The organism is Rothia sp. ZJ1223 (genome assembly GCF_016900985.1).
Lineage (GTDB): Bacteria > Actinomycetota > Actinomycetes > Actinomycetales > Micrococcaceae > Rothia.
In genome coordinates, this window is the sequence record NZ_JAFEUT010000002.1 from 1 (window position 1) to 57671 (window position 57671).

Below are 57671 nucleotides of genomic sequence, written 5' to 3' on the forward strand. Positions count from 1 at the left end.
CGGCTTCACCAAAGTCTCGGTTACCGTACGCCGACAGAGGTAGAAGCAGGGTTTTGGACTGGCAATCCAAATCACGAGAGAATAGAAATCAAGGCAAATGCCTAGGAACAAAACCCGGGGCACTTCACAATGTAGTAGGTCATGTATATCAGTACAGCTGTTTTTGCAGTTTGCTGTAAGTACAGTTATACAGATTTATGTTTATATGTTTTTACATTTTTGCTTGTCAAAGGCATTATAGGAACTACTTTGCACACGATGAGCAGCATGCCACTGCTCCTTAGAGCATCAAACCCAGGTAGCCTAACTACCCTCTACTAGCTGAGCTTGCTCAGGGTACAACCGTGCAGCCTCCACAGCCCCTTTAAACCTCTTCACCTTCAAATACTCACGCATCAACCGCACCTGGCTCAGACCCCGTACAGGCACAACCTTCGGCCTATTCATCTCCTCAAGAATCTGCTTCTGCTGCGCAATCAGACGCTCACGTTCAGCCTCAGCCTGCTTGCGCCGAATATGAGTAGGAGAAGGAGGCAAAGTACCATCATCGTGCTTCCAGGCATTGACCCTAATATGCAGCCAAGCCAAGATTGAGCGCATACCACCGGCGCCACGTGTTTGGTAAACAATCCCCTCAGAATCCTGTTCTAAAGCTCGAATGACATCTTGTACACACCATCCAGCGGCAAAAATCTTACCTAGGTGCTTCACAAGAAGCACAGTAGGTACTTTCCGCAGATCCAAGACCTCTTTCTTGAGACGCTCGGTAGCTGCCCAACGGTCAGCAGCAGACTCAACTACCGCTGTCAGAGGAAAATTTTTGCTGCTGTCCTTTAAGGACTTAACAGATTTCTTAAAAGTTTTTAAATGGACATTTTTGCCCCCTGACACCAGAAGGGTATAGATAGGAGCCTCATTAGCTTCAGTCTCAGAGAACGCCGCGGACTTCCCTACCCGCGCCACAGACAGTAACCGGTTTTTGATGAGTTCGTGGATATAGCGCTGCACAGTTTTAGTGCAGATCCTTAGATGCGATGCATCTCATACCGTAACCACTGTTACCGGGGGCGCGGTGGTGCATGGCACAATAGCACTATGCGTATTCTTTCTATTCAGTCAGCTGTTGCCTACGGTCACGTGGGCAACTCGGCAGCCGTGTTCCCCCTGCAGCGCATGGGTCACGAAGTCATGCCCGTCAACACCGTTCTCTTCTCAAACCACACCGGCTACGGCACCTGGCGCGGGCCGCTCGTCTCAGGCGATGACGTGCGCGAAATCGTCACAGGCATTGAAGAACGCGGTGGTTTGGACGATACCGCACTGGTTATCTCCGGCTACCAAGGCGGCTCATCTATCGGCGACGCTATCTTGGACGCCGTCGCTAAGGCACGCGCGAAAAATCCCAAGGTTCTCTATTCCTGCGACCCGGTGCTGGGCAATGCTACCAGCGGCTGCTTCGTCTCCCCCGAGGTTCAGGAACTCATTCGTGACCGCGTCATTCAGCACGCAGACATCATCACCCCCAACCAGTTCGAGCTGGGCTTCATCACCAACACCTCACCCGAAACTCTCGATGATGTTTTCGAATCCGTAGCTAAGGCACAGGAAATCGGACCGAAAACCGTACTGGTCACCTCAGTACAGACCCCCGATACCCCCGAAAACTTCATTCAGATGCTGGCTGTTTCAGGTGACGAAGCGTGGCTCATCACCACCGACCGTCTGCCTCTCAAGGCAAACGGCTCCGGTGATGTTACCCAAGCACTCTTCGCCTCGCACTTCGCCTCAGGTAAGACCCTGCAAGAAGCCCTAGAGCTGACCACAGCGTCCGTCTACGAACTGCTCAGAAATACCCTGGCATCCGGACAGCGCGAACTTCAGCTCATCGAATCGCAAGAATCCTACGTAGCCCCCTCTCAAAAGTTCACCGCCGAGCGCGTGCGCTAATAGAGGGCATCCGCCCGTGATTCACCTTTAGATGCATGATTCACCTCTACTACAGAGGTGAATCATGCATCTAAAGGCAACCCGTCGTGTTCCTGTGAATACTGCGTCATGTGTACAAAAATCCTGTGGATAACTTTTAAAACCCCGGAGTTATCCACAGATTTCAAGGTTTTGCCCCATGAAAGTTGCATCTGTTTCACACTTGAACCATGAACAGAATCACGGCCATACAAAACGCTGTGCTCACCGCGGCAGAACTTGACCAGCGCGGTATCGGCAGAAGCGCACTCGACACAAGAGTCAAAAACGGTCAGGTCATAAAAATTAGGCGTAGCGCCTACGCCCCGCATCTCTGGTGGGACTCGCTCAAACCTTCAGAACGTTACCTAGCCGAGATTACCGCCTACAGCAAAACAGCGAAAATTACACCAGTCTTTTCTCATGACTCCGCGGTGGCACTCCACGGACTGGTGAATATCCGAGTTGCCCAGCAGGTTCACATCATCGGCACCAGCAAAAGCCCCTCAAAAGCGCTGAATGTGATTCGCCATTACCGACAAAAGATCGCGTCCGTCGACGCCAACGGTCTACAGCTCACACCTATTCTTGAAACGGTCGTAGACTGCGCCAGAATATGGCCATTTCGAGAATCAGTGACGCTCGCAGACAGCGCCTTATACACTGGAACCGACCAGGACGCGCTCGCCCACGCGCTGACTAGCGTTCAAGGAGCAGGTGCAGCCCGCGCACGAGCCGTATCTGTTGCCATGAGCAAACACAGCGAATCCGCAGGTGAGAGCATCACCCGACTCTTACTCAAAGAATCAGGATTGCCCACTCCCTCAGAACAGGTCACGCTCACGGTCATGGGGCGAAACTACCGCCCTGTTTTTCTCTGGTGGGATTTCATGGTCATTTTAGAGTTCGATGGGAACATTAAATACGGGCAGATCTTTGGTGAACGTGAAGAAATTTTCCGTGCCCAGAATGAGCGCGAAGAGCGCCTCAGAACGCAAGGTTTTACGGTGGTACGCACAGATTGGGACGAGGTGATGAACCATCCCTACCGCCTCATCGTTAAGCTCAAAAAGGCTTTCGGTCAGCGGTGAAGTGGGCAAAAACCTGGCACCGTTCACCTTCAAATGCATGATTCACCCCAAGGGCAGAGGTGAATCGTGCATTTAAAGGTGAATGGTCTCAGCGTAAGATTTAGGACGCGAGTGCCTCCTGCAAGCGCTGGGCGGCAACGCCTGCCACAATAGCGGCAGCGTCAGTATCACCTGGAACCACCAGCGGCTCAGCCACCGAGAAGTCCTCTGATGCACCATCGAGTTTGTGCAGAAGATTCTGAAAAAAGCCCGGTGCCATCAGGTAGGAGGAGATGAATTCGGGGGCATGTTCAGCGACTACATCCCCAATTTTTGGGTCAATCTTGGCAACAAAACCGTGCGGGGTAAAGTTCGAGAGCAGAGTGCTCAGTACCTCAGACTGTAGGGCTACTGCCTCGCGTCCATCGGGGCGAGATGACCCGGCTGCTGCCATGACAAGGGGCTCTCCCCCGAGGTAGCCCACCTCTTCAAGGCGGGTGCGCTGCAATTTAGCCAGGGCAGCTGAAGGTCCCAAAGCTGCCGCGATACGAACCGTTGCCGGGCATGCGTCCGCAGCTTTTTGCATATCAACCTGAGTATGAAAACCGGTAGACAGTAGCAAGGGTACGATGATGACCTCATCATCTGAGCTGAACTCGGTCACTACATCGTCAAGGGCAGGGGCTTGAACATCGACGTATGCCTCATGTATCTGATACCTACCGGGGAACTCAGATTCTAAGGCTTCAGCCAGCTGACCGCGAATCAGATCAATAGACTCACGCCCCTGAACATTATCGGTGCCGTGCGAAGTTGCGATAACGTGAATCATCTTAGATGCCCTTTCGAATCACCTTGTACTGGGCTGCTTGAGCAACCGGGCGCATGGTGATGTGATCGAGGTTGATGTGGTGGGGAACGTTGAGGGCGAAAACGACAGTCTGCGCTACGTCTTCTGCAAACAGGGGCTTTTCAACGCCCGCGTAGACTTTAGCGGCTGCCTCATCAGATCCCAAACGCAGCTTTGAAAACTCGGGGGTGTGTACCATACCGGGGCGGATTTCAATCACGCGCACGTTGTTCTCAGCTTCTTCCAGACGCAAGGCTTCGGTGAGAGCGCGTTCACCGAACTTCGAGGCGTTGTATCCGCCACCGCCCTCATAGCCAGCTTCGGCTGCTGTGGAGGTCAAGTTCAGCACCGTACCCTCGCTGTTATCGCGCAGTGCCGGTAAGAAAGCCTGCACCATGTTGAGAGTGCCCAGAACGTTCACCTCGTACATCTTCTGCCAGTCTTCGGCGCTGCCCGTTGCCACCGTATCAGCACCGCGAGCGCCGCCGGCGATATTCACCAGTGCGTCCAGGCGTCCGCCCGTTTCTTGTAAAACACGCTGGGCTGTCTCACGTACGGCGTCCGTGTCGGTGGTGTCAAGGGTTAGGGCAATAGCGCCGGTTTCTTGTGCGAGGGTTTCGAGGCGGTCGGCTCGGCGGGCTGCGGCGTAGACCGTCCAGCCGGTGGCGCGCATCTGCTCAACGGTTGCGCGGCCGATACCTGAGGACGCGCCGGTCACGACCGCTATTTTGCCACGAGAGTTTTCGGGGGTGAAGGGATTCTCCGGAATCATGTGAGCGCTCCTTGTTGCTGTTTTTGGTGTCTGTATTCAGTCTATGCCTTCTGCCCCTGTTTGAGCACGTGCTCGTATGACCGTCTGAGGTTCACTGGTGACCACGTTCTGCTCAAAACTCCTCTTATTCATGGGAGAAAATGGCAGAACCTGGTCACACCGTTGCTGGTTCAGGTTGAGAGGGATGCCGGGGGCAATTCTTTAGCGTCTGGTGCTAATACATGAGAGAATGGCAGACATGGCTGATAATACTTTGGGCACAGACACGCCCGTAACCATCAATGTTCCGACCAAGCCCGGTCTTGAGGGTCTTGAAGAGAAACTCACTGCGCGTTGGGAGGCTGAGAATACCTACGCATTTGATGAGAACACCACGCGTGAGCAGGTGTACTCTATCGATACTCCCCCGCCGACCGCATCTGGTTCTTTGCATGTGGGTCACATGTTTTCCTACACCCAGACTGACGTGCTGGCACGCTATAAGCGTATGAGCGGCAAGAACGTCTTTTATCCCCTAGGATGGGACGATAACGGTTTGCCCACCGAGCGTCGTGTGCAGAACTACTACGGTGTTTTGTGTGACCCTGCGGTTGCTTACGATCCTGATTTCACCGCTCCCGAGAAGCCCGCGAAGAACCAGCGCGACTGGCCGCGTATTTCTCGCGGTAATTTCATTGAGTTGTGTGAAGAGCTTGCCACCGAAGATGAGAAGGTTTTTGAGAAGCTCTTTACTACCCTCGGTCTTTCGGTTGATTGGTCACGCACCTACCGCACTATTGACGCGCATTCTCGCAAGGTTTCGCAGCTCGCTTTTTTGAAAGATCTTGAGGCGGGCAATGCTTACATGGCGGAAGCTCCGACGATGTGGGATATTACTTTCCGCACCGCTGTAGCTCAGGCTGAGCTTGAAGATAAGGAGCGCGAGGGCGCCTATCACCGCATTTCCTTCCACCGCCCTAACGGTGAAAAGGTGTGGATTGAGACCACTCGCCCCGAGCTTCTGCCCGCCTGTGTTGCCCTGGTTGCTCACCCCGATGACGAGCGCTACCAGCCTCTGTTTGGCACCACCGTCACCTCCCCTCTCTTTGGAGTTGAGGTTGAGGTTAAGGCTCACCCCCTGGCGCAGCCCGATAAGGGCGCCGGTATCGCAATGGTCTGTACCTTCGGTGACACCACCGACGTGACCTGGTGGCGTGAACTGCAGCTGGAGACCCGCGCCCTCATTGGTCGCGACGGTCGCTTCTCGTCTGAAACCCCCGAGTGGATCGCTGATGAGGCTGGCCGCACCCGCTACGAACGTATGGCAGGTGCAACCGTTTTCTCAGCGCAGAAAGCTGTTGTTGAGATGCTCGTTGAAGAAAACGAGATGGAGGGCGAACCCAAGAAGATCACCCACCCCGTCAAGTTCTACGAAAAAGGCGATAAGCCCCTTGAAATCGTTGCTTCACGTCAGTGGTACATTCGCAACGGCGGACGCGACGCCGACCGCCGCGAAAAGCTCATTGAGCGCGGTCGCGAGATGGTTTGGCACCCGACCTTCATGCGTTCACGCTACGAAAACTGGGTTGAGGGCCTCAACGGTGACTGGCTGATTTCACGCCAGCGTTTCTTCGGCGTTCCCTTCCCCGTCTGGTACGCGCTTGATGCTGAGGGCGAGCCCGATTACGAGAACCCGATTCTGCCCGATGCCGCCAATTTGCCGGTAGACCCCGCGTCCGAAGTTCCCGCAGGTTACACCGAAGATCAGCGTGGTGTGCCTGGTGGTTTCGTCGCAGACCCCGATGTTCTTGATACCTGGGCAACCTCTTCACTGACCCCGCAGATTGCTACCGGTTGGGGCGTGAACGAAGACTTGCACACCAAGACCTTCCCCATGGATCTTCGCCCGCAGGGTCACGATATTATTCGTACTTGGCTCTTTTCGACCGTGGTACGCGCCGAAACTCTGGCTGGTTCGGTGCCCTGGCACAACACCGCCCTTTCTGGCTGGATTCTTGACCCCGACCGCAAGAAAATGTCAAAGTCTAAGGGCAACGTGGTAGTACCGAACGAAGTGCTCAAGAAGTACGGTTCGGATGCAGTGCGTTACTGGGCAGCGTCCGCTCGTCTGGGTGCAGACACCGCTTACGACGAAGGTCAGATGAAGATCGGCCGGCGCCTGGCGATTAAGCTGCTCAACGCGTCGAAGTTCGTGCTGAACCTGGGCGCAACCCAGGATTCGATTCTCACCGCTGACTCAGCGGCTAAGGTCACCAATGAGCTTGACCGTTCACTGCTGGCTCGCCTGGAAGCTCTGGTTGAAGAAGCAACAACCGCTTTTGAAAACTACGAGTACGCCAAGGTTCTGCAGATCACCGAGACCTTCTTCTGGTCCTTCACTGACGACTACGTTGAGCTCATTAAAGACCGCGCCTACGGTGCTCACGGTGAGGCTGAACAGGCATCTGTTTTGGCTACCCTGGCAACCACGCTGGACGCCCTGCTGCGCCTGTTCGCGCCCTTCATGCCCTTCACTACCGATGAGGTCTGGAGCTGGTGGCGTGCGGGTTCTGTACACCGGGCGTCCTGGCCAACCACTGAGGGCTACGCGGCTCTTACCGAGGGTGCAGACGCAGAAATTCTGCGCACTGTCGCTGAAGCGTTGGGCGGTCTGCGTAAGTCTAAGTCTGAGGCTAAGGTCAAGCAGCGTACCAAGGTCAAGGTTGCAACCATTACTGCACCTGCGGACGCGATTGCCCGCATTAAAGCTGGCGAAAGCGATCTGAAGGCAGCGGGCAACGTGACCGAGCTGGTACTCGTTGAAGCTGATGGCACCGAACTCACGGTGAGCGATGTTGAACTGGTGGTTGAGCCTGAAGAGGCGTAAACCTCATACTTGTCGGCGCTGACCGGCGGTACAGTAACTGACTTGGTGCCCCCTGCACACTGCAGGGGGCACCAAGTATCTTTGGTAAAGGAACACTTATGGCTGAACGGTTTGATATTCGCCAGGTGGAGGGGTACCCCGTCTACCGCGGCAATACCCATCAACCGTTAAAACCCGGGCACAAGCATTTACCCGGTGTGGGTAGACGCAGGGCGCTCAATGGGTGGATCGACAAATCATACTTTGCATTCGCCGGGCTTGCTTCGATGTGGCTGGCTGTTATCACTCTTTACACAGCGCTGAATAATAGTAGCTGGTCGTCTATTCCGCTGATTTTGCTCTTGTGGGGCGTTGCGGCGTACATGATTTTGCCGCGCCTACACCGTATTCTCACGGCGCTGTATGTGCCCGCCTACTTTATTGGCAGAACCCAAACCGGTGACGGTCTGTTGGGAGACCCCGTAAATTTGGGCGTACGCGGTGAATCGGTGGATGTTCACCGTGCCATGCGTCGTGCTGGTTGGTTGAGGGCTGAGCCGGTAACCCTGGCTAGTTCTTGGCGCATTATTATTAATACCCTGCGCAGGCAGCCCTACCCCACCGCGCCGGTTTCTCCGCTGTATCTCTTTGACCGCAAAGAAGATTTTGCCTATCAGCAAGAAGTGGACGGCAACCCGTCAAAACGTCACCATGTGCGTTTTTGGAAGACCCCACCGGGCTGGAAGCTCCCCGGCGGTGTTGAAGTTGATTGGGTGGCAGCTGCTACCTTTGACCGCGCGGTGGGTCTTTCGCTCTTCACCCTGCAGGTCACGCACAAGATTGATGCTGACACCGATAAAGAACGTGACTATCTGGTGGAAACCGTGCTCTTTGCCAACGAAGAGGCATACCACGACGTTATTGTGGATTTCTCTGCCGGTTATCATTCACGTAATGGCGGCGGCGATAACATCATCACCGACGGCAACCTGCCAATTTTGGAACTCGATGATGTGATTACCGAAGAGATGAAGATTCCCGATCTCTCCCCCGAATCTCGCTATTCACATCATCGCAAACCCTGGGAACTGGTGGAGCAGATTCCTCTGAGCACCGTTTTCGCATCAGCGTTCGTCATCATTGGTGCAGCTCTTCAGTTTGCTAACGGCATCTTGCGTCTTTTGCAGGTACTTACTGAGGTGGGTGTTCGCTCCTACGAGGACCTACTGGATGTCTTGACACACACCGTTCACCCTGATGAGCTCTTTAATGGGTCGCTGGTAGCGGGGTTGGTTGCCCTCTCAGCAATACATATTCTGTTGGCAGCAGGCGTGCTACGCGGTAGGCAGCGTTCTCGCAAGGTTATTCTGGCGTTGCTGGCAGTATCCATTGCTCTGACTTCTATCTTGCTCTTGCGTGAGGCTTTCAACTACAACGGTATTTTCACCGTGTACGTTCTGTTAGCTAGCCAGGTCTTCGCAATGATTGAGTACACCTCAGACGGGGCTGTGAACTACACCCACAATGTCACCCGCTCACGCCGTTTAGAGCGACTCAAGGTGCGCGCCACCAAGCTCGTACACAAGCCACGGTAGCAACCGCGTCCGCTAAGGGAGCTGCTGGGTATACAAGCTGCTGCCCCTCGCAGAAACGTCTCTGTAAGGGGCAGCAGTGTTTAAAAGAGAGCGGACGCACTAGCGCTGGCAGCCGGGACACCAGTAGAGTTTGCGCCCGGCGACTTCTTCAACACGAATAGTTGTCGCACACCGGAGGCAGGGTTGCCCCTGGTGCATATAGACATAGTTAGCATGCTCAGGCCAGGCTTCGTCTTCGGGTATACCGGGGCGATCAGCCGGTTCGGTGGTGATAATCCTGCCCACGCGCACCCCAATTTCAAGCAAATGCTTGTTATCAACCCACAGGTTTTCAAGTTCGGCATCAGTAAGCTCTTTAGCCGGACGCAGAGGATCAATTTCTTGGCGCCACAGCGATTCAGCGCGGAAGATATTACCCACGCCCGAGATCATTTTCTGGTCCATCAGAACCACCCCAATGGGGCGAGCAGTTTTACGTGCCGCTGCGTAAAAGGCATGCGGATTCGCGTCCTGATTCAGTGGGTCTGGCCCTAACTTTGCGCGCACCGCCGCCACTTCCTGCTGGGTCAGAGTGCGACATACCGTGGGCCCCACCAGATCAGCCCAACCGTGCTCTGACACCACACGAGCACGAACCGTTGCCTTGGGCTCGGGCGGCCCGTCGTAACCCGCGGTTGGCGTTTCGGGGGCGCTCGCGTCCCTGGGTACCTCGCGCTCGCCGATCTTTCGGGGTGCGCCAATAGAAGATGCACCGGCAAAGTGTTCATCACCGCCGAAGGTCCATGCCCCGTAGATCCCCAGATGCACATTGAGAGTCAGCTCGTTCTCAAAATCGATAAAGAGGTGCTTGCCATGGGCGTAGGCACCGGTTATGCGGTGCCCTGTCAGGAGGGCAGCTCCTGCGCTAAAACGTCCCTGGGGGCTGGTCACCTGCACTGACGCGCCGACAAAAACGTCGTTGAACTGCCGGGCAAGGCGGTGGATGGAATGACCTTCGGGCATAAAACAAGAGCTTTCTGGTGATGGTTTGCGTGAGGTTTAAAGAGTGTGTACCTACCCGATAGGACGGGCAGGTACACACCGGTGTCTCAGATGTTCAAGGGGTTAGGCGTTGACGTCTTTACCTGCGATAGCGCCGGTACGTTCGTATTCGCCCATCTGGTTGATGCGGCGTACGTGGCGTTCGTCGCCGGGGAACTCGGTGCGGAGGAAGGTCTTGATAATCTCCAGCGCTTCCTCTTTATCGTGCTGACGTCCGCCCACAGCAACCATCTGAGCGTTATTGTGCTCACGGGCGAGGGCTGCGGTGTCTTGGTTCCAGGCAAGAGCAGCACGAATTCCCTCTACCTTGTTGGCTGCCATCTGCTCACCGTTGCCTGAGCCACCGAGCACGATACCCAGTGAGTCGAGACCTGCATCGCGGTCTGCTTTGACCGCGAGCGCCGCGTTGATGCAGAAGCTGGGGTAATCATCGAGGGGGTCGTATTCGGTGGGGCCGTGGTCTACCATCTCGTAGCCCGCTTCGGTGAGGGATTCTACGAGGTAGCGGCTGAGGTCTAGCCCTGCGTGGTCTGTTGCAATGTGAACTCGCACTAGGTCTCTCTCCTTGTTTTTGCGCGGTGTTTAGGGGTGCCCCTAATTTTTATATGACCGCTGCGCCCGCTAAAGTGTGTGATAGAGCACGGGTGCAGAGCTGTCACTGTAATGATTCTATGCTAGATAGTGGTGTGGGTGTAAGTGACTGCCGGTAGCGCGTGGGTTTGATTTTTGTTTCATTTTGTTCGCAGAAGAAGGATTGTATGCCGGGTATGAATTTGACGCGTGAAGAGGCTATTGCGCGCGCTGAGGTTATCAAGAATGTTGCCAGCTACAAGGTTGAGCTTGATCTAACGCGCGGTGAGCGGGTTTTTGGTTCGCGTACTGAGGTGCGTTTTACGGCTCAGGCTGGTGCTTCTACTTTTATTGATGCCATTACTGATTCGGTGCGTTCGATTGAACTCAATGGTAAGGCGCTCGATGTTTCTTTGGCTGATGGTGTGTGTATTGAGTTGCCGTCTTTGGCTGATGAGAATGTGCTGGTTATTGATGCGGATATGCTGTACACCAATACCGGTGAGGGTTTACACCGTTTCGTTGATCCCGTAGACGGTGAAGTCTACCTGTACTCGCAGTTTGAGGTGCCCGATTCTCGCCGTGTCTACCCCGTGTTTGAGCAGCCCGATCTCAAAGCTGAGTTCGAGTTTATTGTGACCGCTCCTGCTCACTGGGTCGTGGTATCTAACCAGCCTGAAACCAGTGTTGAAGAAAAGGACGAGGCGAAGGTCTGGTTTTTCAAGCCCACTCCCCGCATCTCTTCCTACATCACAGCGATTATCGCTGGCCCCTACGCGTCCACTCGTTCATCACTGACCAATTCAGAAGGACGCGAGGTTCCCCTGGGCGTTTTTGCGCGCAAGTCGCTGATGCCTTACCTTGACGCTGATGACATTTTTGAACTGACTGCCCAAGGTTTTGAGTTCTTCGAGGAGCAGTTCAAGACCCCCTACCCCTTTGAGAAGTACGATCAGCTCTTTGTGCCCGAGTTCAATGCAGGTGCAATGGAGAACGCCGGTGCGGTTACCTTCTTAGAGAACTACATCTTCCGTTCAAAGACCACCGAGGCGATGATTGAGCGCCGCGCGATTACAGTGTTGCACGAGCTGGCACACATGTGGTTTGGCGATTTGGTGACCATGAAGTGGTGGAATGATTTGTGGCTGAACGAGTCTTTCGCGGAGTTCATGTCTACCCTGGCAGCGGCTGAAAACACCCGTTTCGCCTCCGAGGCGTGGGCTACTTTCTCAGCGTCAGAGAAGACCTGGGCTTACCGTCAGGATCAGCTGTCATCCACCCACCCCATTGTTGCCGAGATCAACGATTTGCACGATGTTCAGGTGAACTTTGACGGTATCACCTACGCCAAGGGTGCTTCTGTGCTGCGCCAGCTGGTGGCATGGGTTGGTCAGGAGAACTTTATGGCAGCGTTGAAGGTCTACTTCGATAAGCACGCCTGGGGCAACACCGTACTCGATGACTTGCTTGATGAGCTAGAGACAACTAGCGGACGCGACGTGCGCGCGTGGAGCGCCAAGTGGCTTGAGACTGCCGGTGTCAATACTCTGACCGCTGAGCTTGAGCAAGATGAGAACGATTACATCACCTCGCTCACTATTCGCCAGAGCTACGCAGAAGGCTACGAGACTCTGCGTCCGCACCGTATGGTGGTGGGCTTCTACAACTACGACGGTGTGAGCCTGACCCGTACCGAGCGCTTTGAGATTGATGTCGATGGCGAAACCACCGAGGTGAGCGAAGCTACTGGTAAGCCGCGCCCCGATCTCGTGCTACTCAACGATGAAGATTTGACCTTCGCTAAGCTGCGCCTTGACGAAGACTCCCAACAGACCGCTATTTCACATCTGAAGGATCTGGATTCTTCTGTTGCCCGCGGTGTTCTCTGGGGTGCGCTGTGGGATGCCACCCGCGACGGTGACTTCCCCGCCCGCCGTTACATCGATCTGGTGCTGAACAACCTGGGTAAAGAAACCAACTCAACTGCTGTGATGGTTCAGTTGCGTAACTTCGAGCTGGCACTGCGCTCATATATCAATCCTGAATCGGCTGATGAAACCCGCGAGCGCGCCGCTGAGGCGATGTGGGAGATTACCCTCAAAGCAGAGCCGGGTTCTGATAACCAGTTGCAGTTCTTGCGTTCCTTTGCGCGTCTTACCCGCACCGAAGAGCAGCTTGATCGAGTCAAGGCACTGCTTGAGGGTGAAGAGACCCTTGCTGAGCGTGAGATCGATACCGATTTGCGCTGGGTTCTGGTGACTTCCCTGGCTGCCGGTGGCAGACTCACCCCGGCTGATATTGATGCTGAGCGTGAAGCCGATAACACCTCGAACGGTCAGCAGGCGGCGGCAACCGCGTCCGCTGCTATTCCCACCGCTGAGGCTAAAGCTAAGGTGTGGCAGCAGGTTGTTGAAACCGGTGAGCTTTCCAACGTTGTGCAGCGCTCAGCAATTGCTGGTTTCTACCAGGGCAACGATGATGCCCTGTTTGAGCAGTACACCGACAAGTATTTTGAGACCATCGAGAGTCTCTGGCGCGAACGCAGCCACGAAATCTCAACGCAGATTATCACCGGTATGTACCCCGGTGCGCTGCCCTCGCAGCAGCTGCTGACCCGAACTGAAGAGTTCTTGAACTCTTTGGGCGATGACGCGGCAGGTCTCAAGCGTCAGATCGCTGAGAATCGCGACGGCGTAGTGCGCGCGCTCAAGGTTCAGGCGGCAGATACCCTCTAAACCACAAGGGGTTCTCGCCAGTTCATTGACTCAACCTGCGGCACTTTTTTGCAAAGGGTCGCAGGTTGAGTGTTTGAAGGGGCGGCAGCACAGGGCATACAGTGGAAGCATGAGCGAAAATACTAACCTTGCGCCTGCACTCTCCCAGGAACAGTTGCGGGCGCAGCCCACCAGCTTTTACGAGCAGGTCGACGGAGCGCCTGTCTTCGAGAAACTGGTGCGCGAGTTCTACCGGCAGGTAGCCGATGATCCCGAGTTTAGGGCAATGTACCCTGAGAGTGATCTCGACGGCGCAGAATGGCGTTTACGCACCTTCTTGGAGCAGTACTGGGGCGGGCCAAAAACCTACCAGGAACACAGGGGGCACCCTCGTTTGCGGATGCGTCACATGCCTTTTGCTATTGGCGCAGCTGAACGCGATACCTGGTTGAGGTTCATGCGCAACGCAATGGACACCCTCGATTTATCACCCCTGCACGATGCCCAGATGTGGGATTATTTTGAACGCGCCGCTCACTCCATGCAGAACCGCGCCTAATTCTCTTAGCCGGGCGCAAAATTTTGGGGCATAGGTCTTAAACGCGCGCGAGTACAAACCCACCGGGGGCGTTGAGTCGCACCCACCCTTGGTGGGTGTACACGGGAATCTCCCCCTCAAACTTTGAGGGCAAAAAGCCCAGCACCTCGGCAGCAAACGCGCAGCCTGAGGGTACCGTGAGTTCTTCCAGCCCCTCCAATGGGGACGCCCAAATCCGCGAACGCACAGTGTCTACCACCGCGTGACCGGGGTTAGCAGGCAGTGCCTTATCAACTGCGTCCATACCCGCTTTGGCTGCCCGACGCAGGTCTTCAGCACGGACGCCGGAGACCAGCTCCCAGCCACTCACCGGTGGGGCAATGCCCGCCCACGCGGCGCTAACGGTCACCGGAGGCATTGCCAGGCGCAAACCGGCGTCCTCAATGCGAGCAAGTCGATCCAGAACAGCACCGGCATCAACCACTGCGTTGATCTGGGCTTCTTCGGCAAGAGACATTGCCCGCAACCCAAGAACGGTGGGCATCATATCAAGCAAGGTAGCAGGTGACAGAGCAGCCACGTAAGCACCCAATACCTTACCCCGCCCCACCAGGTGAACCGCAGCCTGAGGATCCACCGCCCGTGCACGCGAAAGAAGAGTTACCAGATCAAGCGGATCCGCTTTACCCGTAAATTTCACGTACGGCGTTACGGAAACGCTCGAAACCGAAACTGATGCAGCCTGCTGGGAATGTTCGGGGTGTTGCATAGTGTTCCTTTGAGGAGGGATTTTTATATCAGTGAAAATCTTTGACCCTAGCCACCTTACTACCTGTCAGAAAGCCTTGAGAAGATGAGCAATCACACAGCTCCAACCGTAGATACCGCATTGAGCACCATGCTCACCCTCGAAACCACTCAATCCACTGGCCACGACGACGCCGCATTCAGCGCCCAAACCCTCGCCCGCGAAACTCCGCGCGTCTACGGCGGGCAGGTACTGGCGCAATCGCTCATGGCAGCCTCAGCAACCGTTGAAGAAGACCGCCCGGTACACTCCCTTCACGCCTATTTTCTGCAAGCAGGTAGCATCGACAAGCCGCTGAGCTACGGGGTGCAGAAACTGGGCGATACGCGGTCTTTCTCTACCCGCCGCGTCCACGCCTACCAAGAAGATACCCCCATCTTCTCTACCATCATGTCTTTTCAGGAACCTGCCCGCGGGTTAGAGCACGCGGTCACTATGCCTAAGGACGTGCCCAACCCCGAATCGTTGCCCACCGCCGCGCAGATTCTTGCTGGTATTGAACACCCCATGGTACAGGCAGTTGCCCACGAGCGTCCTTTCGACCTGAGGCATGTCAGCACCCCGCTCTACCTGGGCTCGGAGACCTCACCTTCAACCACCAATATGGTGTGGATCAAAGCTATCGCACCCCTGGGGTCACGTCAGGTGGCGCATCGAGCAGCCCTAGCGTATGCCTCTGACTACACCATCATGGAACCCATCATGCGCGCCCACGGCAAGTTCTGGTTGCAGCCAGGTATGAAGGTAGCCTCACTCGATCATTCCATCTGGTTTCACGACGATGTCGCTGCCGATGACTGGCTGCTCTTTGCCTACGAAAGCCCAGCAGCAAGGGGCGGACGCGGTCTCACCACCGGTTCTGTCTTCACCCGCGACGGACGGCACGTAGCGACCATCGCCCAAGAAGCCCTGCTACGGTTACCCGAGTTCAAGTAGCCGTAAACCTCAGCAGCCATAAGTCTCAAAAGGAAAATCCCCAGAAAGTCTAGAGACTCTCTGGGGATTTTTATTCGTAATTAGTGCCTAGTGTGAATGCTTAGACCCTCGCTTTTTTACGCAACAAAATCACAATGAACACAGGCACACCTACAATCGCTGTGCCCACGCCAATAGGCAACGCCGAAGGGGCAAAGATAATGCGAGAGAAAGTATCAACCCACACCATAAAAATCGCCCCAAAAACGGCACTAAAAGGCACCAGCAGACGGTGTTGGTAACCGCAGATAAGACGGGCAATATGGGGAATAACAAGACCCACGAAACCGATAGCCCCGGCAACACTCACCAAAACGGCAGTCACCAGAGCCGTGCTGGTAAGCAACAGCATCCGAATCACCGTCGTATTGACGCCCAGCGCCCCTGCCATGTCTTCACCGAAAGTCATAACGTCTAGGGTCTTGGTAAAAGCCAGGCACAGTACCAGCGCCGCTACAGCAACAGCCACCGAAAGATAGACCTGGTTCCAGCGCACGCCTTCTAGAGAGCCCAACAACCAGAACATCACACCGCGTGCCTCATCAGAATCAGCAAACGCGAAGATAATCAACGAGGTCAGAGCCGAAAAAAGCTGAGTTGATGACACACCCGCCAGAATAAATGCAGAATTATCACCACTGGCGCACTTCGCAATCACCAATACAGCCGCAAAAGCAATCAACGCACCGATAAAAGCGCCACCAGAGAGCCCAATCGCTCCCCCACCCAGCCCCAACATGCCGGTCACTACCGCTCCCGTCGAAGCACCCGATGAAACACCCAAAATATAAGGGTCAGCCAAAGAGTTACGCAACAACGACTGCAACAACAAACCACACAGTGACAAACCGATACCACACGCCGCAGCCACTAAAACACGCGGCAAGCGGTCTTCCCACACAATCGCGTCCTCGCTCAAACGCACCGGAATCTCGGTCAGCCCCACATGGTTAGTCACAATATCGCGCACATTCACCAGCGAAATATCAGCACTGCCCAAAGTAATGGAAATCAACACCGACACCACTAGCGCCACCACACCGAGCGCCAAAAAGAACCAGCGCCCGGCGAAATGTTTGCGTCGTGCAGTCGAAACGGGCAGGAGGGTAGTTACTGCCACAGCTTACTTGCCTACATTCTCTTGGTTATTCTCGTACCAGTCGCCAATCTTCTCAAGACCGTCAACATAACGAATCGAGGGGTTCATCTCAGCACCGTGCAACGCAATAAAGTTCTCATTCTTAACCGCGTCAATCTGCTGAGTCAGGGGGTCATTCTTCAAGAATTCAATCTTATCGTCCAGACGGTCACCGGGAAAACGGTCACGTTTCAAATCACCAAGAACCAAAACCTCAGGATTCTTCTCTATAACAGCTTCCCAGGTCACAGTGGGCCAGTCATCCACTTCGCTCTCAAAGACGTTAGTCATACCAGCTTCGTGTGCCAGCATCTGCGCTGAACCCTTGCCACCTGCCATGTAAGGGGTCTTCGTATCAGCAAACCAGAAAGCTACTGAAGTGTCATCAAAATCAGCACCCTCCAGGGCAGCATCCGCACGCTGCTCAAGGTCGGTAATCAGCTCTTCACCGCGTTCTTGCACATCGAAAATCTCGGCCATCTCGCGGATTTCCTGGAACAATACATCCTCCGTGAGCGCTACAGTTCGCGTACCACCACCGTTGATGCTCTGCCCCTGATCGCAGTCGGTCGGCGACAGGTAAGAAGACACCTCAGTTTCAGCCAAACGGTCGCGGGTTACAACACCACCGGTGTTGAAGTGGCGACCAAAGGACGCGGTAACGAAATCGGGATCAGCGTCCATCAGCACCTCAAAGCTGGGTGCGTTATCAGCTAGCCGAGGTACTTTCTCGTTCTCAGATGCCAGGCTATCAAGCACCGGGTCTGTCCATGAGGCGGTACCTACCATGCGATCAGCCAAACCCAAGGAAAGCAAGATTTCAGTGGAGTTCTGGTCAAGAGAAACCACACGCTCAGGTGCTTTTTCAATGACGGTCTCAACGCCACAGTTCTCGATAGTCAACGGGTAGCTGGTTTTACCGTCGCCTGCTGCGCTAGCTGCGGGCTTAGACGCTTCAGAGCTGGGCACTTCTTCAGATGCTCCACAGCCAGTCGCCAGAAGCGCTGAGGTTGCTGCAAGAGCCAGAAACTTGGGGCTCATAAATTTCATGGGGTTTCTCCGCCAGAAGGTTAATTGTTATTTAGAATATGACGGTTCCCTGAGCTGATCCCCGGTTACTTGTTCATACCGAGTATTGATGTTACGGGCAAGATTCTTGCCCGTGCCGATGCCCAGGGAGCACAACCACTAAGGATACCCTTACCTTAAATAAAGTCAAACTTTCATTCTCTATTTGAGGTCATCCGCTGGGGCGAAGAAACGGGCATATCCCCAAGCTACCAGCGCTGACGCTGAGCCTGCTACGCAGAGTATGGGCGGACGCATACACCATGTGGCGGGTACAGCACAGCCACCTGCGCCAGTTGGTGCAGGTGGCTATGCTGGTGGCTAGGTCACTAAGAGCCTAGAGGCTTTTAGCGAGTGAGCTTGCGGTCTGGGGCAGGAAAATCCGAACGAGTGCGGAAGTAATTTTCCCGCACCAGGAATCACAATTCTGTCTTGTTTGCAGACGGAAAGTGAACCGCAAAGCCAGGGAACGCTAGCGGGTGAGCTTACGGTGAACCACACGGTGCGGTTTCGCCGCGTCAGGGCCAAGACGCTCCACCTTGTTCTTCTCGTATGATTCGAAGTTACCTTCGTACCAGTACCAGTTATCAGGCTGTTCATCGGTGCCCTCCCACGCGAGGATGTGGGTGGCAACTCGGTCGAGGAACCAGCGGTCGTGGGAGACGACGACGGCGCAACCGGGGAATTCCAGCAGGGCATTTTCAAGCGAGGTGAGGGTTTCAACGTCGAGGTCGTTGGTGGGCTCATCGAGCAGCAAGAGGTTGCCGCCCTGCTTGAGGGTTAGTGCCAGGTTGAGGCGGTTGCGCTCGCCACCGGAGAGCACACCTGCCTTCTTCTGCTGGTCGGGACCTTTGAAGCCGAAGGCTGAGACGTAGGCACGTGATGACATTTCGACCTGACCGACCTGAATGTAGTCGAGTCCGTCAGAGACTACTTCCCAGAGGGTCTTTTCAGGGTCGATGTTGGCGCGGTTCTGGTCAACGTAGGAAATCTTGACGGTTTCACCAATCTTGAGGTTTCCACCGTCCAGAGGCTCAAGACCAACGATGGTCTTGAAGAGGGTTGATTTACCAACACCGTTAGGACCAATGACGCCGACAATGCCGTTACGGGGCAGCGAGAAAGAAAGACCGTTAATCAGTGAGCGACCGTCAAAGCCCTTTTGCAGGTTTTCAGCTTCGATAACCAGGTTGCCCAGGCGCGGTCCCGGGGGAATCTGGATTTCCTCGAAGTCTAGCTTGCGGGTCTTCTCAGCCTCAGCAGCCATCTCTTCGTAGCGAGCCAAACGTGCCTTTGACTTAGCCTGACGACCCTTAGCGTTAGAGCGTACCCACTCAAGTTCTTCACTCAGGCGCTTAGCAAGCTTCGCGTCCTTCTTACCCTGAACCTGCAGACGTGCCTGCTTCTTTTCAAGATAGGTGGAGTAGTTACCTTCGTAGGGGTAGAGATTACCGCGGTCGATTTCAGCGATCCATTCAGCAACGTGATCCAGGAAGTAGCGGTCGTGGGTAATCGCAATAACTGCGCCCTCATAGGACTGCAGGTGCTGCTCCAACCAGAGCACTGACTCAGCGTCAAGGTGGTTGGTAGGCTCATCGAGCAGCAGCAGGTCAGGCTTCTGTAGCAGCAGCTTACAGAGTGCTACGCGACGACGCTCACCACCTGAGAGGTGGGTAACGGGCATGTCCCCGGGAGGGCAACGCAGCGCATCCATTGCCTGCTCAAGCTGGGAGTCGATGTCCCAAGCGTTAGCGTTATCAATTGCTTCCTGCAGCTTGCCCATTTCTTCCATGAGCGCGTCGAAGTCGGCATCGGGGTTTGCCATCTCTTCTGAGATCTGATTGTAGCGAACAATCTTTTCGTAGATTTCGCCGACGCCTTCTTGGACGTTGCCGAGAACAGTTTTGTCTTCGTTCAGCGGCGGTTCCTGCAACAGAATTCCAACGCTGTAGCCCTCTGAGAGGCGAGCTTCACCGTTGGAGGGGGTGTCAATACCAGCCATAATTTTCAGGATGGTTGACTTACCCGCACCGTTCGGGCCGACCATACCAATCTTGGCGCCGGGGTAGAACGACATTGATACATCGTTGAGAATGACTTTGTCGCCCACAGTTTTGCGGGCTTTCGTCATCGTGTAAATAAATTCAGCCATACCTTTAAGGCTACCGTGTGTGGTCAAATTTTGGGTTTGGGGGCACGGTGGCTAGCTCATCTCGTTATTTTTTATCGGTGCGAGTTAGCGGTGGTTTCTGCGAGGCACCGGTACGCAGGTGTTTTTCCTGCGCACCGGCTGTGCAAATAGCACATTGCCCACCACGAACTAGGCAGTCATTGTTGTAATAGCTTCTCGCGCCTGGTGGGTGTCTTCAACCAGTTCACCGAAACCCGCTAGGCTATCTGGCGCCTGCACGCCGTTATTCTCATCACTGCGGGGGTAACTGGTGGTCACGCCACTGTGAGCGAACCCGTCGTCAGAGGCGCGGCTAGAGGCATCATAGGTATTCTGCTGGTGCCCCTGGGGCTGTGATGATTCTAAAGAAGCACTAGCAGAATCATTCTGCGCTGGTGGCTGACCCTGCGATGGTATCTGGTCTTGACCCTCATAGCGGCGTTCAACGGATCGCTCGTAACCTGCTGTACCGAAGTTAAGGTCATGCCCCACCGCTTGAGCATCAATTTCAACGTTGGTGACGGTAGTGCCGTCTTCGCGGTCCCATTTTTTAATTTTGAGACGACCCGACACAATCACTGGCTGCCCCACACGGATACTGCGGGCGACGTTCTGCGCCAGCGCCCTGAAAGCGTTCACTGTGTACCAGTTGGTGGGGGCTTCTCGCCACATCCCCGCTGCTTGATCATACCAGCGCGGGGTGGACGCGATGCGAAAGTTCGTGACTGGCGCACCGTTGGGAGTGTGTTTGAGAACGGGGGCTGTTGCCGCGAATGCTCGAACGATGATGGTTTCACTCATGACAGGTTCCTTGAAAATAGGTGGAGTGAGCGGGTAATTCTTTTCTAACCTCACCTCTCGCGCAGCTCAAGGTTAACCGTCAGATCTGTGGATAACTCCCCCATATTTTTCTATATCCACAGCTTTTAATTATTCAATTTTGTATATCCACAGGGTTTCTATCCACAGTTTCATGTTTTTCTTGCCTCTAAAAATTATTTGTCTTTAGGGTTTTGAGGTATGAAGACTTTAGAAACACAAGATTCCGTAAGACTCCCACCGTGGGTGCGCGACGACACCACCCAGACTTACTATCACGAGGAGTGGTCCTGCGTTCCCCTCCAGCAGAGCCAGATCTTTGAGCATATGTGTCTCTTTATTTTCCAACAGGGTTTACAGTGGAGCACTGTGCTCAGTTTCAGACTGGCATTCACAAAAGTATTCGCTGGTTTTGATCCCAAGAAGTTAGCGCAGTGGGGTGACGCTGATACCGATAAAGTACTGGGCAATAGTTCCACCATCAGGAATCGGGCAAAGATTGAAGCCTGCATTCATAACGCAGCGATGTTGGTAGAACACTCTGTTCACCTACCCAGTGAACTTCTAGCGCGTTTTCCCGACCCCTTGGTTGTCTGTGAAGATGATGCGTCCCTACCCAAAACACACATCCTCACCGACGAGTTCTCAGACTTTCTTAAAGACTGCGGTTTGCAGCGTATGAGTCCCGTTCTTACCTGCTCACTGGCTCAAGCCTGCGGTTTGTTAATTTCTCAACAGCACGTCCGCACCCGTACATCGCAGGGTGAGAATCTACTGAAACACGGAATGCCTGCCCCGCACAAAATAAATATTCCGGGAGGGCAGGGCTAGGGCAGAACCTTAGATTCGGCTCTGAGTGATTTTTCCGTTGGGGAACCATGTCAGGCGGTACCCCTTGCTAAAATCTAGGGTCACTCGACCATCGGCGTGGGCGACTTCATCACTGATCGGAAGACCAAAAGTTGAGGTGTATCCCCGGTTCTTCCAGTACCAGTAAAGTCCACCGTTGGCGTTGATGATTTTTACCCCTGTTTGGGCAGACCACACAAAGAGAGATTCGTACCCGTTGTTCAACCGGAACTTCTGAGCGTAACCACCTGCACTCAGAGCAAACTCATCAGTTGTGGGGAAGCCGTAGCGGGCAGTTGCCCTACCGCTTGTAAAACGGGCGCCGATAGCACCGTGTTCCCAAACCTTGTGTACGCGCTGGTGGTCTGCGCTCCAGTAGAGTGCATTCGTACCGCGACCCAGCATGGTGAATTTCTGCACGGTGCCACCGAGTAAACCATGCTCAGCGCTTGTGGGGAAACGGAGCCCGTTTTCAAAGCCCTCAACTGCGTAGCAAGAACCGATACCGCCCGCGAAATTCACAGGGGCAGCTCCGACGCTTTCGTGCCAGTAAATGGTGTAGTGGGCACCAAATCGCTGAGCGTACCCGCCATCGCGAATAGGAATTTCACCGCTCGTAGGCTGACCAAAACGTGAACCTCCCCCACCAGCTGCGTAGCATTCGCTGATAGCGGTTTTGTGCACGGTCATGGTGGGACGGGACACATTAGCTTCGCGGAAAGACTCAGCAAGATAACCAGCAAAGTCATACTGGTAGTGGTCACCATTAACCACGTTTACTTCAACATTGGAGAACCCTGCTGCGCGGTAGCTTGTTGCGCCTGCGTGGGCAGCTCCCCATGCCGACCAGGTCGCGGGCCAGGTTGCACCTTTACCGTCACGGTTGCCCACGTAGAAATCCATCGGTAGAGCTTTGAACCGTGCTGAAGTTGTGGTTTGCTGACCGCGCGGAGTGCCGTCACCGACGATAATGCTGCCACCACCGGTACGCCAGGATTCTTGACGGTCAGCATTGAGCTCTAGGGTGATAAACTCAGCACCACCTGAATAGCCCAGAAACCAGACGTTGGAGCGGTCAATACCGTGAGTATTCTGGAACCAGTTTGCAAAACCTCTCAACCAGTCACCGTGCGCATCAGCGCTTTCCCACCATGTGATACCATGACCGGCTTTATTCTTATCGGGCGATACAACGGGAACAAAAACCATGTTCTTCGACTGGGCAATTTTAGCCATTGATGTCAAAGCGTGGTTGCCATAGTCCCAAACCTTTGACTGGTTACTTTCCCAATAATCACCGTCCAAGTAATAGACAACACCTACCGGTTTATTCCAGTCAATGCCATCAGCGTAAACAGAACTGCCCGTAGGCGGTATGGGTCTTGGATGATACAGCAGCTGAGGCTTGTGCTTCGGGGGTTATAACGCTGGTTAGTGCGCATCCAGTAGCTAGAGCAAACGCACTCAGGCGGCGTAAGAAAGGAGCACGGTACATAGGGGGAAGCTTTTCCTTGTAGTATGTGTACGATAAACAAATCCTGCAGGGAGGCATAGCCATCTTATACTCCCCACAAAAAGAATAATGACGTTTTTAACGACGATTATTATTAATTTATATTAATTTTTTCTTAAGGAATTTCATGAAAAAACAATTAAGCGTATTAGCTACGTCATTATTGTTGTTGGTGGGGTGTTCTTCTCGTTCAGAGAATTCTCCCGCCGTTGAATCAGCAGCACCTCATGCCACGTCCTCGTCATCAGCTTCTGAGACAGCACGCGCAACCGCTTCATCTAGCGCGGTTGCTTCTGACACATCTTCGCAGAAGCCAACCGTCTCAGAGGTGACGCATGGTGAGAGCGAAACAATGATTCCTTTGCCTCAACAGACCGCTCTGGGTGGTATTGATGACAACCACACACTGCCAACCACCGCACCTCTTAGTGAAACGGGTCAGAGCACAGAGGGCGAAAGCATCGCTGTTCCTCTTGCTTCTGAACTTCATGCCCCATCAATTTTTCAACAGTACCGTGATGGTGGTGGCACCTGCACCGCCGATGTATGGGATAGCTCAATGGAATACACCGAAGAGGCGTGGGTAGCTGTCATTAGTGAATGCGACGCACAAGATTTGGGGGCATGGGCAAACGGGTACGACCCCTTCGACCCCGCGAACTATGATTCGGGAGCAGCGTCCGGTGGTGCAGATGCGAAGTTCTCCCCCGCAGAGGAAAGCAACGTACGCACAGGTCAAAATACCAGCAACGGGTACGAAGCCGGTGAAGAAGGCAACCCCTCGGATGCTGAAATCATCGGCGGTTAAATCGCACGCTCACTCTCCCTAATTGTCTAAGAGGAAAAGTCAGCAAAAAATCTGTATTATAAGCAAGTGGTGCTTTTTGCAAGCACCGCCTGCCTCAGTAGCTCAGTGGATAGAGCAGGAGCCTTCTAATCTCTTGGTCGGGGGTTCGACTCCCTCCTGGGGCACGCAATACAGGCTCTGACTAGGGTAAATAGTTTTTCTTGTGCCCAGTCAGAGCCTAAAAAGTAGTCATGTCATCTTTTTGAAAAAATTTTGGGAGAATCAAAACCCGTTGTCTATAGCCATTTTTATGGCTATAGACAACGGGTTTTTCGCTTCTGTTGCTTCTCGGCACTGCTAGATGATCAGATCAAAGACCGATTGCCTGCGTTTGCTTCTGAGCACTCTTCGTGTTGCGGGGTCAACGAAGAGTAGGTAAGCGGAGTAGGCGAGGGTGGTGACGCCTGCAATCAGTCGCGCCATGTTGATGTCAAAAGTGTCGAGGTAGGGTGAAACTGAGAGCTGGTCAACGATTGCGTAAATCATGAAGAACAGGGTGGTCAGAAAGTAGAAGTCCAGCTGGTGGCCGGTGCGGATGCCCGATGCTGCGAGGAACGGAATGAACCACAGCAGGTACCAGGATTGCACCATGGGGCTGAATGCTACTACGCAGGCGAGCGCGAGGCCTGCCCTGCGCAGTAGGTCTTCGTCTTTGCCGCGGAACATGATCATGACGGCCAGGAACATGCCGATGAGTTTGCCGATGCTGCCGATGCCGTCGCGGACGGTTGCATTGTCTATGCCGGTGAGGTTGTGCGCGAGGTCCCCTACGAAGATGCCGAGACCACCGCTGGGTGCGTACCAGATGTGCTGGCCGCCGGTAGTGGAGAGGGCACCGATCCAACCGAATCCAAGACCATTGAGCCAGCCCATGAATGCCATGAGCGCCAGAAAGATAGTGCCTACGAGTGCCCAGTAGCTGAACTTACGTGGCCAGGAGGCGGCGCGTCCTGCCCATAAAAGACCGATGAAGGGCAGCAGGACGAGGGCGAGGGGCTTGATGGCAACGGCGAGGGTCACCAGTACGGTGCCGGTAAGACCACCTTTCCAGTTGCGCCAGCGGGCTGCATGGTAGGCGCCTGCCACCATGAGGCCGGTCATCAGGGCATCATTGTGACCTGCTGTGATGAACTGGGCGATAAAGAGTGGGTTGGCGACAACGAGCCACAGGGTACGGGTGGGGTTGATATCGTGAAGTTGCGCTAGTTTTGGGGTGTAGTAGGCAATGAGTAGGCACCCTAAAACTGCGATGAATCTAAAGAAGTAGATTCCAGCATCAACGTTTTGCCCGACGATGGTTGCCACGGTCTGTTCAATCCATAAGAACACCGGACCGTAGGGTGGTGGGGATTCAGCCCACATGGGGTCGGCGCCGTATTGAAAGAAGTTATTGACTGAGCTAACGCCGTATTCGTATGGGTTGAGCCCCGATTGCATGACGCGCCCCTGGGCAAAATAGGAGAACATGTCGCGGCTAAAAAGCGGAAAGGCAAAGAGTTGCGGGGTTGACCAGGCGATAATTGCCGCCCACGTCCATTTTTTACTCCCGGCGTCCCACAGCGGCATTTTCTGCGAAAGACGCAGCCACTCACGGGTCATCATCATGCCGCCGACGGCAACGAGCACTACCGAGGTCACAAGGCCGGGTACGTTATAGCGGATGTTTGCAATCCAGCCGACCGTGTTCAGCGGTGATGCTGCCGCGAGCCAGCCGACGCCGAATGAGCCGAACATCATCAGCAGTGAACCGATGGTGCCAAAAATAATCGTTCGGGTCGGTGAACCCGTCACGTAGTTGAGCTGCACGCGGTTAAAGCGGGTGATGCGTGGCTCGCGTGGTGCCGTGGTGCGCTGGGAAAGCATAGGCTCCTAGCCTTATAAAGTCGATGCTGTCTTAGATTGCTTAAGTCTAACGTTCGCTTTCCTGTAAAAGTTAAATTTTGGTGACTTTTATGGGGTGCCTTTGGGGTTTTCACACGGTAGGTTTATATATATGAGTGAATTGAACGAACGTATTGTGTGGATTGACTGCGAGATGACCGGGCTGTCTCTTGAGCAGGACGCCTTGATTGAGGTTGCAGCACTGGTAACTGATGGCGAGCTGAATATCTTGGGTGAGGGCGTTGACCTAGTCATTAAGCCTGCCCCTGCTGCTGTTGAGCAGATGGACGATTTTGTGCGCAATATGCATACGGTTTCAGGTCTGATTGATGAACTTGAGGGCGGAATGAGCATGCAGGACGCCCAGCGTGAGGTTCTTGAGTACATCAAGAAGTATGTGCCTGAACCCCGCAAGGCTGTTCTGGGCGGCAATTCCGTGGGCACTGACAAGACCTTCTTGGTGCGTGATATGCCTGAGCTGGTGGATTACTTGCACTATCGCGTCATTGATGTTTCAACCGTTAAAGAGCTCTCCCGCCGCTGGTTCCCCAAGGCGCTGTGGAACGCTCCTGCAAAGACGGGTAATCACCGTGCGCTGGGTGATATCCGAGATTCTATTGATGAGTTGCGTTACTACCGTGGCACCGTTTTTGTGGAGGCACCGGGGCCTGATAGCGAAACATCGCAGGAGGTTGCCCGTCAGGTGGCGCAGACCCGTCAGCCTTTGGGTGATTAGAACGGCTTACGGTTGCGGACGTATCCGCTCCTCTCCAGAAATCAGGGGCGGGGAATGTATCCGCCCGGCTATTGGATCAGCCGCGAACCGGCGACTCAACAGCCCTACACAGCACAAGTGGCGACAGTCACTGAAAAAACCTCGTTCTCGATTTGTCACCGGGGGTAAAACTTGGGTAGAGTATTACTCGCTGCCAAACGCAGAAGAAAAAAAATTTTCATCGGTGTTTTAGCAGATATGGTGGTCGTAGCTCAGTCGGCAGAGCGCCTGGTTGTGGTCCAGGAGGTCGCGGGTTCAACCCCCGTCGATCACCCCGAAGATAAAGGGTCGTTATGGTAGTTTCCATAACGGCCCTTTTGTCTACCCTCAGCAGCTATTTTCTCTAGGAGAGCCATGAAGACCCGCTTTTACACAGAAGACCACGAGTTGTTCCGTGAAGTTGCCCGCGAATTCGTGGCGCGCGAGGTTGCCCCGAACTATCCGCAGTGGGATCAGGAGCACATGATGCCCCGTTCTGTATGGAAGGCAGCGGGTGAAGCGGGTGTATTGGGCTTGGCGATTCCTGAAGAGTTCGGTGGTGCTGAGATGCCAGATTACCGTTTTCAGACGGTGCTCACCGAGGAGCTTGCCAGCGCCGGTTGCTTCGGCTTTGCACTGGCTGTTCACCTGCAGCAGGATCTCGTACTCCCCTACCTCTTGGCGTACGGCACTGACGAGCAGAAGCAACAGTGGCTGCCGCGCATGGTTGAGGGCGCTCTCGTGACCTCCTGTGCGCTCACCGAGCCAGGTGCAGGTTCTGATCTGCGAGCAGCACGTACCACTGCCGTTAAAGAGGGTGAGTATTACGTTCTCAACGGCCAGAAAACTTTTATCGGCTCCGGTATTTCGGGTGACGCTGCCATTGTGTTAGCACGCACCGATGGTTCTACGGGCGGACGCGGCGGCGCTGAGTCTTTCTCGCTGTTTTTCGTTGAAAAAACAGAGGGGTACACCGCCGGCAACCAGCTCGATAAGATGGGCGTTCGTGCATCAGACACCGCTGAGCTTTTCTTTGACAATGTGAAGGTTCCCGCCAAGAACCTCATTGGTGAAGAGGGCAGGGGTCTGCTCTATGTCAAGGAACAACTGCCCCAGGCACGCCTTGCCATCGCCGCCGCATCAGCCATCACCGTTCGCGCCACCGTTGAAGCGACCATCGAGTACGTCAAAGAACGTCAGGCCTTCGGCTCTCGTGTTGCTGATTTTCAGAACACTCGCTTTGAGATTTCAGATCTCATGACCGATGTTGAGGTTACCGAGCTGTACCTGGCTCACGCTATTGATGCTTTCAATGCCGGTGAGCTCACTGCTGAAGATGCCGCCAAAGTGAAAATTTTTGCGTCCGAGAAGGCTACCCACGTGACCGACCGCGCACTACAGCTCTTCGGCGGTTACGCCTACATTCTGGAGCACCCTGTAGCCCAGGCTTTCCTCGCAGCCCGCCTGCTCACTATTTTTGGTGGTACTAACGAGATCCTGCGCGATACCGTTGGCGCTGACCTTCTCGTCTAAGAAAGATTCTTACCATGACTATTTTGCCTATTATTATTCACGGTAATCCCGTGTTGCATCAGCCTGCCCGCGCGGTTACTGACTTTGATGACCCCGAGTTTAAGCAGCTGGTTGCTGATATGTACGAAACGATGGATGCCTCGCACGGCGTAGGTCTGGCGGCACCCCAGGTGGGCGCGGGGCTGCGTCTTTTTACTTATGTCTTTGAGAATGAGGACGGGGTTGCTCCGCGCAGTTGCATCGTGAACCCTGTGTTGACTCTGGGTAAGATTTCTGCGGCTGAGCCTGATGAGGATGAAGAAGAGGGCTGCCTTTCTTTCCCCGGTTACGGTTTTCCTCTCAAGCGTGCCGAGTGGGTGACTGTTTCGGGTTTCAACGAGTTTGGTGAGCCTGTGAAGTTTGATGCGACTGGTTGGTTCGCGCGCGTTATGCAGCATGAAACTGACCATTTGGACGGCAAGCTCTACGTGAATCGCCTGAATAAAAAGTGGACTGCGCGTGCTAAGAAGGTCGTGAAGAAAGAGGGCTGGACGGTTGATGGTAACTCGTGGACGCCCGGTATTGACCCTGATCCCTTCGGTCACTAAGGGTTTTTGTCGCTTTTTGTTTTTACTCCGCTTGAAAGTGCCACGGGAGGGTGTTTTTGACCCTTGATGTGGCACTTTCGGGCGGAGTAACTTTTTAAAAGAAAGTCTATATAGAAAAGTTTATGAAACACGGGATGCTCGATGAGCCGGGTTCTGTCGCCACCTTCTGTGAAGGGTGGGGGCAATCATCCATCTAGACCCGACATTGCTGTGGGGTTCAAGCGGTCTACCCGAGCATATTAGGCGCACTACCTTCGAGCATGCTCTGTTTGACCTTGCTCCGGATGGGGTTTACCGAGCTACCTCAATCGCTTGGGGTACTGGTAGTCTCTTACACTACCTTTTCACCCTTACCTACCGTGATCCGGTGGGCGGTTTGTTTTCTGTGGCACTGGCCTGCAGGTTGCCCTGAGTGGATGTTATCCACCATCCTGTGCTGTGGAGCCCGGACTTTCCTCGAGACGTGCTTGCGTCGCGCGATTGCCTGAGCATCCCGTGTTCAGTGTTCTACTGTACTACAGGTTGGTAGGGTTGGGGTATGAAGATTTTGTTGCCTCCGTCGGAGGGTAAGTGTGCGGCGCTTGCGGGTGAGCCGGTTGATGTTGATGCGTTGAGTTTTCCGTTTTTGATTCCGGCGCGTGAGTCTGTGGCTGAGGTGTTGAGGCAGGTTTCTGGTGAGGTGGATGCGCTGACGATGTTGAAGGTGGGCGCGTCTTTGTCTGCTGAGGTTGAGCGGAATACCCGGGTGTTTGAGGAGCCTGCATATGAGGCGTGGCGGGTGTATACGGGTGTGTTGTTTGAGGCTTTGAATGTTGCGTCAATGAGTGATGCTGAGCGTCAGGTAGCTTTTGAGAGTGTGTTAGTGGTGTCTGCTCTGTGGGGTGCGGTGCATTTGGATGATGTGATTCCGGCATATCGTCTCTCGATGGGTGTGAAGTTGCCTCAGGTGGGCGATTTGGCGAAGTTTTGGCGTTCTGAATTGGCTCCTTTGAATGGTGGGTTTGCTGGTGAGCTGATGGTTGATTGTCGTTCAGCGGCGTACTCTAAGGCGTGGGTGACTCCCTCAGCGCGGACTGTGCAGGTGCGCGTGGAGCGGTTGTTTGATGACGGTAGCCGTAAGGTGGTCTCTCATATGGCGAAGCATTATCGCGGTGAGTTGGCTCGGTATCTTGTGGTCAATGGATTGGTGGAGCTTGCGGACGCGCGTGAGCTGGCGGAGGCTGTGGGTGAGCAGTGGCAGGTTGAGCTGGTGGAGCCCGCTGAGAAGAAGCCCGGTGTGCTGACCCTGGTGATTCCTGAATAGGAGCGAGAGCTACTTGTAGGCAGCCCCTCGCGTGAAGAACTATTTTCTTCGCGCGAGGGTCTGTTTGTGTTGAGTGGCGTTGGTCGGTTTAAAGGGTCGAGGCTGAACCTTCTACTTCACCGGTGGAGATTCTGAAGTCCCAGGGGTCTGAGTTGAGGGTAGAGACTTGAGTTTTGATGGCAAAGCCTCGTGCGGTGAGTTCTTCTGTCAGGCGGCGAGCGCCGGTGGCTAGCCACACCCATTCTGAGGCGAAGTGGGAGCAGTCGATGAGGTTGATAGTTTTCTGGTGTGCCAGTCGTGATTTTTCGCGGAGTTCTGATGCCGGGTGGTGGCGTAGGTCGGCGGTGATGTAAACGTCGGCGTCGCTTGATTCAACGGCGCCAAAGAGGGAGTCGCCTGCTCCCCCGCACAGGGCAACACGCTGAATAGGTGCCTCCGCTGAGCCGGCAACGCGCAGCCCGCCGGCTGTGGCGGGCAGAATCTGAGCGAGCGCATCCGCTAGTTCTTTGAGGGTTGTCGTCTGAGGTAGCGTGCCGACCCTTCCAATGCCTACAGTGTGTTCTGCGCCGTTGAGGGTTTGTGTTTTTTCGTCAGCGAGTACCTTCACGTCGGTGAGTCCGAGGGCTTGGGCGAGTGCCTCATTAACCCCGTCTACGGCGCTGTCTGTGTTAGTGTGGGCGGCAAGCAGCGCGCACTTGTTCTCGATGAGGGTGTGTACAATGTTGCCCTTGTAGTCGGTATCGGGCAAGAAGGAGGCACCGCGCAGCAGTAGAGGATGGTGAGTGATTATCAAATCAGCGCCGGTTTCTACGGCTTCTTCAGCAACAGCGCCAATGGCGTCCACTGCAAAGAGAATCTTCTTGACCTCGGCATCCCGGCGACCTATAACTAGCCCTGAGGCGTCCCAGTCTTCTTGAAGGTGGGCGGGATACAGTGTTTCAAAAGCATCGAGTACATCAGCGAGTGTAGGTGTTTTCATATTCCCTACTTTAGTAGGGCTTGTGCCGGGTGTCTGCTCGTCGCAGCGAAATAAAACTGATGCTGAGTATCGTTAGGTTCAATAGTTGCGGTGGGCACCTGTACACCATGTGAACGAAGCAGAGAATGAAAGCGGGGTTAGACAGTGCAAAGTCTTGTTGTGGGTGGCGGTTGTTTTTGGTGCGTGGACGCGGTTTTCCGTCAGGTTGAGGGCGTTACTGCCAGTATTTGTGGCTATGCTGGCGGAGATACGCCAGACCCCGATTACCGTTCGGTGTGCACCGGTTTAACGGGGCACTACGAGGTTGTCAGGTTAGAGTTTGATAAGTCAGTGATTGATGCTGATACGGTGCTCGATATTTTCTTTACAACCCATGACCCCACCAGCTGGGGTCGTCAAGGTCACGATGCCGGTTCGCAGTACCGTTCGGCGTTGATGTATGAAAACGATGAGCAACGCGAGCTTTTTGAGCGCGCTAAAGAACGCGCAGCGAGCATCTGGGATGTTCCCATTGTCACGGTGGTTGAGCCACTCAAGATTTTCTATGAGGCTGAGGAATACCACCAGAATTACTATGCCCGTAACCCTTATACCGGTTACTGCATGGCAGTTATTAACCCCAAGATTTCAGCAGCCCGCAAGCGCTACGCCCAGTATTTGCGTGCGTCCTAGGTGCGGTGCGGACGCGACGGGGTAGGGTTTTACGAAATGTGTCGTACCCCCTGACCTAGCAGCGTCTTTAACCTAGACTAGAAAGAAACCGCTGACGCTACTAGCTATTGAATAAAAGGATCAAAACTTATGTCAAAGATGTATAACAATGTCACCGAAATTATTGGCGGTACCCCCGTTGTTCGTCTGAACACCCTTGATAAGGATTTGCCCGGTAACGTGGCTGTCAAGCTGGAGTTCTACAATCCCGCTAACTCAGTCAAAGACCGTATTGGTGCGGCAATTGTTGATGCTGCTGAGGAGTCAGGTGCGCTGAAGCCCGGTGGCACCATTGTTGAAGGTACCTCAGGTAACACCGGTATTGCTCTTGCTATGGTGGGTGCGGCTCGTGGTTACAAGGTCATTTTGACTATGCCCGAGACTATGTCTACCGAGCGTCGCGTCATGCTGCGTGCTTTTGGTGCTGACATTGTGCTGACCCCCGGTGCTGAGGGTATGCGCGGTGCGGTAGAGAAGGCGAAAGAAATCGTTGCTACCACCGAAAACGCAATTCTTGCCTCGCAGTTCGATAACGGCGCTAACCCTGCTGTTCATTACAAGACCACTGGCCCTGAGATCTGGGAAGCAACTGAAGGCAAAGTTGATATCTTCATTGCGGGTGTGGGCACCGGCGGTACCGTTTCAGGTGCTGGCAAGTTCCTCAAGGAGCAGAATTCAGAAATCAAGGTTATCGCCGTTGAGCCTAAGGATTCACCGCTGCTCACCGAAGGCAAGGCTGGTCCTCACAAGATTCAGGGTCTGGGTGCAAACTTCGTTCCCGATAACCTTGACCGTGACATCTACGATGCAGTCACCGATGTAACTATCGAAGATTCAGTTGCCACTGCCCGTGCGCTGGGTGCTTCAGAGGGTATCTTGGGCGGTATCTCAGCCGGTGCAGCAGTCTGGGCGGCGCTGGAAGAAGCGAAAAAGTCAGAGAATAAAGACAAGCTGATTGTAGCTATTGTTCCCGACTTTGGTGAGCGTTACATCTCCACCGTTCTGTATGAGGATATCCGCGGTTAATTCCGTCGGTTACCTTTCTCAAAGGGGTCGTTCCATCACCGTCAGGTGGGGTACGCCCCTTTTTTATCGTTTCTTGAGCCATCGGCGGAATACTGAACGGGTATACGCTGTTGTAGTGGTGGTAAACGATAGAGTGTTACCTGCCCCACCCATGAAAGTGAGAGTACAGTGAGCTTCGTAGCGCGCCTTCGCGAAGACTTAGCAACAGTTCGTATGAACGACCCCGCGGCACGAGGCAACATCGAGATTATTCTCAATTACTCGGGCATGCACGCTATTTGGATGCACCGCCTTGCCCACCGTCTCTGGCAGCAGGAGAGCACCAAGTTCTTCGCGCGTACCCTCTCACAGTTCAGCCGCTTTATCACCGGCGTTGAAATTCACCCCGGCGCAACTATTGGTAGACGGTTTTTCATCGACCACGGTATGGGCATTGTTATCGGTGAAACCGCTGAAATTGGCAATGACGTTATGCTCTATCATCAGGTCACCCTGGGCGGACGCTCGCTGGAAAAGATCAAGCGCCACCCCACCATCGGTGATCGGGTCACCATCGGCACCGGCGCGAAGGTCTTAGGTCCTGTAGTCATCGGTGCTGGCTCTGCCATTGGTGCTAACGCCGTGGTGGTTAGCGACTTCCCCGAAGATTCCATCATCACCGGTATTCCCGCCAGCTCGCGTCCGCGCACTCCCGAGAAAAAACAGCCTCTGGTAGATGCTGTGGAGTACATCGACCCGGCAATGTGGATCTAATATTTTCCCTCTCTTTTTCTCGAAGCTGTATTTTCTTGAGAATTTGAAAGCAAAAAAGCGGTACTTCTTAGTGCAAGAAGTACCGCTTTTTGCGTGGATGAAGTGATTAGTGAACGTGAACGTCCGCCGCGTTGACTTCGTTGCGGTCACCGCTCCACATCACGTGGTAATCGCCTTTTTTATCCACACGTTTGTAGGTATGGGCGCCAAAGTAATCGCGCTGCCCCTGAATCAGGGCTGCGGGTAGGCGGTCGCGGCGCAGACCGTCGTAGTATGACAGTGAGGAGGCAAAGACAGGCACGGGAATACCGAGTGCGGTTGCCTTGGCAACAACGCGACGCCACGCCGGTACGAGCTCTTCCATGAGGGATTTGAAGCCCGGTGCCAACAACATGTTAGCGGGGGTGTCTTCACCCTTGTAAGCATCCATAATTTCACCCAGCAGTTCTGCACGAATAATGCAGCCTGCACGCCAGAGGGACGCCACAACATCGAGCTTGTAGTCCCAACCGTACTGGTGTGCTGCTTCTTCGAGCATGTCCAGACCCTGCGCGTAAGCAACGAGTTTAGAGGCGAAGAGTGCCTTGCGGACGTCCTCAACGAACTCCGGATCACCGTGGGCAACACCGGTGGTAGCAATCAGACCGCCAGGAAGTTCTTTCTGCGCCTCAACACGAGCTGCGGTGTTTGAGGATGAAAGACCGCGAGCGAAAACAGACTCAGCAATGCCGGTAATGGGGGTACCCAAATCAATAGCTGCCTGAACGGTCCAACCGCCGGTGCCCTTCTGACCAGCCTGGTCAACGATAACGTCTACCAGGGGCTTGCCGGTTTCAGTATCTACCTGTTCCAGAACCTGAGAGGTAATCTCAATCAGGTAGGAGCTCAAATCGGTTTCGTTCCAAGCGCGGAAGATCTTTGCCTGTTCAGCCGGCTCTAGACCAACGACTGAACGCAGGATGTCGTAGGCTTCGCCGATAACCTGCATATCAGCATATTCAATGCCGTTGTGAACCATTTTCACGAAGTGACCAGCACCGTCGGTGGAGAGCCAAGCGCAGCAGGACTCACCATCCTGAGGAGCCTTCGCGGCAATCTTCTCAAGCATGGGCCCCAGCGACTCGTAAGACTTCGCTGAACCACCGGGCATAATTGCAGGCCCCCACAAGGCGCCCTCTTCTCCACCTGAGACACCCACACCTACAAAGTGCAGGTTCTTCTCAGCCAGCGCCTTCTCACGACGGATAGTGTCGGGGAAGTGTGAGTTACCGCCGTCGATAATAATGTCATCTTCATCGAGCAGGGGAACCAGCTGGTCAATCACAGCGTCAACGGGGGCACCCGCCTTCACCATAATCAGAATACGACGGGGCGATTCGAGTGAGTCCACGAGTTCTGCGAGGGTCTCGGTACGAATGAAATCGCCCTCATCACCGTGGTCAGCCAACAGCGCGTCGGTCTTTTCAAGAGAACGGTTATGAAGGGCAACAGTGTAACCGTTGCGTGCCAGGTTACGTGCAAGGTTCGCGCCCATAACGGCAAGACCTGTCACACCAATCTGTGCTTTACGTGCAGTAGTATTTTCAGCCATGATTCAAGAGTACGCAGGTTTAGGATGCATCGCATGATTTGTTGTGGTGATTTCACGCATCGAGAATCTCACACACCGCCTGGCGCAAACGCTGAACGCCACTGAGCCACTTTGCCGGACGCGCATCAGCACACAGTTGCGTTGCGTTTACCCTACGCTCGCCCTACGGCAGAGAATTTATTCCACAGTGTCGTTAAAAAGCACCCACACAGCAGCAGCACCAATGCACAGGGCAATCACGGCAAAGACCGACCACATCCCCACCATCAGCCCCTGTGAGATGAAATAAAGAGAAATCAAAAGCCAGGTGATCGACAGCCCGACAGCGGTGAAGTTTCGCGGTCTAAACTTTTTCATCGCTTCTTCCCCTCATAACCAGCATGAATCGTAACAGCGCTTATTCTAGACACAAAAAAGCCCCGATTAATCGAGGCTTACTTTGTGGGTCCTACCGGGATCGAACCGATGACATCCACGGTGTAAACGTGGCGCTCTACCAGCTGAGCTAAAGACCCAATATGAAATTTTATTTTCACATCAGCTACCTGCAAAAGGTAACTGAGTGGGTCCTACCGGGATCGAACCGATGACATCCACGGTGTAAACGTGGCGCTCTACCAGCTGAGCTAAAGACCCATTCCGTAATCACTTGTTCGCGACTACGAAGAAAAACTATACACAGGTTCTAAAACCTGCGCAAATCGAAAAGTAGTGTTATGCACCACAGGTTGGTGAAGGGTTATTTTTTCATCACCAAACGGGTAGCAGCCCAGTCTTTTGAGACCGCAGCAGGCTTTGTCACGTGCAACCCCGCCAAAGGGGCAGCCTCGGCAATATCAGCCGGTGAAACGTGACCCGCGCGTCCTGACTTGGGGGTCATCAACCACACAACACCCGACTCATCGAGATCAGAGAGGGTATCAACCAACCCGTCTGCCAAATCCCCATCGTCTTCACGCCACCACAGCAGAACACCATCTACAACATCGTGCTCATCTTCTTCAAGCAAGTCAGCGTCAATCAAATCCTCAAGAGCATCACGCACCTCAAAGTCGATATCCTCGTCGTACCCAAATTCCTGGACGAGATCCCCGCCCTTGAAACCAAGTTGGTTTACCGCCTCAGCGGCTACCAAGGTCTCACTCACACAAGCCTCCAAAAATAAAAACAACACGGTCAGCAATCAACCGTATCTACACCGCCTACACCCAGCAGCAAGCAAAGCAGCTCCACCGCTGAAAGCACACGCGGCGCGTTCTCGTAAAACATCAATCAAAACCACCGGGGTATCCGGTTCAGTTTCACAGATAACTCAACACAGGTTTTTGCCGCTAATCAACTAAACACGGCTAAAAGCTGAGGATTTTCTCAAAGTCTTTACCTTCAATGAGTGAAAAATTACAGCTTGCGGTCAGCATAATCTGTCCACTCAGGGCGATAAATAAGCGCGAATGTGACAACATAGAAGGGAATGTATTGGGTACTTTCTACCTAAAGGCTCCAATACGCAAAGGTACGCACGGCTAGCCCTGTTTTTGCGGGGAACAAGTCAAGGTACAAGATCAACACAAGAGAGGTTGGATAGTGGCTCCCTCATCAACGAATGACCACGTCCTCAGCGCACTCACCCACGGGATGAAAGATATTGATCCCGAAGAAACCGGCGAGTGGATTGAATCTTTTGACGAACTGGTTGAAGAGCACGGCACTGAGCGTGCCCAGTTCATCGTTCGCTCACTGCTACAGCGCGCAGGCGATAAGAGCATTGAAGTTCCCTTGGTCACCACCACAGACTATGTGAACACCATTCCTGTTGACCAGGAACCCGAATACCCTGGCGATGAAGCCATCGAACGCCGCTACCGCGCTATCATGCGCTGGAACGCAGCCGTCATGGTTCAGCGTGCCCAGAAGTCAACCATTAGCGTGGGTGGTCACATCTCCTCGTACGCCGGTCAGTCAACCATGTACGAAATTGGTTACAACCACTTCTTCCGCGGACGCAACCACCCCGGCGGTGGCGACCAGATTTTCTTCCAGGGCCATTCCTCCCCCGGTAACTACGCTCGCGCTTTCCTCGAAGGTCGCCTGACCGAAGAGCAGCTCGACGGTTTCCGCCAGGAAAAGACTAAAGAAGGCAACGCCCTGCCTTCCTACCCGCACCCGCGCAACATGCCTGAATTCTGGCAGTTCCCAACCGTGTCCATGGGTCTTGGTCCCCTGAACGCTATTCACCAGGCACAGTTCAACAAGTACCTACACAACCGCGGCATCAAGGACACCTCAGAACAGCATGTCTGGGCTTTCTTGGGCGACGGCGAAATGGATGAGCCCGAGTCACGCGGTGCGCTGCAGCTGGCAGCTAACGACAAGCTCGATAACCTGACCTTCGTCGTGAACTGCAACCTGCAGCGTCTTGACGGTCCCGTTCGCGGTAACGGCAAGATTGTTCAGGAGCTCGAAGCGTACTTCCGCGGCGCTGGCTGGAACGTCATCAAGGTACTGTGGGGACGCGAGTGGGACGCCCTGCTCGAAAAAGACAAGAGTGGCGAGCTCGTTCGCATCATGAACGAAGCACTCGACGGTGACTACCAGACCTATAAGGCTGAATCCGGTGGCTTCATTCGTGAGCATTTCTTCGGTCGCTCACCCGAAACCAAAGAACTCGTTGCAGATATGACCGACGAGGAAATCTGGGCAATGAAGCGCGGTGCGCACGACTACCACAAGGTCTACGCAGCCTACAAGCGCGCGATGGAGACCAAGGGCAAGCCCACCGTCATCCTGGCTCAGTCTGTCAAGGGCTACGGTCTGGGTACTCACTTCGAGGGTCGTAACGCTACCCACCAGATGAAGAAGCTGACCATGGACGATCTCAAGATCTTCCGCGACCGTCTGCACATTCCCATCACCGATGAGGAACTGGAGAAGGATCTCTACAATCCTCCCTACTACCGCCCTGATCCCGATTCACCCGAGATGAAGTACCTCATGGAGCGCCGCAAGGAGCTCGGTGGCTTCATCCCCGGTCGCCTCAACGAGCAGAAGGAAATCCCCCTGCCCAGCGAGAAGGCATACAAGGGAGCGAAGAAGGGCACCGGCAAGCAGATGGCAGCCACCACCATGGCTTTCGTCCGCCTGCTCAAGGACCTCATGCGCGAGAAGGACTTCGGCGATCGCATTGTGCCTATCATCCCCGATGAGGCTCGTACCTTCGGCATGGACTCCTACTTCCCGACCGCGAAGATCTATAACCCCAACGGCCAGAACTACACTGCGGTTGACCGCGAGTTGATGCTGGCATACAAGGAATCACCCGAGGGTAAGATTCTCCACGTTGGTATTAACGAAGCGGGCGGCACCGCAGCTCTCACCGCCGCTGGCACCTCGTACGATACCCACGGTGTACCCATGGTTCCTGTCTACATCTTCTACTCGATGTTCGGTTTCCAGCGCACCGGTGACGCTTTCTGGGCTGCTGGTGACCAGCTGGCACGCGGTTTCATCATCGGTGGTACCGCAGGTCGCACCACCCTGACCGGTGAAGGTCTGCAGCACATGGACGGTCACTCACCGATCCTGGCTTCAACCAACCCCGCAGTGATTCACTACGATCCTGCCTACGGCTACGAACTGGCTCACATCGTTGAGCGCGGCATCGAGCAGATGTACGGCACTAAGGACGAAGACCACAACGTGATGTACTACATCACGGTTTACAACGAACCGATCGTTCACCCGGCTGAGCCCGAGAACCTCGACGTTGAAGGTCTGATTGGCGGTATCTACCGCGTCAGCGAGTCAGAGGTTGATGGTCCTCGTACCCAGCTGCTGGCATCAGGTGTTGCTGTTCCTTGGGCTCTCGAAGCTCAGAAGCTGCTGGCTGAGGACTGGGGTGTATCAGCCGACGTTTGGTCAGTCACCTCATGGACCAAGCTGCGCCGCGACGGCCTGGAAGCTGAGGAAACCTCCTTCCTCACCTCAGGCAAGGAGAACCCCACTCCTTTCATCGCTCAGCAGATGGAAGGCGCAACCGGTCCGATCGTTGCGGTATCAGACTTCGCGTCAGACCTCATGGATCCCGTTCGCCAGTACGTACCCAACGATTTCGCAACCCTCGGTGCAGATGGCTGGGGCTTCTCAGACACCCGTGCCGGCGCGCGTCGTTTCTTCCACATCGATTCGCACTCCATCGCGGTTCGTGCGCTGCAGATGCTGGCAAAGCGCGGCGAAATCTCCGCCGACATTCCTGCCAAGGCATTCGAGCAGTACAAACTGGATGACGTCAACGCAGGTACCTCAGGTAACGCAGGCGGCGACGCATAGGCTAGGCTGAGTCTCACCTTGAGCTAAGAGGCGGTGTTTTTATCTTCCTCAGAAGATAAAAACACCGCCTTTTGCATGCCTTACGGAGCCCTCGTCCACTCTCTCTACTCTTGCGCCCCCTGCCCTATCTTGCGTCCTTCCCCACTTGATGAAGTGACCACGCTGTGCCCAGGTGAGACCACAATCAAAGCAGTCATTGGAGCGGAGCGTGGTCACAGGTGAGCAGAACCTGGTCATACGGGGTGGGGACGCGGGCTTGAGAGGCGGGTGTGCAAGAGTTTTTGGACTTTCCCAGCATTTTTTGAAGTTTTTCGTGCTTTTGTACAAAAAATGCTCTGTAGAATCGAACGCAGAAGCATTTTTTAAAATTCGCACTGCACGAAAGTGATAGCAATGATTGCATTGGTCAGCCCCGGACAGGGTTCGCAGAAACCCGGTTTCCTCACCCCTTGGCTCGAAGAAGAGGGCGTGAAAGAACACCTCGAGCGCCTCTCGGATGCCTCCGGCTTAGATATTATTCGCTACGGAACCGAAGCCGACGAAGCAACCATTCGCAACACCGCTATCGCGCAGCCGCTCATCGTCGCTGCCGGTATTGTTACCGGTTCGCTAATCAAACAGCGTGAAGGTTTCGATGAAAGTCAGGTTGTCTACGCCGGTCACTCCGTCGGTGAAATTACTGCGGCGGCTCTTGCTGGTGTCCTGACTGAAGAAGAAGCCATGAAGTTCATCAAGGTGCGCGCGGAGGGCATGGCAGCTGCTGCGGCAGCACCCCCCAGCGGTATGTCAGCGGTTTTGGGTGGCAAAGAAGATGAGGTTCGCGCAGCAATCGAGGATGCCGGATTGACCCCTGCGAATTCCAACGGCGCGTCCCAGATTGTAGCCGCTGGTTCACTGGAGAACCTCGAAGCCTTCGCTGAGAATCCTCCGGCACGTACCCGTGTAATTCCTCTGCAGGTTGCTGGTGCTTTTCATACTGCTTTTATGCAGGACGCGGTGGCTCCTCTGGCAACTTTTGCCCAGGGTATTACCCCGTCAGAGCCCGTAGCTCCTCTACTCTCTAACTTTGATGGTCAGCCGGTTGCCAGCGGTCAGGCAGCGCTAGATTCTCTGGTGGCTCAGGTGACCCGCCCGGTGCGTTGGGATCTGTGCATGGCAACGCTGAGCGAGCGTTCTATCAAAGCTGTGGTTGAGCTTGCTCCTGCCGGTACCCTTGTGGGTCTTGCCAAGCGTGGAATGAAAGGCACTCCCGGTCTTGCGGTCAACACCGCCGATGATCTCACCTCAGCTCTCGAATTTTTTGCGAAGTAGAAAGAAGAAAGTACCCATGACAACCCTACGACAGGCAGAACCCTCCACCTACTCACGTATTCTGAGCTACGGTGCCGCACGCGGTAACACCCTTGTCGCCAACGATGATTTGGTAGAGAAGATTGATTCCTCCGATGAGTGGATCAGACAGCGCACCGGCATTGTTACCCGCCACCGTGCCGATGAAAACCAGTCAATCACCGATCTGGCGGTGGACGCAGCCAAGGACGCATTAGAGAGAGCTTCACTAACCGGTGATGATATAGACACAGTTATCGTTTCAACCATCACCCACCCGCACGCTACCCCTTCACTGGCAGTTCTAGTGGCTGATGCTATTGGCTCTAAAAGCCCTGCCTACGATATTTCAGCAGCTTGCGCCGGTTTTTGTTACGGCATCGCCCAGGCGGATGCTCTGGTCAAGGCGGGTACTGCCCGCAATGTTCTGGTCATCGGCGTTGAGAAACTTTCAGATTTCATCGACGATACCGAGCGCACCATTTCGTTCTTACTAGGTGATGGCGCGGGTGCTGCCGTGGTGGGTGCATCAGATACCCCCGGTATTGCACCGACCGTTTGGGGTTCAGATGGCAGCCGTTTTGAGACTGTGGGCATGACCCATTCTCTGCTTGAGATTCGCAACCGCGACTTTATTGCGAACCCCGTCCAGGAGGGTGAGAAGATTTGGCCGACTATGCGTCAAGACGGTCCATCGGTCTTCCGTTGGGCAGTGTGGGAAATGGCTAAGGTTGCTCAGCAGGCTCTGGATACCGCTGGTATTACCGCAGATCAGCTGGGTGCGCTCATTACCCATCAGGCGAACGAACGTATCATTGACCAGATGGTAAAGACCCTCAAGCTACCCGACACTGTTGCTGTAGCCCGCGATATTGTCAATGCTGGCAACACCTCGGCAGCATCCGTTCCCTTGGCAGCTCACCGCCTGTTAGAAGAAAACCCCGAGCTCTCAGGCACCTTCGCCCTGCAGATTGGTTTCGGTGCCGGTCTTGCTTTTGCAGCTCAGGTCGTTGTACTGCCCTAGTGCATTCCTCAACTCACGTTTTTTGAAAAATACCACTATAATTTTCAAAGTAACCGTGAGCGTATGTTCCGTAACTTCACCAAGACACGGGATAAACTCATAAGCGTAAGGGTTCTTGGCGCGGTTTATCCCGCCAAGTCACCCCACCGATTCATGAAGCTGCCGGGCTCAGAACTTTCTGAAACTGACAGCAACACCGAATCATCACGAGAAAAACTGCGACGCCCAGCGGCGTCCGCATAAAAGCAAAGGAGCCGTAATGGCTAGCAAAGAAGAAATCCTCGCAGGTCTGGCAGAAATCGTTAACGAAGAGACCGGCGTTGAGACTGCTGACGTTCAGCTCGACAAGTCATTCACTGAAGATCTCGACATCGACTCAATCTCCATGATGACCATCGTTGTTAACGCTGAAGAAAAGTTCGACGTCACCATCCCCGATGAGGAAGTCAAGAACCTCAAGACCGTGGGCGATGCAGTGAACTTCATCGAGAACGCTAGCTAATTAGCCTCACCGATTCATGGGCGCGAGACAAACCATCTCGCGCCCATCAATATATGCGCCCGCGCGAGATGACAACGAACCTCTACCCCAGAAAGCGTAACTGACAATGTCTCAAAAAGTTGTGGTCACCGGTCTTGGTGCCTTCACCCCCATTGGCGAAGATGTACCTACTACCTGGCAGAATGCCCTCGAGGGTGTCTCCGGTGTACGTACACTCACTGAAGAGTGGGTTGAACAATACGAACTTCCCGTTACTTTTGCTGCTAAGACCGCTATTGACCCGCTTGAGTCAGAACGCTTGAGCAAGGTTGAGGCTAAGCGCCTTGACCCATCGGGGCAGTTTGCTCTTATTGCTGCTCGTGAAGCGTGGGCGGACGCAGGGTTCGGCGCTGATGACGCTGAGGCAGCTGACGGTGTAGATCCCCTGCGCACCGCCGTAGCCTTTGGTACCGGTATGGGCGGCGTTTGGACGCTGCTGGATGCCTGGGACACTCTGCGCGATAAGGGGCCCCGCCGTCTGCTACCCATGTCTGTTCCCATGCTGATGCCCAATAGCGCTGCTGCTGCGGTGTCGATGAATTTGAAGGCACGCGCGTCCGCTCAGACCGTTGTTTCAGCGTGTGCTTCTTCAACCGAAGCGTTGGATCTAGCACTTGATTTGATTCGTTCGGGTAAGGCTGATGTGGTCATTGCTGGCGGTACTGAAGCGGCAATTCACCCTACCACTATTGCTGCTTTTGCAAAGATGCAGGCTCTCTCCACCCGCAATGATGATCCCGCCGCCGCATCACGTCCCTACGATACTGACCGCGACGGCTTTATCATGGGCGAAGGTGCCGCTGCTTTGATTCTTGAATCCGAGGAGCACGCGAAAGCACGCGGTGCACGTATTTATGCTGAATTCGCAGGTACCGGCGTTTCAGCGGACGCTTACCACATTACCGCTCCCGACCCCGCGGCGATGGGTGCTACCCGTGCCCTGCGTGAGGCACTGGAGAAGGGCGGCATTGCGGTGGATCAGGTTGTTCACGTCAATGCCCACGCGACCTCTACCCCTGTGGGTGATATTCCTGAGGCTACCGCCCTGCGTGAAGTTTTTGGTGAGCACACTGACAATGTTGCTGTATCAGCCACCAAGTCGATGACCGGTCATCTCTTGGGCGCTGCAGGAGCTCTTGAAGCAGTGTTCACGGTTTTGGCGTTGCATCACCGTACCGCTCCTTCAACTATCAATCTTGAGACCAAGGACGAGCAGATTGAGCTGGACGTTGTCACCACCCCGCGTCAGTTGCCCGACGGCAATATTGCCGCTCTCTCGAACTCTTTCGGTTTTGGCGGTCACAACGCTGTAGTAGCTTTCAAGAGTGTCTAAGTCTGCGACACTCAAGAACGCAAAAATACCCGGTTGTTAGTGCAGCCGGGTATTTTTATGCCCTGTGGGAACGTAAGAGAGGCACTGAGCTGAGTGTACTCGCGGCAGGACGCAGGGGTTCAAGTTCGAGATCCCACGCTTGCCCAAGCGCTACCTCGAAATGGTGCAACAGTAGCTGGGGGTCGTCCCCTGCCTGTTCATAGGCGTGTTTAATTTGTTCTTCTGTCACTACGAAGTTACCGGCAATATCAGTGTGGGCGTGAAAGATTCCGAGACTAGGGGTGTGCATGAACCGGCTAGCGTCACTTGTTGCAGTAGCGTTTTCTGTAACCTCGAAAAAAATATTGCCGATCGTAAAAAGGGCGGATGCAAAACGGGCAGAATCTCCTTGATCGCCCTGCCACTGGATGGTCGTCGCTACAGTACCGGCTTTGAGCGGCTGCTCGCTCCATTGAACGGTGAGGGAGCCTTGCATGAGGTGCTGCAGCGTCCAGACAATATGCGGGCACAGAGCATACGGTGCCGCGTGGATAAAGATGTACCCACCGGTTGCATGCTTCATGTTTTCTCGCACCTTTCAGCAGTGGTCTACCGCAGTTTCGGGGCTTTGCCCGTGTTCTCCATTACGCCCTGGGGTGGGCTTTTGAATAGCTACCAGCAAGCTTATCAATAGAAACGTGGGTATAGATTTGGGTGGTGGCTAAATTGGTGTGTCCCAGTAGCTCCTGGACGGTGCGGATATCTGCGCCTCCATCTACCAGGTGGGTAGCTGCCGTGTGTCTGAAGATGTGGGCGCCGCTGGCGGTGGTGTTCTCTAGCCCCGCGAGCAAACGGTTGATATCTTCACGAATTTGACGGGGATTTGCCCGTTTACCGCGCGGACCAATGAAGAGGGCCTCTTGCACGCTGCCGTTACCGGGCGTAAACCACTGGGGTCTGCCCGCTCTCACCCACTGTTCTAGCGCGTCCATCGCAGGTTGACCGAAAGGAACGATCCGCTCTTTATTGCCTTTACCTATGACGCGCAACCTATAGGCGGTGCGGTCGATGCTGCCCAGGTTAAGGCCCGTAAGTTCAGAAATGCGCATACCCGTGGCGTAGAGCAGCTCCACCACGGCTGCCAGGCGCAGGGTGCGCGCATCGCGGGGGTTCTCTTGTAGAGACCTCTCGACGTCTTTCAGCAGCTGCTGCATATGGTCGTTGTTCAGTACCTCAGGAAGGTAGCGGTCTTTAGCCGGGGTGCTGAGAGTGCGGGCGGGGTTCACGTCAATCAGCTGTTCCTCTTCTGCCCAGACAAAGAAGGAACGAAGGCAGGACGCGCGCCGCGCCATGGTGCTTCTGGCAGCGTGGTGGCGGTGTAGGCTCGCCAACCAGTCGCGTAAATGATCACGGGTGATGGCGCGTAATTCGCTCACCCCGTACCGGTTACAGTAGGCAAGAAAAGCGGTGAGATCAGAGGTGTAAGATCTGATGGTCTCGGGTGAACGATGCTTCTCATAGGTGAGATAGCGGGTGTACTCAGCAATCACCTGCGAGTAGGCTCGATTATATTCAAGGGGCCCGTCGGTGAGTACTAGGGTATCTGGCAGATCGGAGTCAGTGATCTCTGGCATTTCGCGGTCAGGGGTTGGTTGTTGGTCTCTCATGCTGTCCCTGTCCTTGCCGGTATTTTCTTCTTCCATTGTAGTGTGGCGGTATCTTGGCTTGCCAGTGAGTGCGCGTGCAGCTTGCTGAGAGTAACCATGAGAGTTCGTGCAGGAAGAGAGGTGGTAGAGCTGAGTTCCTCGATGCTCATAGTTCTGCGAACCGGTAGAGCATCCCACACAAAGCGTTCAGTGCTATCAAGAGTGTCTGTGGTATCGCCTAGGTTAGCCTCGGGGAAGGCTGAACTCTGTACTGGCAGGCTCTGCGTCATCTCTTGAATGAGGTCTTGGGCATTAGTGAGCACGGTAGCAAGACCGTCTTTGAGCAGACGGTGGCAGCCCTCTGAGCTGGGCGAGAAAATTGAGCCAGGTACCGCGTATACGGTGCGCCCTAGTTCTAGGGTGTGGTTTGCAGTGTTGAGCGCCCCCGATCGCCAGCGGGCTTCAACAATAATAGTGCCGCGGGATAGACCTGCGATGAGCCTGTTTCGCTGGAGAAACCGCCACCGGGTAGGGGCAAGACCCATCGGTACTTCTGAAAGAATCAGCCCCTGTTCGATGACCTGATGTAGCAGGTTTTCGTTGTGCTTGGGGTAAAGAGAATCTAGCCCGCCTGCCATCAGAGCAACCGTAGGCAGTTGAGAGGTTCCCGTGGCAAGAGCGCTGGTGTGGGCAACCGCGTCAATACCGAAGGCGCCGCCGGAGACTATGGTCAGCCCTGCCTGGGCAAGTTCACCAGCAAGGTGCTGGGTTGCTGAACGCCCATAGGCGCTAATATCGCGCGAACCCACCACTGCTAGCGAGCGCGCTTCTTTAAGCTCGTTGAGTCTGTTGCGGTCGCCTCTGCCCCAGAGGGCGAAGGGAGTGGCGTAGCCGAAGTCGTTGAGGGATTGAGGCCAGTCATCATCTTCTGGTGTACACAGCCATGCCCCGATTTTGGGGGCGAAGTGGAGTTCATGATCTGGGTTGTAGGTGCTGAGCTTGCGCCCACAGCGTTCAATGCGGTCGGTGAGCTGTTTGAAGAACTGCTCAGGTTCAAGGGTTGTATCACCGATAAGTTCTTCGGTGAGGTGCGAGGTCAGTTTCTCTCTTCCTGAGAGAATGTGTGCGGTTTTCTCTACGCCCTGGGATTCGATGAGTGCGTGGGCGATGTGGTCTTGGGGTTCGACCGCTCGCATGATGATTGCTCGGGCGCGTTGAGTGCTGTTTGTGGTGGTTTCGGGTGTTGGTTTCATAGTGGTAGTTCTTTTCCGTGGGAGGTTGCTTTAGGCGCTGAGGGTGGTTAGCGCGCCAGTGTTGAGAGGTTTCTGAAGTAGAGGGCGAGATTGAGGTGGTCTTTACCCGGTGTTGTTGCGCCGTCGAGGTCGGCAAGCGTCCAGGCGGTGCGCAGCACCCTGTCGTAGCCTCGGGCGGTGAGTTTGCCTTGGTCCATGGCGGTGGAGAGTTCTTGGGTGAGCCTGTTATCGAGTTTGAGTGCCCCGCGTAGGATTTTGCCGTTGGCATCTGCGTTGGTGAGCAAGCCGAAGGGTGCTAGGCGTTCGTATTGGGCAGCCCGTGCTGCGCTTACCCTCTCTTTTACTGCCGCGCTGGATTCGTTGGAACCGGTCTGGGCGAGTTCTGCTGAGGAGACTTTGGGAACGGTGATGTGTAAGTCGATGCGATCCAGCAAAGGGCCGGAGAGTTTGCCGAAGTAGCTGCGTCGCTCACGGGCAGTGCAGGTGCATTCAAGCCCTCTGCCGGTGTTGAGGCCGCAGGGGCAAGGGTTGCAGGCGAGTACCAGCTGAAACCGTGCCGGGTAGATGGCTTGCGCTCCAGAGCGGTCAATGATGATTTCCCCGTTTTCTAAAGGTTGGCGTAGGGTGTCGAGCACGGTGCGCTTGAATTCCGGTGCTTCGTCAAGAAAAAGTACTCCACGGTGGGCTTTAGAGATGCTGCCCGGTCTGGGGATTCCGCTACCGCCGCCAATGATTGCCGGCGCGGATGCGCTATGATGCGGAGCTTCAAAAGGTGGGGTACGCATGAGTTCGGTGAGACCGTACCCTCCCGATACCAGTGAGTGGATGGCGGTTACTTCCATCGCTGAGGCATCATCGAGTGCAGGCAAAATACCGGGTAGACGCTCAGCGAGCATGGTTTTACCCGAGCCGGGTGGGCCGTTGAGCAGAAGGTGGTGCCCACCGGCGGCGGCGATTTCTAGCGCCATGCGTCCTTCTGTTTGACCTGCAACATCTGCCATGTCGGGTACTAGCAGCTCGGTGGAAGTCTCAGCCGGACGCGTCGATTGGGTTTGGGGTGGAAAGGTGAGAGTATCAGCATCGGCGCCCAGCGCCCTAAATACCTCGGCAAGACAGTAGAATCCGCTAACCTCGGCTCCCGGTATCAGAGCAGCTTCTTTAGCATTAGCGGCGGGTACAACGACTCGGTGGTGACCGGCGTCTACCGCAGCTTTAACTGCAGGGAGAACACCGGGTACAGCACGCAAAGTGCCGTCTAATCCAAGCTCTCCCAGAAACACTGTTTGCCCGCTGGGTTGCAGCTCCCCCGCCGCTTGCAGGGCAGCAACCACCATCGCTAAATCGAACCCGGAGCCTTTCTTCTGCAAGGTAGCCGGAGTCAGATTCACCGTTACTTTGTGGCTGGGTAGGGAAATCCCGGAGTTTTTAGCGGCAGACCGTACCCGATCTTTAGCTTCGTTGAGGGCGGCGTCGGGCAAACCCAACAGCAAAAAGCCTGGAAGCGCTGTGGAGATATCGGCTTCAACCTCAACGACATGACCGGTGATACCCATCAAAGCGACAGAAAAAGTCCGTGCAAAAGCCATAGTTAGACCGCCTTTCGGTGGTCAAAGGTAAATTCTTTGGGCGTGCCTGTGATAGCTACCGCGTCGATGCGAAGACCTGTGAAATCAGTGGTCTCTCGGGTACTGCACCATGAGTAAGCCAGAAATTTGAGCCGTTGAGATTTGGTGCGGTTGATTGCTTCCAGAGGGTGCCCATAATCAGCTGTTGACCTGGTTTTTACTTCAACAAAGACCAGGTTAAGCTCGGGGTCAAGAGCAACCAGATCGACCTCACCGCGCACCGTTTCTATGCCCTCGATGGGTTCCGGTCGCCAGTTGCGTTCGATGATGGTGTAACCATTGATCTCAAGCGCGGCAGCGGCTATATCTTCGCCCCATCGTCCTACCTGTGTGTGCGTTCTGACCATCTTTTGTCTCCCTTGGCTACCGCCGTGAGTTCTTGCTATTCCTTTGTTCTATTAGTGGCGTATTCTCCATAGCCCGGTCAAGCAAACCCCATAATCTGTGGATATCTTGGGGTGTCTTTGAGCTATCCACAGGTTTTTGTGTCCACAGTTGAGTTGTGTCCACAACTTACGATTGTGGATAACCTGCCTTTACCGTGCGATCAAAGCGCCACCTGCCAACGAAGCAGGGCAGCAAAAAGCCCGGCTCAGTCATAGACTGAATCGGGCTTTTCCCTCTGCATATTACAGGTAATAGCTAAGCATCAGAGGGTGGGTAATCAGGTACCTCTGGCATCGTGAAATCCTGCTGGTCACTGCGTTCTTCAACATTGACGTCTTTGACAGAATAGACCTGTACAGCCTTCACAAAGCGATTTTTGCGGAAAATATCCCACACCCACACGTCCGTCATCTTCACATCAAAATAAAGTCCGCCCTCGCTCGCCTGCGGAGTTACCGTGACAGAGTTTGCCAGGTAAAACCTGCGATCGGTCTCAACCACATGGCTAAAGAGCGATGAGACTTCTTTATACTCTTTGTACAATTCGAGCTGAGCTTCAGTTTCATATTTCTCAAGGTCTTCACCGCTCATGATTAAATCATTCCTTTCGCTCGCTGAATGTGTGCTTGACGGGTTTGCTCGGGCATAATGCCCAAGTTCCACGAGAGGCGATGTTCAACGGTGGCTCCGTGTTCTTGAAGTACCTGCCGGTGGGTTTGACTGCCGTAGCCCTTATTTTTTGCCCACCCATACTGGGGGTACTGATCTGCCAAAGACTCCATATATGTATCTCGACTGACTTTAGCAACCACTGACGCGGCGGCAATTGAAGCGCAGGTAAAATCCCCCTTGATGATAGTCTGCACCGGTAAAACCGGCAGTCTATCCCCACCCCAGAGTTGGTCTACACTGTGCTGATAGAACTCATCAGACGGGGTCAACCCGGTCAGCAGATCAGTTTCGGGTTCGGTGAACCAGTCGTGCTTTCCGTCCAATAAGACCGCATCAGGACGCGCCCCAGCAGCTAGCACCCGATGCATCGCCCGGTGAGCCGCCAGACGTAAAGAGGCAGTCATACCCAAAACATCAATCTCGGCAGCACTCACAGAGCCTACCCCCGTCACCGCCCACTGCTGTATGAGAGGTACCATCTGCTGACGCACAGATTCTTTAAGAGCCTTAGAATCAATGAGTCCCTCAACATCGAGAGTATGTTGGGGCGTCACCACAGCAACGCCTACAGACACAGGACCGGCAAGGGCACCGCGTCCTACCTCATCAATTCCCGCGATGCTGGTGTAACCCCGGGCGAATAACTCACCTTCTGTCTCTAAAGTCGCTCCGCTAATCATGAACCCGCAGAAACCGGCTCAAAGACTTCTGAATCCCCATTCATCAAGGTGAAGCTACTGAGGGGCCACGCCACCACAAAAACCTCACCCACCACATCGCTGTCATTGATAAAAGCAGTGTTACTTTCAATATGATAGCGAGAATCTGCTGAATTCGAGCGGTTATCACCCATCACGAAGTAAGAGTTCTCAGGAACAATCACATCAAAAGGCACATCGGAAGGGTTTACGCCTTCCTTAACGTAGGTCTCGTCGATAGCAACACCATTGACGGTTACTTTGCCGTCAGCAGAGCAACACTGCACCCGGTCGCCACCCACACCAATAACACGTTTTACCAGGTAGTTCTCAGAAGCATCAGGAAGCACACCAATAAAGGCAAGAGCATTGCGAATAGCGCCCTGCGAAGCACCGGTATCAGGTATCCACTCCTTTTTGTCTTCAAAGACAATAATGTCACCGCGTTCAGCCTGACCAAACATAGCGCCAGCACGATTCACAAACACGCGATCGTTGACCTCAAGAGTGTTCTCCATCGACCCCGATGGAATAAAGAATCCTCGTACAACAAAACTTTTTAAGACAAAAGCAATCAGCAGAGCATAGAAGATAATCAGCAGGATCTCCTTGACCTGTTCACCCAACGACTGGGGTTTGTTATCAAGGGCTTTCTTCTTACTGCGAGTAAGAAACGGTTTTCTCGCTTTCTTCTCGGCTGCTATGCTTCCGGCACCGGGTTCTACAGACATCGAAAAACCAACTATCTTTCTCATCGCTAGGGTATCAATCATCACGGTTCGCAACGCATGCACACTGCGGGCGTTGGAATCTTCTCATGGGTTTTATTCTAAAGTTTGGGCACGCTCTAGGGGCCAGAAAATACGGGTGGGTTTACCGATAATTTTATCGGTACTAATCATGCCACCACCGGGGACTCCCAATAATGAGCGTGAATCTACAGATGCGCTACGATGATCACCCATCACCCACATGCGCCCTGCCGGTACCTGCACCGAGAAGTCGATGGTAGAGGGCTGATCACCGGGGTACACGTACGCTTCGTTGAGCGGCTCACCATTGACCAGCAAACGCCCCTCAGCATCGCAACACTCCACGGTGTCACCACCTACACCCACCACGCGTTTAACGTACACGCTCTCCGTGCCCACCAAACCAGCCCACTGACCGGCAGTTTTGAGAGGGTTTTTCAACCAGGGACTACCCGAAACATAAGGGGCAAAAGAACCCGCACCATCAAACACGATGACATCCCCACGCTGTAGCTGCTGTGCGTCCATAGGCTGCACCAAAATGCGATCCCCCGGATTAACCAGTGGTTGCATAGACTCCGACGGAATGAAATACACATCGATGACAAAAGTACGCAGCGCGACCAGCGCAGCAAAAGCAAGAACCACCGCCATAGCAACCAGGCGCCAACCCCTTACAAGGGGCTGGCGCCTGGTGCCTACAGGTTCTGCCGAAGAAATCTTGGCATCATCCATAAAAACTAAAGAATTAGTTTTCGCGCTTCTCGCGGATACGAGCTGCCTTACCATGGCGATCGCGCATGTAGTACAGCTTCGCACGACGAACGTCACCACGGGTTACCAGTTCGATCTTTTCGATAACGGGTGAGTGAACCGGGAAGGTACGCTCTACACCAACACCGAATGAAACCTTACGCACGGTGAAGGTTTCACGAACGCCAGAGCCCTGACGGCCCAAAACGTAGCCCTTGAAAACCTGAACACGTGAACGGTTACCTTCAACAATGTTGACGTGTACGTTCAGGGTGTCACCGGGACCGAAGTCGGGCACATCGTTGCGAAGTGACTTGTTGTCGATAAAGTCAAGAGTCTGCATTGAGTTTCTCCATGAGTCATCTGCCGCAGGTCAAACAATCTCATTATGCGACGGCACAGTGTCTATGTCAGCCAAAGCTGAAGACTGAATATTGCACCGAAGAGGCTTATCTACTTGCACCCGCTCTATCAGCGAGCACAAGGTTCTTTTGTGCTGTGGCTGCTCTTCCCCCTGCGGCAGGGGCATACCCACAAAAGAACACAAGGTTTAATTATGCCATGTGTGCCCTGTCTTCACCAGAGATAACTACCGATAATATTTACTAACAAGCGTGATAGCTTCATCACCCTTTATAGCGGTGCGGAGCCGGTGCCAAGGTGCCCAGTGTAGCCTTAACACACAAGAATTCATTTCGCGAAAGGCACCCACCGTGGCTTCAGCACTACTAGCTAACCAAGACGAAGAGCTCATTCTCACCCTCGACTGCCCCGAAACAATTGGTATTGTGTACGCCTTAACCGACGTTTTCCTCAAGCACAAGTACACCATCATCGATTTGCAGCAGTTCGATGATCTGCGCACCGGGCATTTTTTCATTCGTATTCAAGCAGCACCTTTCGATGGCGCCTCCGCCGCTTACGATGCGATCAAGGCTGAGATAGACGCAATTGCCCCTGACTTCTCCATGCGTTACGAACTACGTTACAAGAGCGAAAAGTGCCGCGTGCTGATTATGTCGTCAAAAGCAGACCACTGCTTGAATGACCTCTTTTACCGCACCCGCACCGGTGATCTGCCCATTGAAATTGTGGGCGTGGTATCTAACCACCGCGATCACCAACGCCTCAGCGAATGGAACGGAGTGCCTTTCTACCACATTCCCGTCACGCCTGATACCAAGGCGGACGCTGAGGCTCAGCTGCTCGATGTAGTAGACCGCCTCGACGTTGATCTGGTGGTGCTAGCACGCTACATGCAGATTCTCTCCAACGACCTGGCAGACAAGATGGAGGGGCGCGTTATCAACATCCACCACTCCTTCCTGCCTTCCTTCAAGGGGGCAAAGCCCTACCACCAGGCATTTGAGCGAGGTGTAAAAACCATCGGTGCCACCGCCCACTACGTCAACTCAGAACTTGACGAGGGCCCGATCATCGCCCAGGAAGTCATCAACATCGACCACACATACTCCCCCGAAGACCTAGTACGCCGCGGACGCGACGCTGAAACTAAAGCTCTGGCGGACGCTGTGCGCTGGCACTGTGAAGGGCGCGTCATCCTCAAGGGCGGACGCACCGTCGTCCTGCGCTAAACGGTTTTTAACCGCCGAGATCCTGATTGTTTGCCGAAATCCTGTTTTATATCAGGATCTCGGCAAACAATCAGGATCTCGCGTTTTAAGCAGACCGTCGAGCTTCTTTCGCCGCCCGGTTGCGTTGGGCTCTCAAATCATTAAGCAGGGCGCGGTCTTTTTTGTCCCAGTTAGTTTCTGGGTAATTCTCGATCATGTCGAACCGTCGGGCGAAGGTACGCTCAATCTGCTGGTTACGACGCCACCGCGCAATGGCTGCGTGGTTACCCGACAGCAGCACATCGGGTACCGTGCGCTCGCGCCAGGTAGCTGGTTTGGTGTAGACCGGATACTCTAGCAAGCCGCCGGTGTGCGATTCTTCTTCTAAAGACTCGGGGTTGCCCATAGCACCGGGAATCAGCCGCGTCACTGCCTCAATCATTGCCATCACGGCAACTTCACCGCCGTAAAGCACGTAGTCGCCCAAAGACACGGGTAGAACTCTAAAGGATTCCTGCGCCCAATCCAGCACTCGTTCATCAATGCCCTCGTAGCGGGCAGGAGCAAAAACAATATGTTTCTCTTGCTCAGCCCACGCATAGGCAAGCGCCTGATCAAACACCTGACCTGCCGGTGAGGGCACGACCAGCAACGGACGCGCGTCCGCCCCTTCGCAGGGGTTACCCTCACCTGTTACTGTTTGAGCGTCTTCCAAGATACTGTCGAGAGCCAGCCCCCAGGGTTCGGGTTTCATAACCATGCCCGCACCACCACCGTAGGGGGTGTCATCTACAGTTTTGTGGCGGTCAAAGGCGAAGTCGCGCAGGTTGTGAAGATTGAGTTTCACCAGACCGGTCTCTTGCGCTTTGCCCAAGAGTGAGAGGCGTAGTGGCTCTAGGTATTCGGGGAAGATCGTTACAACGTCGTAGCGCACTTATTCATCCTCGGGTGCTTCATCATCGAGCGCCATTTCAATGAGCCCGGCGGGCGGGTCGATGAGCACAAAACCCTCGTCGAGATCGAGTTCGGGTACCAGTTCCTCCACGAAGGGAATCATCACTTCTTCGCCATTGACAGCCAGTTCAAAGAGCAGAAGATCTTGGGTGGGCATGGTCTGCAACCCGGTGACTTTACCCAGAGCGTCGCCGGAAGGCAGTTCACCTTCGGGTACATCTGCGATACGGTAGACAGGCAGACCGATGAGGTCGTGCTCGTAGAAGCTGTCTTCGTTGGTATCGGTTGAAGAGTCGAACTCAAGGTAGCTATCGCGCAGCGCCTCAGCGTCATTGCGGCTGGTGACTTCGTTGAACTTCACCACAAGAATTTTTTTGTTCCACCGGGCGGACGCAACCGTCAACTCCCCCGCCGGAAGCAGGGAACCTACGGAGCTGGTGGGGTCGAAGTCGCGAATCTGCAGGGTCTCACCGGCTGCAAAACGTTCCTCGGGGTTATCGGTGAACAGCTGAACGGTGACCTCACCACGAATACCGTGGGGCTTACCGATGCGAGCTACAAGTACCTGCATGTAAAAGAGTCTCCTCACAAACGTCAAAATGCTGAACTAGAACCAGTCTACTGGCTAAAGCACGGTTCAAAAGAACGTACCGGCGCAAACCACAAATATGAGTTCACACCCCAAAGCGCCCCTTGAGTTGTATCAAAGGGGCACTTTTGATCAGCGACTAATCCTGCACCATTAGGTTGCCTAGACAACAAAAACCCCGGCTACCGTGAGGTAACCGGGGTCTTTAAGCTATTTCAGTTAGCGTCGGCGGTCTGTGTCGATGACATCCACGCGGACGTGGTCGCCGCCGGAGATGGCGTTGACGACGGTGCGCACGCTGTTGGCGGTGCGTCCCTGCCTGCCGATGACGCGTCCGAGGTCTTTGGGGTTTACGCGAACCTCTAGGGTTTCACCCCGTCGCCCTGCGCGGGCGCGAACCTCAACGTCGTCGGGGTTGTCAACGATTCCCCGAACCAAGTGTTCGAGAGCATCAGCCAACATGATTACTCAGCTGCTTCCTCTGAAGCTGCTTCTTCAGCAGCCTCTTCTGCGGGAGCTTCCTCTTCCTTAGCTTCAGCCTTGGGGGTGATAGCTTCGGGGAGGATTACTGAACCCTTTTCGGGAACAACAAATTCGGGCTTGGGTTCAACGGGCTTGACAGTGTTCTCTGCCTTTTCACCCTTTGAAGCCTGCAGGTCGCCGGTCAGCTTGAGCAGAACTGCTACCTGCTCGGTAGGCTGAGCGCCTACTGACAGCCAGTACTGTGCGCGCTCTGAGTTGATCTCAATGCGTGAGGGGTTCTCAGTCGGGTGGTAGATACCGATTTCTTCGATAGCCTTGCCATCACGCTTGGTGCGTGAATCAGCTACAACAACGCGGTAGCGGGCATCGCGGATCTTACCAAAACGCTTCAGACGAATTTTAACAGCCACTGTAGTGGACTCTCCTGTTTCATATAAATAGTCGAGTTATTTGCTCTTGCTCCCGTGGGGCGGGCCAATCACAAAAACTCTGTGGACACAATGAACGCCCGGTGAGAGGGGCCGAGCGCACTGGGTACAAACATATAGTATGCCAGAGCCTACTCACTTAATCTAGGCGGACGCGGTTTAAAAATAGTGTGATGTATGCGGGACAGCAACCATACCCAGCGCGAGTCACCTTTAACTGCATGATTCACCTCTGCCCATGAGGTGAATCATGCAGTTAAGGGAGAATCTCCCCTACCTGTTTTCGGGCTTGCACCCCCGGAGCAGCTCAGTCTCTTACTCTTGCCCAAAGAACTTACGCAAGAACTTCTGGGTTTGCTCCCTCGTACGTTTTTTGGCTTCACTACCAGCACGGTGAGCTTTTTCGCCCAGTTCGCTGGAATCTAAAAAGTCACGGACACGCGCCGCTCCCCTGTTCCCAGCAGCCTTGCCGTGGCGTGACGGGGTTTGGACGGAGGACTCCCCCGCCTTCTGTTCACCTTTAATTTTTTGGAGTTTTTCAAGGGTACGTGCCATAACAATTTCGGAGATACCCGCGCTCGCTAAGGCAGCTGACGCTAGAGCAGCGTTCTGAGAGGAAACCCTCTGAGTGCGGCGACGAGCAGCGATCAAAGCCAAAATACCCGAAGCGCCCAGCTGAGCTACGCCCTCCAACATACCGGGTTTCTTGTGTGACTCACCACTCACGAATGCAAGCGTCGAAGATTCACTGCCAGGAACATCGTCCTCTTCATCAGCATCTGGGGCGAACGCCCTGTACCCAGGCATGTGCGTCATGTCGGCACGCGCATCCGCCACACGGGCAACCTCAACACTGTACCCCAGCAACTGCAAAACTGATTCCATACCGGTATCAGACCCGGTATCTTCAATGTAGTTACGCAGGCGTTTAGACTCGGTGTCATCCAGGTTATAGATCCACGTCAGGTTCTCAATCTCATCATCCAAACGAACGTAGCTCAGCGGATCAGGGAGCAAACCGGGCAGAGCCCATAAGGTATCCAAGGCTACCGAACGCTGCGGCAGGTAGCGGGTGAGTACCTTATTGGCACCCCAGTGCAAATCAATAAGAACACCCGAAATATCGGCGCTAGGGGTTCCAACAACCCCCTGCATCCACTCACCCACGCTACCCTCATCAAAAGTGGGATTGAAACCACCGGGTAGAACAAAACTGAGTTGATGGGAGTTATCAGCGCTCGCCACCACCACGGCGGGTCGGCTCAACTGATCAATCACTAGAGCCAAAGTCATGTAGTCAGCGCTCAATAAGACCCACCCGTTGTTCGAAGGCGCTGCCTCTAAGGCACTCGTCAGTAGAAGCTGCGGAACCTGCTGCGTAAGCTCGTCCATACTGATTTCAACCAGGGCAGCGCAGGTTGAATCAGCGTCAACGGTCAGTTCTTCGCCCAGCTCAGTCACCGGCACAGAAAACGAATAGGAATCCTGCTCTGCACAAATACCGCCGCGGGCAGGAAGTAGCTCCATCAACTCGGCAGCGAAACTCTCAAACGCCAAACCAGGAGCGATCCTGCCTTTCTCATCGACCTCAGCGGTCACCCATTCATCGTTCTCGTTAACGCACAGTACGTACACGTTAACGGTTGTTTCATCTGCTTCATAAACCATCAACTGCGGAAGGTCTACAGCAGCAAGCAAAAGCTCACGTACCACATCCTCAGCCGTAGCCTCGGTGATACGGCGCTCCATCTCTTCTTCAGCACGTGCTTCTTCTTCGCTGAGAGGTTCGCCCAAAGTCTCCTCAGAGTTATCTGCGCGTTCGGTTTCCCCAGGACGAGCGTCCGCCTCCGGTTCCGTCGGTTCAGCATCCGTAGCCCCCTCAACTTCACCAGCTAGCTCTTTAAGCTCCTCGGGGCTCACACCATCACACAGCTGCTCAAAAACCTCAGCCGTGAGCTCCATATTATCGAGTTCAATAAACTCAGACTCAGAGATTGAATCGGCACCACGCACAGCCTCAATCATCTGCTGAATCTCACGGCGAATACGTTCTGCAGGAT

At 54.4% G+C, this 57671-nt stretch carries 53 protein-coding genes, 4 tRNA genes and 1 other RNA gene (1 of these 58 running past the window's edge); 24 read left to right on the forward strand and 34 right to left on the reverse strand.

Annotation, left to right across the window (positions count from 1 at the left end):
- Window positions 1–303: 303 nt before the first annotated feature.
- Window positions 304–720 (reverse strand): hypothetical protein, encoded by a 417-nt coding sequence (locus tag JTP09_RS02360; RefSeq protein WP_204876647.1) that lies wholly within the window; start codon window positions 718–720, stop codon window positions 304–306.
- A 375-nt stretch (window positions 721–1095) separates the two neighbouring features.
- Between JTP09_RS02360 and pdxY the strand changes: the two genes are divergently transcribed.
- Both pdxY and JTP09_RS02370 read left to right on the forward strand, forming a co-directional pair.
- Window positions 1096–1947 (forward strand): pyridoxal kinase PdxY, encoded by an 852-nt coding sequence (pdxY, locus tag JTP09_RS02365; protein ID WP_204876649.1) that lies wholly within the window; start codon window positions 1096–1098, stop codon window positions 1945–1947.
- A 209-nt stretch (window positions 1948–2156) separates the two neighbouring features.
- Window positions 2157–3056, forward strand: coding sequence for a type IV toxin-antitoxin system AbiEi family antitoxin domain-containing protein (locus JTP09_RS02370; protein WP_204876650.1), 900 nt, complete (start codon window positions 2157–2159; stop codon window positions 3054–3056).
- Window positions 3057–3156: 100 nt separating this feature from the next.
- Here JTP09_RS02370 and JTP09_RS02375 read toward each other — a convergent pair whose 3' ends face one another.
- Complete coding sequence (locus JTP09_RS02375) at window positions 3157–3867, reverse strand: sirohydrochlorin chelatase (RefSeq protein ID WP_204876651.1); 711 nt, start codon at window positions 3865–3867, stop codon at window positions 3157–3159.
- 1 nt (window position 3868) lies between these two features.
- Complete coding sequence (locus tag JTP09_RS02380) at window positions 3869–4657, reverse strand: SDR family oxidoreductase (protein WP_204876652.1); 789 nt, start codon at window positions 4655–4657, stop codon at window positions 3869–3871.
- A gap of 238 nt (window positions 4658–4895) precedes the next feature.
- Between JTP09_RS02380 and valS the strand changes: the two genes are divergently transcribed.
- Together valS and JTP09_RS02390 are read left to right on the forward strand one after the other, a co-directional pair.
- Window positions 4896–7523 carry a valine--tRNA ligase gene (gene valS / locus JTP09_RS02385; protein ID WP_204876656.1) on the forward strand — a complete coding sequence of 876 codons (2628 nt, stop codon included), beginning with the start codon at window positions 4896–4898 and terminating at the stop codon, window positions 7521–7523.
- Window positions 7524–7621: 98 nt separating this feature from the next.
- A complete protein-coding gene (locus tag JTP09_RS02390) occupies window positions 7622–9097 on the forward strand; it encodes an LssY C-terminal domain-containing protein (protein WP_204876658.1) in 1476 nt (491 codons plus the stop codon).
- Between the two features lie 99 nt (window positions 9098–9196).
- Here JTP09_RS02390 and JTP09_RS02395 read toward each other — a convergent pair whose 3' ends face one another.
- The gene (locus JTP09_RS02395; protein ID WP_204876659.1) at window positions 9197–10099 is read right to left on the reverse strand and encodes an Fpg/Nei family DNA glycosylase; all 903 of its coding nucleotides are present in this window, start codon (window positions 10097–10099) and stop codon (window positions 9197–9199) included.
- Window positions 10100–10201: 102 nt separating this feature from the next.
- The gene (locus JTP09_RS02400; RefSeq protein ID WP_204876670.1) at window positions 10202–10690 is read right to left on the reverse strand and encodes a ribose-5-phosphate isomerase; all 489 of its coding nucleotides are present in this window, start codon (window positions 10688–10690) and stop codon (window positions 10202–10204) included.
- A 206-nt stretch (window positions 10691–10896) separates the two neighbouring features.
- Between JTP09_RS02400 and pepN the strand changes: the two genes are divergently transcribed.
- The gene (gene pepN, locus JTP09_RS02405) at window positions 10897–13443 is read left to right on the forward strand and encodes an aminopeptidase N (RefSeq protein WP_204876677.1); all 2547 of its coding nucleotides are present in this window, start codon (window positions 10897–10899) and stop codon (window positions 13441–13443) included.
- 109 nt (window positions 13444–13552) lie between these two features.
- Complete coding sequence (locus tag JTP09_RS02410) at window positions 13553–13981, forward strand: globin (RefSeq protein ID WP_204876679.1); 429 nt, start codon at window positions 13553–13555, stop codon at window positions 13979–13981.
- Between the two features lie 37 nt (window positions 13982–14018).
- Here JTP09_RS02410 and JTP09_RS02415 read toward each other — a convergent pair whose 3' ends face one another.
- Window positions 14019–14729 carry a hypothetical protein gene (locus tag JTP09_RS02415; protein ID WP_204876682.1) on the reverse strand — a complete coding sequence of 237 codons (711 nt, stop codon included), beginning with the start codon at window positions 14727–14729 and terminating at the stop codon, window positions 14019–14021.
- 84 nt (window positions 14730–14813) lie between these two features.
- Here JTP09_RS02415 and JTP09_RS02420 point away from each other — a divergent pair, with 84 nt between their 5' ends.
- On the forward strand, window positions 14814–15704 hold the full coding sequence (locus JTP09_RS02420) for an acyl-CoA thioesterase II (protein ID WP_204876683.1): 891 nt from the start codon (window positions 14814–14816) through the stop codon (window positions 15702–15704).
- Window positions 15705–15804: 100 nt separating this feature from the next.
- On the opposite strand, the gene JTP09_RS02425 is transcribed toward JTP09_RS02420, so the two are convergent.
- The 4 genes from JTP09_RS02425 to JTP09_RS02440 form a co-directional block, all read right to left on the reverse strand.
- On the reverse strand, window positions 15805–16863 hold the full coding sequence (locus JTP09_RS02425; RefSeq protein WP_370592473.1) for a FecCD family ABC transporter permease: 1059 nt from the start codon (window positions 16861–16863) through the stop codon (window positions 15805–15807).
- A gap of 3 nt (window positions 16864–16866) precedes the next feature.
- Window positions 16867–17922, reverse strand: a complete 1056-nt coding sequence (locus JTP09_RS02430; RefSeq protein ID WP_239478664.1) for an ABC transporter substrate-binding protein — start codon at window positions 17920–17922, stop codon at window positions 16867–16869.
- Between the two features lie 499 nt (window positions 17923–18421).
- Window positions 18422–20101 (reverse strand): energy-dependent translational throttle protein EttA, encoded by a 1680-nt coding sequence (gene ettA / locus JTP09_RS02435; protein ID WP_204876688.1) that lies wholly within the window; start codon window positions 20099–20101, stop codon window positions 18422–18424.
- 168 nt (window positions 20102–20269) lie between these two features.
- Window positions 20270–20920 (reverse strand): single-stranded DNA-binding protein, encoded by a 651-nt coding sequence (locus JTP09_RS02440; protein WP_204876689.1) that lies wholly within the window; start codon window positions 20918–20920, stop codon window positions 20270–20272.
- 219 nt (window positions 20921–21139) lie between these two features.
- On the opposite strand from JTP09_RS02440, the gene JTP09_RS02445 reads away from it, so the two are divergent.
- The gene (locus tag JTP09_RS02445; protein ID WP_204876690.1) at window positions 21140–21769 is read left to right on the forward strand and encodes a DNA-3-methyladenine glycosylase I; all 630 of its coding nucleotides are present in this window, start codon (window positions 21140–21142) and stop codon (window positions 21767–21769) included.
- Window positions 21770–21778: 9 nt separating this feature from the next.
- Here the strand turns inward: JTP09_RS02445 and JTP09_RS02450 are convergent, their stop codons facing one another.
- Window positions 21779–23092: an LGFP repeat-containing protein gene (locus JTP09_RS02450; protein ID WP_204876691.1), complete on the reverse strand. Its 1314-nt coding sequence runs from the start codon at window positions 23090–23092 to the stop codon at window positions 21779–21781.
- Window positions 23093–23427: 335 nt separating this feature from the next.
- Here JTP09_RS02450 and JTP09_RS02455 point away from each other — a divergent pair, with 335 nt between their 5' ends.
- On the forward strand, window positions 23428–24108 hold the full coding sequence (locus tag JTP09_RS02455; protein ID WP_204876693.1) for a hypothetical protein: 681 nt from the start codon (window positions 23428–23430) through the stop codon (window positions 24106–24108).
- A gap of 91 nt (window positions 24109–24199) precedes the next feature.
- A tRNA-Arg gene (locus JTP09_RS02460) sits at window positions 24200–24272 on the forward strand.
- A 172-nt stretch (window positions 24273–24444) separates the two neighbouring features.
- Here the strand turns inward: JTP09_RS02460 and mptB are convergent.
- Window positions 24445–26010: a polyprenol phosphomannose-dependent alpha 1,6 mannosyltransferase MptB gene (gene mptB, locus JTP09_RS02465; protein ID WP_204876695.1), complete on the reverse strand. Its 1566-nt coding sequence runs from the start codon at window positions 26008–26010 to the stop codon at window positions 24445–24447.
- Window positions 26011–26140: 130 nt separating this feature from the next.
- Here mptB and orn point away from each other — a divergent pair, with 130 nt between their 5' ends.
- The 4 genes from orn (at window position 26141) to def (ending at window position 28902) form a co-directional block, all read left to right on the forward strand.
- Window positions 26141–26764, forward strand: coding sequence for an oligoribonuclease (gene orn / locus JTP09_RS02470; protein ID WP_204876697.1), 624 nt, complete (start codon window positions 26141–26143; stop codon window positions 26762–26764).
- Between the two features lie 240 nt (window positions 26765–27004).
- Window positions 27005–27077 (forward strand) — tRNA-His (locus JTP09_RS02475).
- Window positions 27078–27157: 80 nt separating this feature from the next.
- Entirely contained in the window at window positions 27158–28315 is a 1158-nt protein-coding gene (locus JTP09_RS02480) for an acyl-CoA dehydrogenase family protein (RefSeq protein ID WP_204876702.1), read from the forward strand.
- A gap of 14 nt (window positions 28316–28329) precedes the next feature.
- Window positions 28330–28902 carry a peptide deformylase gene (gene def, locus JTP09_RS02485; protein WP_204876706.1) on the forward strand — a complete coding sequence of 191 codons (573 nt, stop codon included), beginning with the start codon at window positions 28330–28332 and terminating at the stop codon, window positions 28900–28902.
- A gap of 126 nt (window positions 28903–29028) precedes the next feature.
- Here the strand turns inward: def and rnpB are convergent.
- An RNA gene (rnpB, locus tag JTP09_RS02490) (RNase P RNA component class A) lies at window positions 29029–29398 on the reverse strand.
- Between the two features lie 42 nt (window positions 29399–29440).
- Between rnpB and JTP09_RS02495 the strand changes: the two genes are divergently transcribed.
- Window positions 29441–30205 carry a YaaA family protein gene (locus tag JTP09_RS02495; protein WP_204876708.1) on the forward strand — a complete coding sequence of 255 codons (765 nt, stop codon included), beginning with the start codon at window positions 29441–29443 and terminating at the stop codon, window positions 30203–30205.
- A gap of 88 nt (window positions 30206–30293) precedes the next feature.
- Here JTP09_RS02495 and JTP09_RS02500 read toward each other — a convergent pair whose 3' ends face one another.
- Complete coding sequence (locus JTP09_RS02500) at window positions 30294–31184, reverse strand: Nif3-like dinuclear metal center hexameric protein (RefSeq protein ID WP_204876712.1); 891 nt, start codon at window positions 31182–31184, stop codon at window positions 30294–30296.
- A gap of 144 nt (window positions 31185–31328) precedes the next feature.
- On the opposite strand from JTP09_RS02500, the gene msrA reads away from it, so the two are divergent.
- From msrA to epsC, 3 genes are all read left to right on the forward strand, one after another.
- Window positions 31329–31856 carry a peptide-methionine (S)-S-oxide reductase MsrA gene (gene msrA, locus JTP09_RS02505; RefSeq protein ID WP_204876719.1) on the forward strand — a complete coding sequence of 176 codons (528 nt, stop codon included), beginning with the start codon at window positions 31329–31331 and terminating at the stop codon, window positions 31854–31856.
- Window positions 31857–31985: 129 nt separating this feature from the next.
- Entirely contained in the window at window positions 31986–32921 is a 936-nt protein-coding gene (gene cysK / locus JTP09_RS02510) for a cysteine synthase A (RefSeq protein ID WP_204876720.1), read from the forward strand.
- 168 nt (window positions 32922–33089) lie between these two features.
- Window positions 33090–33674 (forward strand): serine O-acetyltransferase EpsC, encoded by a 585-nt coding sequence (gene epsC / locus JTP09_RS02515; RefSeq protein WP_204876721.1) that lies wholly within the window; start codon window positions 33090–33092, stop codon window positions 33672–33674.
- A gap of 106 nt (window positions 33675–33780) precedes the next feature.
- Here the strand turns inward: epsC and gndA are convergent, their stop codons facing one another.
- The 5 genes from gndA to JTP09_RS02540 all read right to left on the reverse strand — a co-directional run bounded on the left by gndA (window position 33781) and on the right by JTP09_RS02540 (window position 36412).
- Window positions 33781–35265: an NADP-dependent phosphogluconate dehydrogenase gene (gndA, locus tag JTP09_RS02520; protein ID WP_204876722.1), complete on the reverse strand. Its 1485-nt coding sequence runs from the start codon at window positions 35263–35265 to the stop codon at window positions 33781–33783.
- Between the two features lie 177 nt (window positions 35266–35442).
- Complete coding sequence (locus tag JTP09_RS02525) at window positions 35443–35622, reverse strand: hypothetical protein (RefSeq protein ID WP_204876723.1); 180 nt, start codon at window positions 35620–35622, stop codon at window positions 35443–35445.
- An 85-nt stretch (window positions 35623–35707) separates the two neighbouring features.
- Window positions 35708–35780: transfer RNA gene (locus JTP09_RS02530), tRNA-Val, on the reverse strand.
- A gap of 48 nt (window positions 35781–35828) precedes the next feature.
- Window positions 35829–35901: transfer RNA gene (locus tag JTP09_RS02535), tRNA-Val, on the reverse strand.
- A gap of 103 nt (window positions 35902–36004) precedes the next feature.
- A complete protein-coding gene (locus JTP09_RS02540; RefSeq protein WP_204876725.1) occupies window positions 36005–36412 on the reverse strand; it encodes a DUF3052 domain-containing protein in 408 nt (135 codons plus the stop codon).
- 488 nt (window positions 36413–36900) lie between these two features.
- Between JTP09_RS02540 and aceE the strand changes: the two genes are divergently transcribed.
- The 5 genes from aceE (at window position 36901) to fabF (ending at window position 43818) form a co-directional block, all read left to right on the forward strand.
- On the forward strand, window positions 36901–39591 hold the full coding sequence (gene aceE, locus JTP09_RS02545; protein ID WP_204877196.1) for a pyruvate dehydrogenase (acetyl-transferring), homodimeric type: 2691 nt from the start codon (window positions 36901–36903) through the stop codon (window positions 39589–39591).
- A gap of 393 nt (window positions 39592–39984) precedes the next feature.
- Window positions 39985–40902, forward strand: a complete 918-nt coding sequence (locus JTP09_RS02550; RefSeq protein ID WP_204876727.1) for an ACP S-malonyltransferase — start codon at window positions 39985–39987, stop codon at window positions 40900–40902.
- Window positions 40903–40918: 16 nt separating this feature from the next.
- Window positions 40919–41944 (forward strand): beta-ketoacyl-ACP synthase III, encoded by a 1026-nt coding sequence (locus JTP09_RS02555; RefSeq protein WP_204876728.1) that lies wholly within the window; start codon window positions 40919–40921, stop codon window positions 41942–41944.
- Window positions 41945–42203: 259 nt separating this feature from the next.
- On the forward strand, window positions 42204–42446 hold the full coding sequence (locus tag JTP09_RS02560) for an acyl carrier protein (RefSeq protein ID WP_204876729.1): 243 nt from the start codon (window positions 42204–42206) through the stop codon (window positions 42444–42446).
- 106 nt (window positions 42447–42552) lie between these two features.
- A complete protein-coding gene (gene fabF, locus JTP09_RS02565; protein WP_204876731.1) occupies window positions 42553–43818 on the forward strand; it encodes a beta-ketoacyl-ACP synthase II in 1266 nt (421 codons plus the stop codon).
- A 55-nt stretch (window positions 43819–43873) separates the two neighbouring features.
- Here fabF and JTP09_RS02570 read toward each other — a convergent pair whose 3' ends face one another.
- The 10 genes from JTP09_RS02570 to rplS form a co-directional block, all read right to left on the reverse strand.
- Complete coding sequence (locus JTP09_RS02570) at window positions 43874–44380, reverse strand: DUF3145 family protein (protein WP_204876732.1); 507 nt, start codon at window positions 44378–44380, stop codon at window positions 43874–43876.
- Between the two features lie 61 nt (window positions 44381–44441).
- Entirely contained in the window at window positions 44442–45464 is a 1023-nt protein-coding gene (locus JTP09_RS02575) for a tyrosine recombinase XerC (RefSeq protein WP_304621699.1), read from the reverse strand.
- A complete protein-coding gene (gene dprA, locus JTP09_RS02580) occupies window positions 45461–46696 on the reverse strand; it encodes a DNA-processing protein DprA (protein WP_204876734.1) in 1236 nt (411 codons plus the stop codon). The genes JTP09_RS02575 and dprA overlap by 4 nt, the downstream gene beginning before the upstream one ends.
- 47 nt (window positions 46697–46743) lie before the next feature.
- Window positions 46744–48282 carry a YifB family Mg chelatase-like AAA ATPase gene (locus JTP09_RS02585; RefSeq protein ID WP_204876736.1) on the reverse strand — a complete coding sequence of 513 codons (1539 nt, stop codon included), beginning with the start codon at window positions 48280–48282 and terminating at the stop codon, window positions 46744–46746.
- A gap of 2 nt (window positions 48283–48284) precedes the next feature.
- On the reverse strand, window positions 48285–48668 hold the full coding sequence (locus JTP09_RS02590) for a YraN family protein (protein WP_204876737.1): 384 nt from the start codon (window positions 48666–48668) through the stop codon (window positions 48285–48287).
- A gap of 295 nt (window positions 48669–48963) precedes the next feature.
- Window positions 48964–49299: a DUF2469 family protein gene (locus JTP09_RS02595; protein ID WP_204876739.1), complete on the reverse strand. Its 336-nt coding sequence runs from the start codon at window positions 49297–49299 to the stop codon at window positions 48964–48966.
- A gap of 2 nt (window positions 49300–49301) precedes the next feature.
- Window positions 49302–50060 carry a ribonuclease HII gene (locus JTP09_RS02600; RefSeq protein ID WP_204876740.1) on the reverse strand — a complete coding sequence of 253 codons (759 nt, stop codon included), beginning with the start codon at window positions 50058–50060 and terminating at the stop codon, window positions 49302–49304.
- The gene (gene lepB / locus JTP09_RS02605) at window positions 50057–50809 is read right to left on the reverse strand and encodes a signal peptidase I (RefSeq protein WP_204876741.1); all 753 of its coding nucleotides are present in this window, start codon (window positions 50807–50809) and stop codon (window positions 50057–50059) included. Before lepB (JTP09_RS02605) ends, JTP09_RS02600 begins: the two co-directional genes overlap by 4 nt.
- Window positions 50810–50902: 93 nt before the next feature.
- Window positions 50903–51565: a signal peptidase I gene (lepB, locus tag JTP09_RS02610; protein ID WP_204876742.1), complete on the reverse strand. Its 663-nt coding sequence runs from the start codon at window positions 51563–51565 to the stop codon at window positions 50903–50905.
- A gap of 13 nt (window positions 51566–51578) precedes the next feature.
- Window positions 51579–51926 carry a 50S ribosomal protein L19 gene (gene rplS, locus JTP09_RS02615; RefSeq protein WP_204876743.1) on the reverse strand — a complete coding sequence of 116 codons (348 nt, stop codon included), beginning with the start codon at window positions 51924–51926 and terminating at the stop codon, window positions 51579–51581.
- A 370-nt stretch (window positions 51927–52296) separates the two neighbouring features.
- Here rplS and purU point away from each other — a divergent pair, with 370 nt between their 5' ends.
- Window positions 52297–53178, forward strand: a complete 882-nt coding sequence (gene purU / locus JTP09_RS02620; protein ID WP_370592474.1) for a formyltetrahydrofolate deformylase — start codon at window positions 52297–52299, stop codon at window positions 53176–53178.
- Window positions 53179–53263: 85 nt separating this feature from the next.
- On the opposite strand, the gene trmD is transcribed toward purU, so the two are convergent.
- From trmD to JTP09_RS02645, 5 genes are all read right to left on the reverse strand, one after another.
- The gene (trmD, locus tag JTP09_RS02625) at window positions 53264–54091 is read right to left on the reverse strand and encodes a tRNA (guanosine(37)-N1)-methyltransferase TrmD (RefSeq protein WP_204876744.1); all 828 of its coding nucleotides are present in this window, start codon (window positions 54089–54091) and stop codon (window positions 53264–53266) included.
- On the reverse strand, window positions 54092–54682 hold the full coding sequence (gene rimM, locus JTP09_RS02630) for a ribosome maturation factor RimM (RefSeq protein ID WP_204876745.1): 591 nt from the start codon (window positions 54680–54682) through the stop codon (window positions 54092–54094). It abuts the gene before it with no gap.
- Window positions 54683–54919: 237 nt separating this feature from the next.
- Window positions 54920–55162, reverse strand: a complete 243-nt coding sequence (locus tag JTP09_RS02635) for an RNA-binding protein (protein WP_204876746.1) — start codon at window positions 55160–55162, stop codon at window positions 54920–54922.
- Window positions 55163–55164: 2 nt separating this feature from the next.
- Window positions 55165–55593 carry a 30S ribosomal protein S16 gene (gene rpsP / locus JTP09_RS02640; RefSeq protein WP_204876748.1) on the reverse strand — a complete coding sequence of 143 codons (429 nt, stop codon included), beginning with the start codon at window positions 55591–55593 and terminating at the stop codon, window positions 55165–55167.
- 333 nt (window positions 55594–55926) lie between these two features.
- Window positions 55927–57671, reverse strand: partial view of a hypothetical protein gene (locus JTP09_RS02645; RefSeq protein WP_204876750.1) — the 3' portion only. 142 nt of this gene lie beyond the right edge of the window; 1745 of the gene's 1887 nt are visible here — the last part of the coding sequence; its start codon lies beyond the right edge, outside the window; the stop codon is at window positions 55927–55929.

Coding starts and splice junctions, on each gene's coding strand:
- pdxY (WP_204876649.1), top strand. CDS start 1,096: ATGCGTATTCTTTCTATTCAGTCAGCTGTTGCCTACGGTCACGTGGGC.
- JTP09_RS02370 (WP_204876650.1), top strand. CDS start 2,157: ATGAACAGAATCACGGCCATACAAAACGCTGTGCTCACCGCGGCAGAA.
- JTP09_RS02375 (WP_204876651.1), bottom strand. CDS start 3,867: ATGATTCACGTTATCGCAACTTCGCACGGCACCGATAATGTTCAGGGG.
- JTP09_RS02380 (WP_204876652.1), bottom strand. CDS start 4,657: ATGATTCCGGAGAATCCCTTCACCCCCGAAAACTCTCGTGGCAAAATA.
- valS (WP_204876656.1), top strand. CDS start 4,896: ATGGCTGATAATACTTTGGGCACAGACACGCCCGTAACCATCAATGTT.
- JTP09_RS02390 (WP_204876658.1), top strand. CDS start 7,622: ATGGCTGAACGGTTTGATATTCGCCAGGTGGAGGGGTACCCCGTCTAC.
- JTP09_RS02395 (WP_204876659.1), bottom strand. CDS start 10,099: ATGCCCGAAGGTCATTCCATCCACCGCCTTGCCCGGCAGTTCAACGAC.
- pepN (WP_204876677.1), top strand. CDS start 10,897: ATGCCGGGTATGAATTTGACGCGTGAAGAGGCTATTGCGCGCGCTGAG.
- JTP09_RS02410 (WP_204876679.1), top strand. CDS start 13,553: ATGAGCGAAAATACTAACCTTGCGCCTGCACTCTCCCAGGAACAGTTG.
- JTP09_RS02415 (WP_204876682.1), bottom strand. CDS start 14,729: ATGCAACACCCCGAACATTCCCAGCAGGCTGCATCAGTTTCGGTTTCG.
- JTP09_RS02420 (WP_204876683.1), top strand. CDS start 14,814: ATGAGCAATCACACAGCTCCAACCGTAGATACCGCATTGAGCACCATG.
- JTP09_RS02430 (WP_239478664.1), bottom strand. CDS start 17,922: ATGAGCCCCAAGTTTCTGGCTCTTGCAGCAACCTCAGCGCTTCTGGCG.
- ettA (WP_204876688.1), bottom strand. CDS start 20,101: ATGGCTGAATTTATTTACACGATGACGAAAGCCCGCAAAACTGTGGGC.
- JTP09_RS02440 (WP_204876689.1), bottom strand. CDS start 20,920: ATGAGTGAAACCATCATCGTTCGAGCATTCGCGGCAACAGCCCCCGTT.
- JTP09_RS02445 (WP_204876690.1), top strand. CDS start 21,140: ATGAAGACTTTAGAAACACAAGATTCCGTAAGACTCCCACCGTGGGTG.
- JTP09_RS02455 (WP_204876693.1), top strand. CDS start 23,428: ATGAAAAAACAATTAAGCGTATTAGCTACGTCATTATTGTTGTTGGTG.
- mptB (WP_204876695.1), bottom strand. CDS start 26,010: ATGCTTTCCCAGCGCACCACGGCACCACGCGAGCCACGCATCACCCGC.
- orn (WP_204876697.1), top strand. CDS start 26,141: ATGAGTGAATTGAACGAACGTATTGTGTGGATTGACTGCGAGATGACC.
- JTP09_RS02480 (WP_204876702.1), top strand. CDS start 27,158: ATGAAGACCCGCTTTTACACAGAAGACCACGAGTTGTTCCGTGAAGTT.
- def (WP_204876706.1), top strand. CDS start 28,330: ATGACTATTTTGCCTATTATTATTCACGGTAATCCCGTGTTGCATCAG.
- JTP09_RS02495 (WP_204876708.1), top strand. CDS start 29,441: ATGAAGATTTTGTTGCCTCCGTCGGAGGGTAAGTGTGCGGCGCTTGCG.
- JTP09_RS02500 (WP_204876712.1), bottom strand. CDS start 31,184: ATGAAAACACCTACACTCGCTGATGTACTCGATGCTTTTGAAACACTG.
- cysK (WP_204876720.1), top strand. CDS start 31,986: ATGTCAAAGATGTATAACAATGTCACCGAAATTATTGGCGGTACCCCC.
- gndA (WP_204876722.1), bottom strand. CDS start 35,265: ATGGCTGAAAATACTACTGCACGTAAAGCACAGATTGGTGTGACAGGT.
- JTP09_RS02525 (WP_204876723.1), bottom strand. CDS start 35,622: ATGAAAAAGTTTAGACCGCGAAACTTCACCGCTGTCGGGCTGTCGATC.
- aceE (WP_204877196.1), top strand. CDS start 36,901: ATGAAAGATATTGATCCCGAAGAAACCGGCGAGTGGATTGAATCTTTT.
- JTP09_RS02550 (WP_204876727.1), top strand. CDS start 39,985: ATGATTGCATTGGTCAGCCCCGGACAGGGTTCGCAGAAACCCGGTTTC.
- JTP09_RS02555 (WP_204876728.1), top strand. CDS start 40,919: ATGACAACCCTACGACAGGCAGAACCCTCCACCTACTCACGTATTCTG.
- JTP09_RS02560 (WP_204876729.1), top strand. CDS start 42,204: ATGGCTAGCAAAGAAGAAATCCTCGCAGGTCTGGCAGAAATCGTTAAC.
- fabF (WP_204876731.1), top strand. CDS start 42,553: ATGTCTCAAAAAGTTGTGGTCACCGGTCTTGGTGCCTTCACCCCCATT.
- JTP09_RS02570 (WP_204876732.1), bottom strand. CDS start 44,380: ATGAAGCATGCAACCGGTGGGTACATCTTTATCCACGCGGCACCGTAT.
- JTP09_RS02575 (WP_304621699.1), bottom strand. CDS start 45,464: ATGAGAGACCAACAACCAACCCCTGACCGCGAAATGCCAGAGATCACT.
- dprA (WP_204876734.1), bottom strand. CDS start 46,696: ATGAAACCAACACCCGAAACCACCACAAACAGCACTCAACGCGCCCGA.
- JTP09_RS02585 (WP_204876736.1), bottom strand. CDS start 48,282: ATGGCTTTTGCACGGACTTTTTCTGTCGCTTTGATGGGTATCACCGGT.
- JTP09_RS02590 (WP_204876737.1), bottom strand. CDS start 48,668: ATGGTCAGAACGCACACACAGGTAGGACGATGGGGCGAAGATATAGCC.
- JTP09_RS02595 (WP_204876739.1), bottom strand. CDS start 49,299: ATGAGCGGTGAAGACCTTGAGAAATATGAAACTGAAGCTCAGCTCGAA.
- JTP09_RS02600 (WP_204876740.1), bottom strand. CDS start 50,060: ATGATTAGCGGAGCGACTTTAGAGACAGAAGGTGAGTTATTCGCCCGG.
- lepB (WP_204876741.1), bottom strand. CDS start 50,809: ATGTCTGTAGAACCCGGTGCCGGAAGCATAGCAGCCGAGAAGAAAGCG.
- lepB (WP_204876742.1), bottom strand. CDS start 51,565: ATGGATGATGCCAAGATTTCTTCGGCAGAACCTGTAGGCACCAGGCGC.
- rplS (WP_204876743.1), bottom strand. CDS start 51,926: ATGCAGACTCTTGACTTTATCGACAACAAGTCACTTCGCAACGATGTG.
- rimM (WP_204876745.1), bottom strand. CDS start 54,682: ATGCAGGTACTTGTAGCTCGCATCGGTAAGCCCCACGGTATTCGTGGT.
- JTP09_RS02635 (WP_204876746.1), bottom strand. CDS start 55,162: ATGTTGGCTGATGCTCTCGAACACTTGGTTCGGGGAATCGTTGACAAC.